Source organism: Spongiibacter marinus (genome assembly GCF_016906995.1).
Taxonomy (GTDB): Bacteria; Pseudomonadota; Gammaproteobacteria; order Pseudomonadales; family Spongiibacteraceae; genus Spongiibacter; species Spongiibacter marinus.
Map to the genome: position 1 here is coordinate 226,852 of NZ_JAFBBD010000008.1, position 55,522 is coordinate 282,373.

The 55,522-nt window shown below is 55.1% G+C and carries 53 protein-coding genes and 2 tRNA genes (1 of these 55 cut by a window edge); 45 read left to right on the top strand and 10 right to left on the bottom strand.

All coding sequences use genetic code 11. The features are described 5' to 3' along the window. The 10 genes from HNR64_RS13815 to HNR64_RS13860 all read left to right on the top strand — a co-directional run. A protein-coding gene (locus HNR64_RS13815; protein ID WP_204997016.1) for an ABC1 kinase family protein crosses the window boundary here: on the top strand, positions 1–1,009 show its 3' portion. Its footprint begins 314 nt before the window's first position; the window shows 1,009 of its 1,323 coding nt (coding positions 315–1,323); the start codon falls outside the window, past its left edge; the stop codon is at positions 1,007–1,009. 149 nt (positions 1,010–1,158) lie between these two features. Continuing rightward, positions 1,159–2,376 (top strand): sensor histidine kinase, encoded by a 1,218-nt coding sequence (locus HNR64_RS13820; RefSeq protein ID WP_204997017.1) that lies wholly within the window; start codon positions 1,159–1,161, stop codon positions 2,374–2,376. Beyond that, positions 2,369–3,364 (top strand): DUF3369 domain-containing protein, encoded by a 996-nt coding sequence (locus tag HNR64_RS13825; RefSeq protein ID WP_204997018.1) that lies wholly within the window; start codon positions 2,369–2,371, stop codon positions 3,362–3,364. Before HNR64_RS13820 ends, HNR64_RS13825 begins: the two co-directional genes overlap by 8 nt. A gap of 2 nt (positions 3,365–3,366) precedes the next feature. After that, positions 3,367–4,560 carry an ATP-binding protein gene (locus HNR64_RS17490; RefSeq protein WP_204997019.1) on the top strand — a complete coding sequence of 398 codons (1,194 nt, stop codon included), beginning with the start codon at positions 3,367–3,369 and terminating at the stop codon, positions 4,558–4,560. A 10-nt stretch (positions 4,561–4,570) separates the two neighbouring features. Beyond that, entirely contained in the window at positions 4,571–6,220 is a 1,650-nt protein-coding gene (locus HNR64_RS13835) for a sensor domain-containing protein (RefSeq protein WP_204997020.1), read from the top strand. Between the two features lie 159 nt (positions 6,221–6,379). Next, complete coding sequence (locus HNR64_RS13840; RefSeq protein WP_204997021.1) at positions 6,380–7,690, top strand: serine hydrolase domain-containing protein; 1,311 nt, start codon at positions 6,380–6,382, stop codon at positions 7,688–7,690. A 143-nt stretch (positions 7,691–7,833) separates the two neighbouring features. After that, the gene (locus tag HNR64_RS13845) at positions 7,834–9,336 is read left to right on the top strand and encodes a DUF3336 domain-containing protein (protein WP_239547855.1); all 1,503 of its coding nucleotides are present in this window, start codon (positions 7,834–7,836) and stop codon (positions 9,334–9,336) included. 98 nt (positions 9,337–9,434) lie between these two features. Continuing rightward, a complete protein-coding gene (locus tag HNR64_RS13850) occupies positions 9,435–9,875 on the top strand; it encodes a YeeE/YedE family protein (RefSeq protein WP_204997022.1) in 441 nt (146 codons plus the stop codon). Continuing rightward, the gene (locus HNR64_RS13855; RefSeq protein WP_204997023.1) at positions 9,872–10,282 is read left to right on the top strand and encodes a YeeE/YedE family protein; all 411 of its coding nucleotides are present in this window, start codon (positions 9,872–9,874) and stop codon (positions 10,280–10,282) included. The genes HNR64_RS13850 and HNR64_RS13855 overlap by 4 nt, the downstream gene beginning before the upstream one ends. Positions 10,283–10,358: 76 nt before the next feature. Further along, positions 10,359–10,832, top strand: a complete 474-nt coding sequence (locus HNR64_RS13860) for a DUF2505 domain-containing protein (protein WP_027872829.1) — start codon at positions 10,359–10,361, stop codon at positions 10,830–10,832. Between the two features lie 7 nt (positions 10,833–10,839). On the opposite strand, the gene HNR64_RS13865 is transcribed toward HNR64_RS13860, so the two are convergent. Further along, a complete protein-coding gene (locus HNR64_RS13865) occupies positions 10,840–11,796 on the bottom strand; it encodes a tRNA dihydrouridine synthase (RefSeq protein WP_204997024.1) in 957 nt (318 codons plus the stop codon). A gap of 85 nt (positions 11,797–11,881) precedes the next feature. On the opposite strand from HNR64_RS13865, the gene HNR64_RS13870 reads away from it, so the two are divergent. From HNR64_RS13870 to gspN, 15 genes are all read left to right on the top strand, one after another. Next, positions 11,882–12,694 carry a hypothetical protein gene (locus HNR64_RS13870; RefSeq protein ID WP_204997025.1) on the top strand — a complete coding sequence of 271 codons (813 nt, stop codon included), beginning with the start codon at positions 11,882–11,884 and terminating at the stop codon, positions 12,692–12,694. Positions 12,695–12,831: 137 nt separating this feature from the next. After that, positions 12,832–13,005, top strand: coding sequence for a rubredoxin (locus HNR64_RS13875; protein WP_027872826.1), 174 nt, complete (start codon positions 12,832–12,834; stop codon positions 13,003–13,005). A 160-nt stretch (positions 13,006–13,165) separates the two neighbouring features. After that, on the top strand, positions 13,166–13,333 hold the full coding sequence (locus HNR64_RS13880) for a DUF3012 domain-containing protein (protein WP_204997026.1): 168 nt from the start codon (positions 13,166–13,168) through the stop codon (positions 13,331–13,333). 183 nt (positions 13,334–13,516) lie between these two features. After that, positions 13,517–14,395: a type II secretion system protein GspC gene (gene gspC / locus HNR64_RS13885; RefSeq protein ID WP_027872825.1), complete on the top strand. Its 879-nt coding sequence runs from the start codon at positions 13,517–13,519 to the stop codon at positions 14,393–14,395. Then, positions 14,392–16,578: a type II secretion system secretin GspD gene (gspD, locus tag HNR64_RS13890; protein WP_239547856.1), complete on the top strand. Its 2,187-nt coding sequence runs from the start codon at positions 14,392–14,394 to the stop codon at positions 16,576–16,578. The genes gspC and gspD overlap by 4 nt, the downstream gene beginning before the upstream one ends. Further along, positions 16,578–18,059 (top strand): type II secretion system ATPase GspE, encoded by a 1,482-nt coding sequence (gene gspE / locus HNR64_RS13895; RefSeq protein ID WP_204997027.1) that lies wholly within the window; start codon positions 16,578–16,580, stop codon positions 18,057–18,059. Before gspD ends, gspE begins: the two co-directional genes overlap by 1 nt. Further along, positions 18,046–19,263: a type II secretion system inner membrane protein GspF gene (gene gspF / locus HNR64_RS13900; RefSeq protein WP_204997028.1), complete on the top strand. Its 1,218-nt coding sequence runs from the start codon at positions 18,046–18,048 to the stop codon at positions 19,261–19,263. Before gspE ends, gspF begins: the two co-directional genes overlap by 14 nt. 9 nt (positions 19,264–19,272) lie before the next feature. Beyond that, a complete protein-coding gene (gene gspG / locus HNR64_RS13905; RefSeq protein WP_286694871.1) occupies positions 19,273–19,716 on the top strand; it encodes a type II secretion system major pseudopilin GspG in 444 nt (147 codons plus the stop codon). Beyond that, the gene (gene gspH / locus HNR64_RS13910) at positions 19,691–20,197 is read left to right on the top strand and encodes a type II secretion system minor pseudopilin GspH (protein ID WP_084497864.1); all 507 of its coding nucleotides are present in this window, start codon (positions 19,691–19,693) and stop codon (positions 20,195–20,197) included. Before gspG ends, gspH begins: the two co-directional genes overlap by 26 nt. Then, positions 20,194–20,556 carry a type II secretion system minor pseudopilin GspI gene (gspI, locus tag HNR64_RS13915; protein ID WP_204997029.1) on the top strand — a complete coding sequence of 121 codons (363 nt, stop codon included), beginning with the start codon at positions 20,194–20,196 and terminating at the stop codon, positions 20,554–20,556. Before gspH ends, gspI begins: the two co-directional genes overlap by 4 nt. Next, entirely contained in the window at positions 20,556–21,164 is a 609-nt protein-coding gene (gene gspJ / locus HNR64_RS13920; RefSeq protein WP_204997030.1) for a type II secretion system minor pseudopilin GspJ, read from the top strand. The genes gspI and gspJ overlap by 1 nt, the downstream gene beginning before the upstream one ends. Then, complete coding sequence (gspK, locus tag HNR64_RS13925; RefSeq protein WP_204997031.1) at positions 21,161–22,141, top strand: type II secretion system minor pseudopilin GspK; 981 nt, start codon at positions 21,161–21,163, stop codon at positions 22,139–22,141. Before gspJ ends, gspK begins: the two co-directional genes overlap by 4 nt. Beyond that, a complete protein-coding gene (gspL, locus tag HNR64_RS13930) occupies positions 22,138–23,319 on the top strand; it encodes a type II secretion system protein GspL (protein WP_204997032.1) in 1,182 nt (393 codons plus the stop codon). Before gspK ends, gspL begins: the two co-directional genes overlap by 4 nt. Further along, entirely contained in the window at positions 23,316–23,798 is a 483-nt protein-coding gene (gene gspM, locus HNR64_RS13935) for a type II secretion system protein GspM (protein WP_204997033.1), read from the top strand. The genes gspL and gspM overlap by 4 nt, the downstream gene beginning before the upstream one ends. Beyond that, on the top strand, positions 23,795–24,514 hold the full coding sequence (gene gspN / locus HNR64_RS13940) for a type II secretion system protein N (protein WP_204997034.1): 720 nt from the start codon (positions 23,795–23,797) through the stop codon (positions 24,512–24,514). Before gspM ends, gspN begins: the two co-directional genes overlap by 4 nt. Positions 24,515–24,537: 23 nt before the next feature. On the opposite strand, the gene HNR64_RS13945 is transcribed toward gspN, so the two are convergent. From HNR64_RS13945 to HNR64_RS13955, 3 genes are read right to left on the bottom strand one after another with little or no spacing between them, the layout of a single operon-like run. Beyond that, positions 24,538–25,563, bottom strand: coding sequence for a DUF3080 family protein (locus HNR64_RS13945; RefSeq protein ID WP_204997035.1), 1,026 nt, complete (start codon positions 25,561–25,563; stop codon positions 24,538–24,540). A 20-nt stretch (positions 25,564–25,583) separates the two neighbouring features. Continuing rightward, on the bottom strand, positions 25,584–26,162 hold the full coding sequence (locus tag HNR64_RS13950; RefSeq protein ID WP_204997036.1) for a glutathione peroxidase: 579 nt from the start codon (positions 26,160–26,162) through the stop codon (positions 25,584–25,586). Positions 26,163–26,174: 12 nt separating this feature from the next. Then, a complete protein-coding gene (locus HNR64_RS13955; RefSeq protein ID WP_204997037.1) occupies positions 26,175–26,318 on the bottom strand; it encodes a hypothetical protein in 144 nt (47 codons plus the stop codon). Between the two features lie 104 nt (positions 26,319–26,422). Here HNR64_RS13955 and HNR64_RS13960 point away from each other — a divergent pair, with 104 nt between their 5' ends. The 3 genes from HNR64_RS13960 to HNR64_RS13970 all read left to right on the top strand — a co-directional run bounded on the left by HNR64_RS13960 (position 26,423) and on the right by HNR64_RS13970 (position 30,012). After that, complete coding sequence (locus HNR64_RS13960; RefSeq protein ID WP_204997038.1) at positions 26,423–27,808, top strand: exonuclease domain-containing protein; 1,386 nt, start codon at positions 26,423–26,425, stop codon at positions 27,806–27,808. A gap of 98 nt (positions 27,809–27,906) precedes the next feature. Continuing rightward, on the top strand, positions 27,907–29,082 hold the full coding sequence (locus tag HNR64_RS13965) for a pyridoxal-phosphate-dependent aminotransferase family protein (protein ID WP_204997039.1): 1,176 nt from the start codon (positions 27,907–27,909) through the stop codon (positions 29,080–29,082). 84 nt (positions 29,083–29,166) lie between these two features. Then, positions 29,167–30,012, top strand: coding sequence for an HDOD domain-containing protein (locus HNR64_RS13970; protein WP_204997040.1), 846 nt, complete (start codon positions 29,167–29,169; stop codon positions 30,010–30,012). Positions 30,013–30,024: 12 nt separating this feature from the next. Here HNR64_RS13970 and HNR64_RS13975 read toward each other — a convergent pair whose 3' ends face one another. The 4 genes from HNR64_RS13975 to HNR64_RS13990 are packed head-to-tail and all read right to left on the bottom strand — an operon-like array spanning position 30,025 to position 33,512. After that, positions 30,025–30,789: a YciK family oxidoreductase gene (locus tag HNR64_RS13975; protein ID WP_204997041.1), complete on the bottom strand. Its 765-nt coding sequence runs from the start codon at positions 30,787–30,789 to the stop codon at positions 30,025–30,027. Between the two features lie 11 nt (positions 30,790–30,800). Next, on the bottom strand, positions 30,801–31,463 hold the full coding sequence (locus tag HNR64_RS13980; RefSeq protein WP_036255458.1) for an HAD-IA family hydrolase: 663 nt from the start codon (positions 31,461–31,463) through the stop codon (positions 30,801–30,803). After that, positions 31,457–32,182 (bottom strand): bifunctional 2-polyprenyl-6-hydroxyphenol methylase/3-demethylubiquinol 3-O-methyltransferase UbiG, encoded by a 726-nt coding sequence (ubiG, locus tag HNR64_RS13985; protein WP_204997042.1) that lies wholly within the window; start codon positions 32,180–32,182, stop codon positions 31,457–31,459. The genes HNR64_RS13980 and ubiG overlap by 7 nt, the downstream gene beginning before the upstream one ends. A 1-nt stretch (position 32,183) precedes the next feature. Further along, positions 32,184–33,512, bottom strand: a complete 1,329-nt coding sequence (locus HNR64_RS13990; protein ID WP_204997043.1) for a TRZ/ATZ family hydrolase — start codon at positions 33,510–33,512, stop codon at positions 32,184–32,186. A 242-nt stretch (positions 33,513–33,754) separates the two neighbouring features. On the opposite strand from HNR64_RS13990, the gene gyrA reads away from it, so the two are divergent. The 14 genes from gyrA to HNR64_RS14060 all read left to right on the top strand — a co-directional run bounded on the left by gyrA (position 33,755) and on the right by HNR64_RS14060 (position 49,978). Next, entirely contained in the window at positions 33,755–36,385 is a 2,631-nt protein-coding gene (gene gyrA, locus HNR64_RS13995) for a DNA gyrase subunit A (protein WP_204997044.1), read from the top strand. Between the two features lie 44 nt (positions 36,386–36,429). Beyond that, positions 36,430–37,509, top strand: a complete 1,080-nt coding sequence (serC, locus tag HNR64_RS14000) for a 3-phosphoserine/phosphohydroxythreonine transaminase (protein WP_204997045.1) — start codon at positions 36,430–36,432, stop codon at positions 37,507–37,509. Positions 37,510–37,513: 4 nt separating this feature from the next. Next, positions 37,514–38,659, top strand: coding sequence for a prephenate dehydratase (gene pheA, locus HNR64_RS14005; protein WP_204997046.1), 1,146 nt, complete (start codon positions 37,514–37,516; stop codon positions 38,657–38,659). Between the two features lie 31 nt (positions 38,660–38,690). Continuing rightward, positions 38,691–39,797 carry a histidinol-phosphate transaminase gene (gene hisC / locus HNR64_RS14010; RefSeq protein WP_204997047.1) on the top strand — a complete coding sequence of 369 codons (1,107 nt, stop codon included), beginning with the start codon at positions 38,691–38,693 and terminating at the stop codon, positions 39,795–39,797. Next, positions 39,794–40,690 (top strand): prephenate dehydrogenase/arogenate dehydrogenase family protein, encoded by an 897-nt coding sequence (locus HNR64_RS14015; RefSeq protein WP_338061861.1) that lies wholly within the window; start codon positions 39,794–39,796, stop codon positions 40,688–40,690. Before hisC ends, HNR64_RS14015 begins: the two co-directional genes overlap by 4 nt. A gap of 21 nt (positions 40,691–40,711) precedes the next feature. Continuing rightward, complete coding sequence (gene aroA / locus HNR64_RS14020; protein ID WP_204997048.1) at positions 40,712–42,013, top strand: 3-phosphoshikimate 1-carboxyvinyltransferase; 1,302 nt, start codon at positions 40,712–40,714, stop codon at positions 42,011–42,013. Further along, positions 42,010–42,693, top strand: a complete 684-nt coding sequence (cmk, locus tag HNR64_RS14025) for a (d)CMP kinase (RefSeq protein ID WP_204997049.1) — start codon at positions 42,010–42,012, stop codon at positions 42,691–42,693. Before aroA ends, cmk begins: the two co-directional genes overlap by 4 nt. A 140-nt stretch (positions 42,694–42,833) precedes the next feature. After that, a complete protein-coding gene (gene rpsA / locus HNR64_RS14030) occupies positions 42,834–44,510 on the top strand; it encodes a 30S ribosomal protein S1 (RefSeq protein ID WP_204997050.1) in 1,677 nt (558 codons plus the stop codon). A 104-nt stretch (positions 44,511–44,614) separates the two neighbouring features. Next, entirely contained in the window at positions 44,615–44,908 is a 294-nt protein-coding gene (locus tag HNR64_RS14035) for an integration host factor subunit beta (protein WP_027872800.1), read from the top strand. A 77-nt stretch (positions 44,909–44,985) separates the two neighbouring features. Further along, complete coding sequence (locus HNR64_RS14040) at positions 44,986–45,276, top strand: lipopolysaccharide assembly protein LapA domain-containing protein (RefSeq protein WP_204997051.1); 291 nt, start codon at positions 44,986–44,988, stop codon at positions 45,274–45,276. A gap of 5 nt (positions 45,277–45,281) precedes the next feature. Next, positions 45,282–46,454 (top strand): lipopolysaccharide assembly protein LapB, encoded by a 1,173-nt coding sequence (locus HNR64_RS14045; RefSeq protein ID WP_204997052.1) that lies wholly within the window; start codon positions 45,282–45,284, stop codon positions 46,452–46,454. 6 nt (positions 46,455–46,460) lie between these two features. Then, complete coding sequence (pyrF, locus tag HNR64_RS14050) at positions 46,461–47,162, top strand: orotidine-5'-phosphate decarboxylase (protein WP_204997053.1); 702 nt, start codon at positions 46,461–46,463, stop codon at positions 47,160–47,162. Positions 47,163–47,232: 70 nt separating this feature from the next. Then, complete coding sequence (locus HNR64_RS14055) at positions 47,233–48,204, top strand: DHH family phosphoesterase (RefSeq protein WP_204997054.1); 972 nt, start codon at positions 47,233–47,235, stop codon at positions 48,202–48,204. Between the two features lies 1 nt (position 48,205). Then, positions 48,206–49,978 (top strand): SLC13 family permease, encoded by a 1,773-nt coding sequence (locus tag HNR64_RS14060; RefSeq protein ID WP_204997055.1) that lies wholly within the window; start codon positions 48,206–48,208, stop codon positions 49,976–49,978. Positions 49,979–49,985: 7 nt separating this feature from the next. Here HNR64_RS14060 and HNR64_RS14065 read toward each other — a convergent pair whose 3' ends face one another. Beyond that, positions 49,986–50,318, bottom strand: coding sequence for a hypothetical protein (locus tag HNR64_RS14065; RefSeq protein WP_204997056.1), 333 nt, complete (start codon positions 50,316–50,318; stop codon positions 49,986–49,988). A gap of 169 nt (positions 50,319–50,487) precedes the next feature. On the opposite strand from HNR64_RS14065, the gene HNR64_RS14070 reads away from it, so the two are divergent. Next, positions 50,488–52,974 (top strand): TonB-dependent receptor, encoded by a 2,487-nt coding sequence (locus HNR64_RS14070; protein WP_204997057.1) that lies wholly within the window; start codon positions 50,488–50,490, stop codon positions 52,972–52,974. Between the two features lie 64 nt (positions 52,975–53,038). Here HNR64_RS14070 and HNR64_RS14075 read toward each other — a convergent pair. Continuing rightward, positions 53,039–53,114, bottom strand: a tRNA-Asn gene (locus tag HNR64_RS14075). Positions 53,115–53,313: 199 nt separating this feature from the next. On the opposite strand from HNR64_RS14075, the gene uvrB reads away from it, so the two are divergent. Then, entirely contained in the window at positions 53,314–55,341 is a 2,028-nt protein-coding gene (gene uvrB, locus HNR64_RS14080; protein WP_204997058.1) for an excinuclease ABC subunit UvrB, read from the top strand. Positions 55,342–55,400: 59 nt separating this feature from the next. After that, positions 55,401–55,477 (top strand) — tRNA-Val (locus tag HNR64_RS14085). The last annotated feature ends 45 nt before the right edge of the window (positions 55,478–55,522 follow it).

The window sequence follows — 55,522 nt, forward strand, 5'->3', positions numbered from 1 at the left end:
GAAGATCAGGCAGATCGTTGAACAGGAGCTGGGTTGCCCGCTGGAGGAGGTTTATCAGCGTTTTGGTGAAACAGCGCTGGCGTCTGCGTCCATTGCGCAGGTCCATGCGGCAACCCTGAAAACGGGCGAAGATGTCGTTGTTAAAGTGCAAAAGCCAGGCGTTCGGGCTGTACTGACGACTGACATGAATACGGTATATGTGCTCACGCGGGTGCTCGAACTGATTGTTCCCAATACAGATCGCGATGCGGTGGCGGGGCTGGTTGCAGAGATGTACCAGTCGATGATCGATGAATGCGATTTCGTCAAGGAAGCGGAGAACCTTAACGTTTTTCGGCGTTTTCTAGTAGAAACAGGCAATGACCGGGTGACTGCGCCCAAACCCTATCCGAAGGCATCTTCTGCGCGCGTGCTGACCATGGAACGGCTTTATGGTTGTGCGCTAACCGATCAAGGCCTTCTGGGCGGGAGAGACCCCAGTGAAGGGCTATTTAATGCCCTCAATACCTGGTTTGCCAGTTTGACTCAGTGTTCCTTCTTCCACGCCGATCTGCACAGTGGAAATTTACTGCTGCTTGACGACGGCCGTGTCGGCTTCATTGATTTTGGTATGGTGGGCCGTATCCAGCCGGAGGCATGGCAGGCGATGTTTGCGCTATTTAACGGTGTAAGCTCGCAGAACTACCGAATGATGGCCGAGGCGATGGTGGCCGTTGGTATCACACGCGACGAGGTGGATGTAGAGGCGCTCACGCAGGATATTACCGCGCTATTTACCAACCTGAATGCGCTGGACCCCGTGCGGGTATTGGAGAACAACACGGGCGATGGTGTGAACGCGTTGTTGAGTGACTTAGGTGGTATCGCCAGAAACTACGGAATTCGTTTCCCGCGTTCATTCACGATGCTATTAAAGCAGTTCCTGTATTTTGATCGATATATGGAGTTGTTGGCACCCGGTGTTGATTTATTTCGCGATGAACGCGTGGATATGATGTTCAACATTTAGCGCCGCTAGCTAACGGTAAGGCTATTATCGGGTAGGTAGTACACACGATATTTTTTGCGCCGCCGCCGCTGTTAACTACGTCACATAAAAGGCCGAAGCAGATAGGCTTTGCGGGCAGTCATACCAGTTAACGGAAGGGAGGATGTGGATTGAGTCGCGGCTATCCAGTCCTCACGTTGAGAGCATCGGCATTAATCGCTCTGCTCGTCACTGTCGCCGTGCTATCGATTTTGCTCGTGTTAGCAAAGCAGCATGTCGATCTGGCGCAAATCACCGTTTTTTCCCTTCTTTCTTTGGCTCTCGGTTACGCCACTTTTTACGTTTTGAGTCGTCCCCATTTCTCTGCGTTGCTGCGTTTGGCCAATACCTTGCGAAATATTGAGCAGGGAAATGGCGTGGCACCTAGCTTGGAGGTCCCCAAGGGCGAGTTAAAGGAGCTGGGTGAGGGGCTGAGTGCGATGCTTGCCGCGATGGCCTCCAGAGAAGCCAAATTTGTCGCTGCGCAGCGTGAGCTCGAACTAAAGGTGAGCGAGGTTGCGGTAAGCAATGCTGAACTGGCGGCGACGCTGCGGCGGTTAAAGGCGGCGCAGGAGCAGCTGGTAACAACGGAGAAAATGGCGTCCCTGGGTGGACTGGTTGCGGGCGTTGCGCACGAGATCAATACGCCGGTAGGTGTTGGTGTTACGGCAGTGTCCAGTATGAGTAGCCGAATCATCGACGTGCGCAATAAATACCAGGCTGGCGAGCTGGGACACCGGGAGCTGAATGACTTTCTCGACAATACCCAGCAGCACTGTGAATTGCTGCTCAGTAATCTCAGTCGCGCGGCGGAACTGGTCAGCAGCTTTAAACAGGTTGCTGTTGATCAAAGTGCGGATGGTCTGCGTGAATTTGATTTGGGGGTGTATTTGTCTGAGGTTTGGCGCAGTTTGAGCCCCCAGCTTAAGGGCACCTCGCTGCGCTACGACATGTCAGTTAATGATGATATCCGGGTGTTTAATTATCCGGGCGCCTTGTCTCAGGTACTGACTAACTTAGTGATGAACTCCATTACCCATGGCTATGAAAGAGGGGAGGAGGGCCACCTGCAGCTGGATGTTCGCCACGATGGCGGGGAGGTCGAGTTGGTCTATCGCGATGATGGACGGGGAATTGCTCCAGAGCACTTAGGGCAGGTCTTTGAACCATTCTTTACCACCCGGCGAGGCAGGGGCGGAAGCGGCTTAGGCATGCATATCGTCTACAATTTGGTAACTGGGCAATTGCTAGGCAGCATTGAATTGCACAGCGAGCCTGGTTGTGGTGTGGAGGTGAAAATCCGCTTCCCCGCGAATATCCACCCGGGAGCGCAAACTGAAAATGGATAAAAGCGTGTCGCAAGAAAACGATAAATTACAACTGGCGGCCGATAGTCCTGCGGCTAGCAGCAGACATAGTGACCCCTGGAAGTTGCTGGTGGTTGACGATGAAAAAGTCGTGCACTCTGTCACGCGGCTTGCTTTGGAGGATTTTGAACTAGGCGGGCGCGGTTTGCAGATGATCAGTGCGTATTCGGCTGCCGAAGCGCAGACGCTACTTCAACAACACGACGATATCGCCGTGATCTTGTTGGATGTGGTCATGGAAACCGATCATGCCGGGCTGGAGTTGGCACGCTATATTCGTGAAGAGCTCGGCAATAACTTAGTGCGGATCATCCTGCGCACGGGGCAGGCGGGACAGGCGCCTGAGCACGAGGTGATTACGCGCTACGACATCAATGATTACAAGGAAAAAACCGAACTTACCCGACAGAAATTATTTTCCACCGTCTACACCGCGCTGCGTTCCTACCGGGATCTCAGCGCGCTAGATAATAATCGACGTGGATTGTTGCGGGTCATCGAAGCCTCCGCGGCAATTTTTGAGCGCAGGCAAATGCATGCCTTTTACGACGGTGTGCTTGAGCAGATGATCGCTTTGTTATACCTAAATCGTGATGCGATGCTGATTCGAGCCTCGGGCATCGTAGCTGAAGCCCGTGAGCGTAAACTACAGATATTGGCCTCAGCAGGTAAATTTACCAATTTCGAGGGTGAAGTGAGTTGTGACGCCTTCGACCAACTAACCGGTGAGCGCTTGCGAATTGCTTTTGAAAATAAGTCCAATAACTATGGCGACAATTACTGGGTGAGCTATTACCAAACACAGGCTGGAACCGAGCAATTATTGTACGTGTCCGCGCGAGATAATTTTTCGGTTCCTGATATCCAGATGATCGAGCTTTTTGTAAGAAACGTGGCAATCGCGCACGATAACGTGGAATTAATAGACAGCCTGCGAGATGGAAAGGGCGATGACGGGAGTGGGAGATAACAGTGGCTATCGATGACCCCCTAATGCTGGCGGCAGACACCACGATACAGGGTGAGAGCCAGACACCAAATCAGGCGTCAAAAACGTGGAAGATCCTGATTGTCGACGATGAAGAAGAAATTCATGTGGTGACGCGTTTGGCGTTGCATGACTTCACCTTTGGCGGCCGGCAGTTGGAGTTTATCAGCGCCTACTCGGGTGCTGAAGCGAAGACAATGATTCGCGAGAACCCCGATGTGGCAATTATTTTGCTGGACGTTGTGATGGAAACGGACAGCGCTGGTTTGGATGTGGCGCAATATATTCGTCAGGACCTTGGCAATCATTTTGTCCGCATTGTATTGCGAACCGGGCAGCCCGGTCTGGCTCCGGAAAGGCGGGTACTCAAAGTCTATGATATCAATGACTACCGCGCGAAAACCGAGCTCACTCAAGACCGTTTGTTCTCTGTCATTTACACGGCGTTGTCATCCTATCGCGACCTGGTTTCCCTGGCGCGAAGCCGTCACCAGCTTATCGGCTTGGTCAATGAAATTGAGCAGTTGTCTCACTTAGCGGCAAGGGATCTGCAGGTGCCGTTAAACGAAGTTGTCGGTACGGTTCGTCGCCTGTCCTCGCAAAAACAGGAGGCATTGCCTGCTGCGATTGCCGAGGATGTCATGGATATGCGGGAAAATATTTATGCAATGCAATCGGCGTTGAATAAGCTCGTTGCCCTGACGTCGGTTGGGCGTTTCAACGAGAGCCGCGAAACCGTCGACTGCAATGCGGTGATCCACGAGGTGTTGGTGAATCTCGATGCTGAGTTTCGCGCTAGCAGTGCCAATCTCCACTGTGAGACATTGCCCACGATTCACGCCTGCCACCGGCAAATGGTTCAGCTATTCCAGAACCTGATCAGCAATGCCATTCGCTTCACAGAAGGTCATGCACCGGACATTTATATCAATGCCGTTACTCACGAGCGGAACTGGTTGTTTTCGGTGACGGATACCGGTCGAGGTATCAGTCCTGAGCAGCACAGTAGCTTGTTCAACCTGTTCCATCGCGATAGCACCGAGGGTGTCTCCAAGGAATCTGGTGTGGGACTGGCGATATGCGAAAAAATCGTGCGCTGGCACGGTGGGAAAATCTGGTTGGAGTCTGAGGTCGGCAAGGGGTCGACATTTTACTTCACCATCCCTCTAAGCGAGTAAGGGGCGAGCGATGCGTGCTGACTGGATCGTTTCGGGCCTCTCACAGGCGATACTGTGCACGGATGACGAGGTTAATATCTGTTATCTCAACCCCGCGGCTGAGCAGCTATTAGCGGTAAAGAGTAGCAATGTGTGTGGCAAGCCGGTCAGCGAAGCGCTCGGGTTAAAGGATGAGGCCGGCGGCATGTTAACGGCGGCCTCGCTGAAGGACCTTTGCGCGCAGAATCATGAGGCGAGACTGCGTTTATCGGCAGAGGGAGGCGCGCACGAAGCCGAGCTAGCGGCGAGTGTGTCGCCCGTCCACGATGGGGCGGGAGAGCAAGTGGGTTACAGTCTCATGCTTGCATCTCATACCTTGTCGAATCTCGACAACGCCGGTGCCGACCCATTAACCTCTTTGGAAGGACGAAAGGAATTCGAGCACCGCATTGATAACTTGGTGAATGATGCTGCCACCAGCTCCCGCACTCATGCATTGCTCTACATCGATATTGACCAGTTTAAGCTGGTCAATGACACCAGTGGGCATGGCGCGGGTGACAACCTGATTAAGGTGGTTGGGGAGTGTATTCAAGATGAATTGTTTACCGGCGACCTACTTTACCGTTTAGGGGGCGACGAGTTTGGTGTGCTGTTGAGCAATGTTGACGCGTTTGAAGCGCGCGCTATTGCCACGCGCTTGGTTAAGGCCGTTAAGCGCATCAATTTCAACTGGGGCAATATCAGCCACCGTGTATCGGTAAGTATTGGCGTTGTCCTTATTGACCAGTATTCCCTGGAACGTCAGACCGTGATGAGTCAGGCCGATTTGGCGATGTACTCCGCTAAGGATAATGGCCGAGATCGCGTTCACATATACGATGTGCAAGATAAAAACCTTAGTCGCCTGCATGACGAGATGGATTGGGTGCACCGTATAAACGAAGCCCTGAGCAACGACGACTTTTGTCTGGTGCGCGAGCACATCGTATCGCTGGGTGATGACACCTCAGCGCTAAGCTATAGTGAGTTGTTGCTTCGCATGAAGTACAAAGGCGAGCTGCTCAGCCCGGGGCAATTCATGCCAGCGGCGGAGCGCTTTGGCCTTATGCCGCAGGTGGACCGATGGGTTGTCAATGCCGCCATTGCATACCTTCGCGCGAATCCACAGTTAAAGCCTGGCGAAAATATGTTTTCGGTTAATATCTCCGGGCAGTCACTGTGTCAGGAAGCCTTCCTTGAGTTTGTCTATAGAAAACTTCGCCGTGGTCATGTTGATCCGGGGCTGATTTGTTTCGAAATTACTGAAACGGTTGCGATCACCAATTACTCAGTAGTGACGCGCTTTATTGAGCGCGTGCATGAATTGGGAGGGCAGTTCGCACTCGATGACTTTGGTACGGGCATGTCGTCCTTCGGATATCTGCAAGAGCTGCCGGTGGATTTTGTCAAAATAGATGGGCTCTTTGTCCACGATATGGACACCAACCCCGTGCACGAGGCCATGGTTCGATCTATCAATGACATCAGTCATGTGCTTGGCAAGCGGACTATTGCGGAGTTTGTCGAGCGAGAGTCAGTGCAAGACAAGCTGCGTGACTTAGGTGTCGATTTTAGTCAGGGGTATTTGCACGGTCGCCCAGCGCCGCTGTTAGATGGCAGGGCACAGGCGAACTCCTGATAAGCCCGGTTTGCCTGAAATTCCTGCCACAGTTTGCTCAAATGCCCGGATTTCTACTCCATTTCGGCTCTAGTTCACACTCTTTTGGCATGCTATAACTATGCGTTATTGTGCAGTAACCTGATTTCCGGGGCGCTGTGTCGACCAAAGAGTGTAGTTATGCTGCTTTCCAAGCAATGCAAGTCATTGAGTAACAAGATTTTTCGTGCGCCGGGTGCCGAGCACCTCGCCACGAGCAAAGCGATTATTGATAGCGCTGAAGTTTCTCCCGAAGGGACGGGAATGGAAGCAGGCGATGTCGATGCGATATGGCAGAAAGCGGAGGCTTTACACCGCAGCGGTATGCACCCGATGGTTAGCATGACCCTTCGTCGCAACGGTAAGCTTTTGATTAATCGCAGTATTGGCTACGCGCGCGGCTTGGAAAGCGGCGAACCCGAGGTTGCCGAGCTGAATACCCCCGTGTGCTTATTTTCCGCCTCCAAGGTGGTAACGGCGGTACTGATCCACAAGCTTGCTGAAGATGGACTGATTGACCTCCTCAATCCGGTCAGTCACTACATTCCCGAGTTTGCTCAGGGCGGGAAGGCGAATATCACCATTTACCAGCTATTGGCGCATCGCGCGGGCGTTCCGGGTGTGCCACCGGGCACGCCAACGGAGATTCTTTTTGATCCGCAGGCCGCGCTGGAGAAAATCTGCGCGGAACCGGCCTTATGTGAAGACGGCAGGGTCGTTGCCTACCATGCAATCACCGGTGGTTTCGTGCTCGCCGAGCTTATTCGGATATGCACGGGCAAAGACATTAATACCTACCTGGATGAAGTGATCCGCAAGCCCATGGGCATGCGCTTTTTCCGTTACGGGCTGGAAGAAGCGGACCACCACCACGTCGCTGAAAATTATATTAGTGGTATGGCGAATATCGGCCCGGTAGGCCGGCATTTAGAGAAGGTGCTGGGAACGGATGTCGATTCCGTTGTGCATTTGTCCAACACCGCAGACTTCTTAAACGCGCAAATCCCAGCGGGCAACCTGTACGCAACGGCTGAAGAAGCCAGTCGTTTTTTCCAAATGTTGGTGCAACAAGGGCAGTGGCAGGGTAAGCAGGTGTTATCGCCGCTGACAGTCAACCGCCTTACACGGGAGGCGGCGCGCCCACAATTTGATCGCTCGCTGATTATTCCCATGCGATATAGTGCTGGCGCTATGTTAGGTGGCCGTCACATTGGCGTGTACGGGCGTAATACACCCTACGCTTACGGGCACTTAGGATTTTCTAATATCCTTTGTTGGGCAGACCCCCAGCGGGATATCGCGGTGTCCATTCTCAATACCGGCAAGCCCGTTGTGGGCAATCATATACTGAGCTTGCTGGGCTTGGTGGACGGAATCAGCACGCGTTGCGCGCCATGCAAGAACATGGAGATATTGAACAGTAAAATGCCGCGATTTTCGTTGAACACCTAGTCATTTTATTGTTCACCGACTCTGTTATTATTGTATAACTAACTGGCACTAGTGAACTAAGCATCAGTGCTGATACTCAGTTCGCACACAAGCTGCTACGGTGATGTGTTATTGCCCTGGTACACGGCTAAAACAGGAAGACCATGCCCTCTACAATTAAGAAGCTCGACAAGAAATTGCAGGAAGCCTCCAGCTTTGATGAGTGGAAGTCGCTGGCTCAGGAACACGATCGCAGCTCGGGTCGGGCTCACTGGAAGAAGATAGACAAGACTAGCTTGTACGATTACGCCTCGATTCGTTCTCGACTCGAGCGTCTCAGGTATTTTCGCGAGAATAACGACAATATTGGGCTGCTGTTCACCCTCAATGAAGGGATACACGGCAATATGGGTGGCATGGGTAAGCCCGTGCTGTACTCCCGTGCAAAATTTGGCACCAAGGAGCTGATTGGCGACTACGTCGATGCCATTGTCGATGCCCTGGATCACCTGAGTAATTTGGACTGTGATCAGCCCGGCTTTGTGGAGCGCTTGGACTTTTTCCGTCGCGCGAATAAGTGTTACGGGAAGTCGGCGTTGATGCTCAGTGGCGGGGCGATACTGGGCAATTTCCACGTTGGTGTGGTTAAGGCGCTGATCGAACAAGACCTTTTGCCCGACGTTATTTCCGGCGCCAGTGCCGGCTCGCTGATCGCTGCCGTGCTCGGCACAAAAACTGACGAAGAGTTGGGGTATTTCCTCGATACCGATAACTTGTTGCAGGAATTGCGCTTAGAAATGGAGCTGGTCAACAACGACCTGTCCAGCACGACTCCTCGCATCAATCACCGCATGCTCAAGGAGAAGATCGCCAAGCTGGTACCGGATATGACCTTCCAGGAGGCCTTTGAAAAAACCGGTCGCCACATTAACATTTCGGTCTCGCCGTCTGATGTTCACCAGACTTCTCGCCTACTCAATGCGGTTGCCTCGCCCAACGTCTATATTCGCAAAGCGGTTCTCGCATCGTGTGCAGTACCCGGCGTATTTCCGCCAGTGATGTTAGAGGCGAAAAACGTCCACGGACATCCCCAGCCCTATTTGGCGACGCGCCGTTGGATCGATGGTTCCTTCAGTGACGATTTGCCTGCTAAGCGTTTATCCCGCCTGTACGGCGTGAACCACTTTATTGTCAGCCAGACCAATCCCATTGTGCTGTGGATGTTGCACGATGCGAAGTTGGATCAGGCGGGTGTCGTTAAGTCACTGCGGCACTTCACAATGCGTAGCCTTAAAGAGTGGTACAAGGTTAGCAACGGCCTGATTCAAAAATACTTTAAGTCCTCACCAAAGGTGCGACGGCTGGCGAATATGGCCAATGCGGTCATCAGTCAAGAGTACACAGGGGACATTAATATTATCCCGCGCTACCGCTTTTTTGATCCGCGCAAGCTTCTCAATGAGCTGACAGAAGATCAATTGCGCTTCTTTATCAAAGAAGGGGAGCGAGCGACCTGGCCGAAAATTGAAATGATTCGTACCAGTACCAAGATCAGCCGGAAGTTGGCAGATATTTTGGAACGCTATGAAGATGAAGAGATGGTGCGACTGGGTAAGAATCACCAACACCACCTCGGCGCAGAGATGCCGCGAAGCCGTCGCGCCTAAGTCATTAATCTCCCGCTAAGCCCCGCTTGAGCTTGAACCGCAGCGGGGCTGCTCGTACTATTTGCTTTCCTCAGGCCTGCCTAACAACGGAGAGTAGTATGGTCGAACCTACAACCTTTACCCCCTATATATCAGCTTTTGGTGGCGCCTTAATTGGCTTGTCAGCCGTTTTGCTTATGTGGTCTGTGGGCCGTATTGCCGGGATATCCGGAATCGTTGCCGGGGCAGCCTTGGAACACGGTGAGGAGCGTAACTGGCGACTGCTGTTCCTGCTGGGGTTATTCATTGGCGCGGGCGCAACAGCGGCGCTAAGTGGGGCACTAGACGATATTCAGCCCCTGGTGTCGACGCCGGTGCTGGTTGCCGCAGGCGTACTCGTTGGTGTCGGTACGTCTATGGGCTCAGGCTGCACCTCTGGTCACGGCGTATGCGGCATCTCGCGTTTTTCCTGGCGCTCGATTGTCGCCACGTGCCTATTCATGTTGAGCGGCTTTGTTACGGTATTTGTGATGCGCCATGTACTGGGAGAAGGCCTGTGAAGAATATTGTCATAGTGTTGGCGGGGGCCTTGTTTGGCGCTGGTATTGCGATTTCCGGAATGGCCAATCCGGCCAAGGTACAGAATTTCCTCGACCTCTTCGGGGTGTGGGATCCGAGTTTAGCCTTTGTTATGGGCGCAGCGCTTGTAGTTGCAACACCCGCCTATTTTTTCGTTTTTAAAGCGGGTAAACCGAAATTTGCTGAGCGTTTTCACTTGCCCGAACGCAAGGATATTGACCGCAAGCTTGTGGCCGGAGCCGTGCTGTTTGGCATGGGATGGGGCTTGAGTGGTCTTTGTCCCGCTCCGGCACTGGTAGCGATACTCAGCGGTATTGGTCACTTTGTTGTGTTTGCCCTGGCAATGCTTGCCGGCATGATCCTTCAGCGGCAGTTTATGTCGCGATAGCGCCTGTGGAAAGTGCCGGATTGAGTGTAAACTGCAGGCTCTTAAAAAATAAGCGCCTAGCGCGATGGGAGTGCTCATGACGGTAAGTTTGCAATTTGAGCAGGATCTGGAAACGGTATGGAACCGACTTCAAGACCCTGATTTTCGTGTGGAACGCAGTTTAGCGCTGGGTGAACTCAGCGCCGATTGCGAAATTGAGGATCACGGTGACACGCTTACTGTGCATATGACGCGTGAAGTGACGAGGGAGTTGCCGTCAGTACTGGCTAAGGTTTTTAACCCGAAGCAAACGCTCAAATTTGTCGAAGAGTGGCAGGCCGATGGTGACGGATGGTCCGGTACCATTCAGATTACCGTAGACGGCCAGCCGGTGGTGCTGTCTGCAGAAATGTCGCTTCAGCCAAAAGGCAGTGGTTGTGAATACCGCGTCAGCCATCGCTGCAAGGCAAAGATCCCCCTGGTTGGTGGCAAAGTTGAGAAATTCGTCTTGTCCCAGACCGATAGCGGTGCGGTGGATGAGTTGAACTACCTCAAGTCAGATCTTGGCTAAGTCCTTCTCAGGCTGCTTGCTGGCGATCCAGTAATGCAGCCTGCAGATCCTGCGGCGCGCGCAGGCGTTTGATCTCTTCGAATAGCCCTGCGGCCTCTGGGTAGTGGCGGCGCAAATATCCCAGCCACTGTTTCACGGGCCCGCCAACGTGGCGCGGCGCACAGTTGATCAGGCTGTCCTGAAACAGCTCGCGCACCATTGGAAATATCTGCTGCCAGTCTTTGTCTTGGTAGCCATCGCCAGCCTGCGCGGCTTTAATCGACAGGGCGAGATCTGGGCGCGACAGAATTCCTCTACCCAGCATAATATCGTTGCAGCCACTGTCATTTAGGCATTTCTCGGCATCTGTAGGGCTCCATATTTCACCGTTCGCGACAATGGGAATTGCGAAACGCTCGCCTGCCGGGGCGATTTCATGCCAGTGGGCGGGCGGCGTGTAACCGTCGTCGCGCGTGCGAGCGTGTACTGTCAGCTGCTGGGCACCACCGTCCACAATGGCGGCGACGACATCCAAAAAGCGGCTGCGGTCGCGGTAACCCAGGCGGATTTTTACGGTCAAAGGACAGTGCTTGGGCAAAGCCGCTCGGATTTCACCCACGATGTTATGGATCAGCTCGGGCTCGTCCAGCAGCACAGAACCGCCTCGATGGCGATTGACGCATTTAGCTGGACAGCCGAAGTTTAGATCGACGCCCAGTGCGCCCAGCTCCGCCGCGCGCGCGGCGTTGTCGGCCATCGGTAACGGCTCGCTGCCCAGCAGTTGAACGTACACTGGAACGCCACTGGGGGTTTTGCCGTCGTGTTGCAGTTCAGGGCAGAGGCGATGGAACACCCTTGGCGGCAGCAGTTGGTTGGTGACGCGAACAAATTCGGTAATACAGCGGTCGATGCCGCCTGCGCTGGCCAGCAGTGCGCGCATGCGTGCGTTGACGACACCCTCCATCGGGGCAAGATGAATTTGCATGGCGTGGATGCTCTGAGAAACGTAAAATAGGCGATCAATGTCGGCGCATTATAGCGAGCTTGCCGGCATCTTTGGGGAATTTACCATGGCAGTGACTAAACGTTCCGGCATATTGTCGATATTGCTACTGGCCGTTATAGCTGGCGTAGTGCTGGCTGTGGTTCAGGCCTACTCGATAGCGCCGGATGCCGAGGCGCTGGCCGAAGAGTCAGAAATCTTTAACGCCGACGACGCGCAGTGGTTTGGTGAGGAGCCCGAGACCCGCAGAGTCGTCGTGGGTTTGGCCGTACAACAAGCGCAGGGGGTCGAACAGGCCCTGGTTGCGGTTGACGGGCAGGAGCGCTTTGTGCGGTCGGGTGATACCTTGGCGGCGCCCTGCCTGCGCGTTGCAGAAATTCTGGACGCGAGCCTCCTGCTGGACAGTTGTGGGGCGTATCAATTGTTGCCCATTGGCGGCGGTGGCTTCCACTATAAGCCGCTGGCGACTGGCAGGCCCCAGCCAGCAGCGAGGGTGGAGACCGTTGATCTGCGTGGCAACAATGCTGTCACCACATTGGTTGCTGAATACCTTGAGCGCTTGTATACCTCGCCACTGTCGCTGCGCGGGGCGGTGAAAGTAGAGCGTAAGAAGTCGGACTCCGGTGAGCGGGAGTACTACCTTTACCCGGGCAAAGATGAACGCCTTTTTTCCCAGCTGCCGCTTCGTAGCGGCGATCGCTTGCACGCCGTCAATGGCATTGCGCTGAGCGATAGCGAGGCGTTGAGCGACTTGTATGAGCGTCTCGACGAGGTGGAGGCGATCACCATTACTTTGGCGCAGAAGCAACAGAGCACCAAGATAGTATTAGTGTCCTTGCCAGCGACCGTTCAGGCAATGATTCGCCTCGCAGCCGAGTAGTTGCTTCGCAGAATTCAGTGCGCATTTTCTTGCGAAATGATTGACTTTCCTTAATATTTTGTCGGCCTCTCGGGTAGTATACTGAGCCAAACAATAGCGGCGACTCAGCTGCCCCGCAGCACTGTACGGAGAGAACGATGAGCGACTATAAAAAATGGGAATGTGTTATCTGTGGCTTCATTTATGATGAGGCAGAGGGTATTCCCGATGACGGTATTCCCGCTGGCACACGCTGGGACGATGTTCCCGAGGACTGGGAGTGCCCCGATTGTGGTATTAGTAAGTTCGACTTCGATATGGTTGAGGCTTAGCCACCTGCATCACCGACACTGCACTCTGCCGCTGATTTTCAGCAGAGTGCAGCACCCCTCAAAAATTACCTTCCACTGTGCGCCTCGCACATTGCCTCTGTTACACTAGGCCGGATTTGGCGCAAAAGCGTCGTTCAACTGTCCAAGACCAGAGGTAACTATGCAAATGATAAAAAAAGCCTTGTTATTATCTTCACTGTTGTTGGCGGCCGCCTGTGCTCCCGAAGTGGGTTCCGAGGCATGGTGCGCGGCGATGAAGGAAAAGCCCAAAGGTGATTGGAGCGTCAACGAAGCAAGCGACTACACCAAACACTGCGTATTTAAATAGTGATAAGCCTGTCCGGGCCGGGTAGCTTTGCCCGGTTTTGATGACGGTTTGATGAAAAGGGCATTGCAAGCCTGGCTGACTCCGGCTAAAACCTTGCAAAAGCGTCGTTCGTGGTAAGAAAAATGTCACACTGTTTCTCTACTATGCGTCGCTTAGCTACAACGGTAGGGATGATGTACAACTGTGGATAAATTGGCGGTAGTAAAAATTTTGCGTAGCTCCCAGTTGCGCTCCGCCATCAGCGCCTTGCTTTTAGTGTTGTTGATTGTGTTGCTGACCGAGCTATTTTGGAGTGTCGCCAGCATCTTGCGCACGCCAACGTTGCCCCCGGCCAGCGTTGCCACGGTTGATGTTGCGACAGGCAATGGCCCTGACTACAGTGTCCAGTCTTTGCTAGCCGTCCCCCTGTTTGGCGAGCCACCCAAGGCGGCGGTGGATGAACAGACGATCCAGAAGGATATCAAGCGCAGCCGTCTGAAAATTACCGTGCTTGGCGTTGTTGCCGGCAGCAAAGACAGTGGCGTGGCGATTCTGCGCCACGGCAGCAAGACTAAAGCCTACGGTGTGGGGGAAAAGATAGAAGTGGCTGGGGCCGTGAAACTGTTGGCGGTAATGCCTGACCACATTGTGATTGAGAACAACCGCAAGCAGGAAAAAATTGAACTGCAAAAACGCCGCGTGAGCCAGGGGATTAGCGCAACAGCCACTCCCTCAGCGGCGAACGGCGATGTGATCGACCTGAATCGTGCTGAAATTCGCGATCTTATCGGCGACCCGCGGCAGACAATTCAAAATAGCCCGCTGCGTTTGGCGCGCTTTTTTGCCGCGAGCCCGGTAATGGAGGGCGAGCAGCTGATTGGCTACGAGATGAAACCGGGGCGCGATCCACGCCTTTTTAAACTGCTTGATTTGAAGCCAGGCGATGTCGTTTTATCGGTGAATGGCCAGTCGTTGTCGGAGTTGCCGACTACCGAATTAATGAAGCTGATGGAAACCACGCAATCCTTCGAGCTGCTTGTGCAGCGCAACAATACGATTTTGAGTAAAAGATTGGATATATGAAAACTTTTCTCCTGAGCCTATCACTGCTGGTGGTACTGGCCGCGCCGCTGCAAGCCGCTTATGCCGAACGCTTCGAACTCGACATGCAAAATGTGGATATCGGTGAATTTATCGACACGGTTGCCAAATTGACGGGCAAAACCATTGTTGTAGACAGCCGAGTGAAGGGCAAGGTCAGCGTTCAGAGCCACAGAAAACTCGACGCCGATGAACTGTATCAAATCTTCCTGCTGCAGCTCGGGGTAGAGGGTTACTCTGCGGTCGAGGCCGGCGACGGTGTGCTCAAAGTTATTCCAAATCAAGCGGCGAAAATAGAAGGCATTGAGGTTCAGCGTTCCTCCGCCGCAGTGGGTCGCAGTGAGTCCATCATTACCCGCATCGCGCAGCTGCAAAATGCGGATTCCGACGAGCTGGTGAAGTCATTACGGCCGCTTGTCGACAATAAAGTCGGGGTAATCACCAGTTACTCCGATGCCAATATCATCTTGATTACCGATCGCGAATCCAATGTTCGCCGTTTGATGTCGATCATCTCGGCCGTTAACTCTGTCGACTCCCAGTTGATGGAGACCGTGGTGTTGCGTAATTCGTCGGCGGAAGAGGTGGAGCGCGTTTTAAACAAAGTGCTGTCGCAACAAACGCGCAAACGGGGATCATCCAAACCTGTTGTCGCGGCGGACCCACGGACGAATACGCTTATTCTGTTTGGTGACGACGAGGCGCGTAGTTACTTGCGCCGGCTTGTCGCTGACCTGGATAGCGAGGTGTCCAGCCAATCAAATATCCGCGTTAAGTACCTGAAGTACGCCAAAGCGGAGGAACTGGCAAAAGTTCTGAAAAGCATAAGCGACACCATTGTTAAAGATGAGCAAAGCGCGGGCCGAAATGCGGCGCCGGGCGTGTCTTCGTCAATTAACATTGAAGCCCACGAGCAGACGAACTCCATCGTCATGTCGGGTAGCCCACATATTATCTCTGACTTGGAAAAAATCATTCGCGACCTGGATATCCGTCGTGCCCAGGTGTTGGTCGAAGCCATCATTATTGAAGTGACGGACAGCAAGGCCAAAGAGTTAGGCGTGCAGTGGTTGTTCAGAGGGTCTCAAGAGGGCAGCACACCCGCAGGCGGCATTAATTTCGGCGGCGGTGCATCCGGTACCAGCGGCACACCGGGAATCATTAGTCTGTTGGCTGGCAGCGATGCTGCGGCGGCAGCGGCATCGACGGTCAAGGGCGCTGCCATCGGTCTTGGGAAACTGTCGGATGGCTTTAGCTTCGCTACCCTGGTCTCGGCGTTGGCGAGTGACTCGGAGTCAAATATTCTCTCTACGCCCAGCCTGCTCACCTTGGACAACGAAGAGGCGTCTATTCTGGTGGGGCAGGAAATTCCGGTGATCACTGGTTCAACTGCCAGCTCCACAAATACCAATCCTTTCCAGACCATCGAGCGGCAAGAGGTGGGGACTAAGCTCCTGATGACGCCGCAGATTAACGATGGCGATGCTGTGCAAATGACCATCGAACAGGAGGTCTCCTCGCTCAGCCCGGCAACCAATGCCGCCGATGTTATTACCAATAAGCGCACCATAAAAACGACAGTACTGGTGAACGACGGCGCAACAATTGTGCTGGGCGGCCTTATTGATGATCAGGTCAATGAGCAGACGGCGAAGGTGCCGTTGTTGGGCGATATCCCCCTGTTGGGCAGATTGTTTCGCGCGGACAACACCAGCATGTCCAAGCGCAATTTGATGGTGTTTATCCGGCCAACGATCGTCCGTGACCAGGCAACACTCTCTGAACTCAGTGGCAGAAAGTACAACTTTATTCGCACCGAGCAGTTAGCTAAAGCTGCATCCGGTATTTCCTTGTTCCCATTCACCGAGCTATCGGTGTTACCAGAATGGTCCGGCCTGGAGCCGTCGCCGGTAGATTTACTGCCCCGCGAAACCCTGGCTGAGCCGCCGGTTAAGGCATCGCCAGCCGCCGACACTGAACCGGCACCGCAGAATGCACCAGCGCCGCAACCACCGGCGCAGCAGGGCGCCGCTGCCAGCCCGGCAGAGGAAGCGCCGGTTACGGCCGAGCCCATAGAGTGGCGCAAGGACGAATGCAGTCGCCGGGTACGCGCTGGCTCGAAGATGCCGCGCCGCTGCGACGGCGCTGAGGATGGCCAAGCCTGATGTCGCGCCCGTTAAGTTACGCTTTTGCACGCACTAATCGCCTGTTGGTGGAGGACGGCGAGCACGGCCCTCAGGTGCTGGTTTGCCGCACCACGCCAGCGTCTGCCTTAGCAGAGGTTCAGCGCGCACTGAATACGTCTTTTTCAATGGCGCTATGTGATGAGGACGCGCTGCAAGAGAAGATTAACGAGGCTTTTCAGCGCCAGCAGGGCGATGCGATGTCGGCGATGGGCGATATCAGCGACGAAGTGGACCTTGACCGCTTGGCTGAGGAGATCCCCGAGTCTCAGGATCTGTTGGACGCGCAGGATGACGCCCCTGTTATCCGCCTGATTAATGCCTTGTTCGGTGAAGCGCTAAAGCGCGACGCTTCCGATATTCATATTGAAACCTACGAGAAAACCATGTCGGTTCGCTTGCGAGTGGACGGCATTCTGCAAGAAGTATTAACGCCCAACCGCCGCCTCGCGCCCTTGCTGGTGTCGCGCATAAAGGTGATGTCTCGCCTCGATATTGCGGAAAAGCGGGTGCCCCAGGATGGTCGTGTGTCACTGCGGATCGCCGGTCGTTCGGTGGACGTGCGGGTGTCGACCATTCCATCGAATTACGGCGAGCGTGTGGTGATGCGCCTGCTGGATAAACAGGCTGCGCGAATCGATCTATCTCATCTGGGTATGCCCGAGAGAACGCTGGCGAAACTGACCGACCTGTTGCATCAGCCCAACGGTATTATCCTGGTGACCGGGCCGACCGGCTCCGGTAAAACCACCACGCTTTATGCTGGGTTGATGGCCTTGAACGACCGCAAGCGGAATATTCTCACCGTGGAAGACCCGGTAGAGTACGACATTGAAGGAATCGGTCAGACGCAAGTGCATGCCAAAGTGGGTATGACCTTCGCGAGGGGCCTGCGGGCGATTCTTCGCCAGGACCCTGATGTTGTGATGGTCGGCGAGATACGCGACCAAGAGACGGCCGAAATTGCCGTACAGGCATCGTTAACCGGGCACATGGTGTTATCGACCCTGCACACCAACACCGCCATCGGCGCCATTACGCGTCTGGTCGACATCGGTGTAGAACCATACTTGATTGCGTCGAGCTTAAAAGGTGTATTGGCACAGCGCCTGGTGCGTCGTTTGTGTCAGTCCTGCCGCCAGCCAATAACGCTGGATGCGACGGAAGCGCGCCTGCTGGGCGATACCCAGTTAGAGGGTCAGCAAGCCTACAATGCCGGTGGCTGCGAAGCGTGCCAGCACTCTGGTTATCGCGGTCGCCAGGGCGTCTATGAATTGTTGGTGATCGACAGGGAACTGGCGGAAATGATCCACAATCGCGCCGGCGAGCAGGAGATTCAGCGCTATGCCAGTGCCCGAATGACAACGCTGATGTCAGAGGGGCGGCGGCTGGTACTCGAAGGCCAAACGAGCCTCGACGAATTGTTGCGCAGCGTTCGCGAGGGTGCCGATGCCGGCCTTTGAGTACCGAGCACTCGACGCTGGCGGCGCCAGTCGCAAGGGCATCGTCGAAGCCGATTCGATCCGCATGGCAAGGCAAGCCCTGCGGGATCAGCAGTTATTTCCGGTAGAAGTAAAAGCCACGCGCGATAAATCTTCCGGTAAGGGTGGCCTGTCGTTGTCGCGGCCGCGCATCGGTATTGCCGATCTGGCGCTGTTCACCCGCCACTTAGCAACACTGATACATTCCGGAATACCGGTCGAAGAGGCCTTGGCGGCAACGGCAAAGCACAGTCGCAAAGAGGCGCTCAAGCGTATAATTCTGGAATTGCGTTCGCGGGTATTGGAGGGGCACTCGCTCGCCGATGGACTGAACGATCACCCCCACGTGTTTAGTTCTGTTTACCGTGCACTGGTCAGCTCTGGCGAAAAATCCGGTGATTTGGCAGAGGTGTTAAATCAGCTTGCAGAATACACCGAAGACAGCCAAAAGCTGCGGGGAGTGATTGTGCAGGCGGCGCTCTATCCCGTGGTATTGTGTTTTGTCGCCATCGGCGTCATTACCGCGCTAATGACCTATGTTGTTCCAAAGGTCACCGCGCAGTTTGAACACTACGATCAGACGCTGCCGTTTTTAACACGGGCACTGATTAGCATCAGCGACGGCCTCGCCAGCTACTGGTATGTGATGATTCTTGCGATAGCGGCCGTCGCGTCGGGCGTTTATCTATGGATGCGCGATCCGCAACGGCGCTTGCGAGCTCATCGCTGGGTATTGAAGGTGCCGCTTTGGGGATTGCTGATGCTGGAGCTGGACGCGGCGCGCATGCTGCGTACGCTGGCGATTTTGCTGTCGTCGGGGGTACCGTTTTTGGAAACGCTGAAAGTGGCCTGTGCAACGCTGGGCAATGAGCATTTAAAACAAAGCATGGATCGCGTGCGCGAGCAGGTGCGCGAGGGCAAGAGCTTTAGCCGGTGTTTACAGGATGAAGCGGAATTGCCTCCAATGGCGGTGTATATGATCGCCAGTGGCGAATCCAGTGGCGAGTTGGAGCAGATGGTTCAGCGCGCCGCCGCCAACCTGGAGCGCGAGCTTCAGGCTCGTGTGCAAATGTTTGTCAGCCTTTTTGAACCCCTGTTAATCGTGGTTTTGGGGCTGGTAGTCTTAGCGATCGTGTTGGCAATTCTGCTGCCGATACTGCAATTGAATAACCTTACTCAGTTTTAGGAGGTCGACGTGGAGTCGCGTGCATTGAGTTCTCGCCGCCAACAGGGTTTCACACTGTTGGAAATCATGGTCGTTATCGTCATCTTGGGGCTCTTGGTGGCCGTTGTTGCTCCGAATGTACTGCAAAACCAGGACCGAGCGATGGTGGAGAAGGCCCGCGCAGATATAGCGGTGTTGGAACAGTCACTGGATATGTACAAGCTGGACAACCACGTTTACCCAACCACCGATCAAGGATTGATGGCGCTGGTTAAACGGCCTGAAACGGGCCCCTCGCCAAAAAATTATCGCAGCAATGGCTATATTAAGCGCCTGCCTGAGGACCCCTGGGGTAACCCCTATAATTACATCCAGCCTGGTGAGCACGGCCCCTACGACCTGTATTCCACCGGAGCTGATGGTGAAGAGGGCGGTGAGGAGTTAGCCCGTGACATCGTCAACTGGCAGGAGTAGTCAACGCGGCTTCTCTTTGCTGGAGCTGTTGGTCGTTATCTTTATTATTGGCCTGATGAGCGGTGTTGCCGTGCTGACTCTGCCCAGCAGAGGTGGCGAAGAACTGCTGCGAGAGAATCGCGCGGTAATTCTGCTGGCGCTGCGTACAGCAAGGGCAGAAGCGGTGTTTAGTGGCCGCAGTTTGGGCTTGTTGTGGGATGGCGATAAAGGCCGCTTTCTGAGCCGCAATGCCGACGGCTGGTCAGCCATTACTCAGGGGCCATTGGCCAAGCCTTTGGAGATAGACGACGACTTGCGCAGTGAAATCCTGTTAGCAGGCGAGCCATTAAATCTGCCTGAGGGTGATGACCGGCGCGTATTGACACCCCAGATACTGTTTTTGGGCGACGGCCAGACCAGTCCATTTCAATGGCGCTTATTATCTGCCGATGGCGGCTCTATCAGTGTTGATGACCGCTTGCGACCGGAGGCGGCGCGGTGAGGGATCAACGCGGGTTTACACTGCTTGAGATTATGGTTGCGCTGATGATTTTTGCTACGGCGGCGGTGGCCTTGAGCAAGAGCCTGAGCGAAGCGACACTAAGCACCGGTGAGTTTGAGAAGCGCCAATTTGCCGACCTGCTCGCACAAAACCTGCTGATAGACATTCTTCGGGAGGGTTACGGGAACCGTAATCTGGGGGAGAAAAGCCTTGCGGGTTACGATTTTGTTTGGCGTCGGCGCTTGAGTGATACACCGGACCCCGCTATTCGCCGAGTGGATATCAGTGTTCAGCTCTCTGGCGACGAAGACACCTTAGCCAGCCGCAGCGCCTATATGCCGAAAAAGGTGGACCAGTAATGCGCAGGCAGGGCGGGTTTACCCTTGTCGAGCTACTGATTGCCATCGGCATCATGGCCTTATTGGGCGCGATGGCCAGCGCCATGCTGAATGGCGCACTGTCGAATCAAGAGCAGGTCGCTAAGCGCCAATACCAGCTGGAGCGCCTTGCACTGGCCCTGCAGATGATGCGCCGGGATTTGGAGCAACTTACGCCGCGGATTCCCCGGGATGAACAAGGTGACGCGATGGGGGCAAGAATCGTCGCTGAACAGATTGGTGAAAACAGTGAGTTGGAGTTTGTTCACGGTGGCCGCCGTGTATTGCCGGGGCAGCGTTTAGCCAGCACCCTGGAGCGTGTGCAATACCGGCTTGAAGACGGGCAGTTGCAGCGCCACAGCGCGGGCGTTGCCGACCCAACACAGAATAGCCCCTGGCAAAAACGCGTGATGCTCGAGGGGGTGGATCGCTTTGTTGTCAGTTTTTATGACGGCAGTCGCTGGACCAATTTTTGGCCGCCCAGCACGCAGTTAAATGCCCTGCAGCCCAAGGGTCTGCGCGTCGAGTTGGATGTTGGCCCGTGGCCAGGCATCGAGATGAACGTTGTGCTGCCGGAGCTGGTGCCATGAATCTGCCGTCGACGCAGCGCGGTGCGGCGCTGCTAATGGTATTGCTGATGGTCGCCATTATGTTGGTGTTGTCAGTAAACCTGGTGGAATCAGTGCGCTACAGCAGTCAGCGGCTGTTGAATCAACGCTACATGGATCAGGCCTATTGGTATGCGTTGGGCGGCGAGTACATCGCTGCGAAGTCGCTGGAAGATGTGGCGGGCGAGGACGTTATCGCACTGAATCAGAACTGGGCGCGCCGCGATGTTGTCTTCCCCGTGGAGGGCGGCTCTATCGCAGGGCTTATCGATGATCAGCAGGCTTGCTTTAATGTCAATCGCCTGCACCGGCCTGATGGCAGCGAACAGAGTGGCCAGAAGAGCGGCGCGCAACAAGTGTTTGAGTTGTTGCTGTTGAATGTGGACGTCGATGTGCAGCGCGCTGAGTATATCGGCCAGCGCTTAAGCGACTGGGTGGATAGTGACTTCTCGCCCGAGGGCCCTTTTGGGGCGGAAGATTTGAGCTACAGTGGTGAGGATTATCCCTACCTGCCGCCCAATCAGGCCATTGATTCGGTGAGTGAGCTGGGCTTATTTGCCGATTTTGACGCGGAGGAGCAGGAGGCACTGCGGCCCTTTTTATGTGCGCTGCCCGAGTTTGATACCCGCTTGAATATTAATACGCTGGGCGAGGAAGATGCCCCATTATTGGCGGCAGCTATTGGCAACCTGCTGGCCGTGGAGCAGATACAGCGACTTATTGCTGAGCGTCCTGCGGAAGGGTGGGCATCCGTTGAGAGTTTTATTGCCAGCTTGGGTCTTCCAGAGGGGCAACAGGTCGCCGCGGAGTTCCAGGCGGGACTGGGGGTGAAGTCCAGTTATTTTCTCGGGCTGGCCGATGTGTTTTACGAGCAGCGCCGACTGCGCTTATACAGTCGCTTTGTACTTCGCAATGGCAAAGCCTATGCCTATGCGCGGGAATATGGAGAAGTTTTTTGAGCGAACGATTACTGCTATCAATGCCGGCGCCCCATGAGCCTACGGTGCAATGGCTCCAGTGGGACACCGAGGCCGAGCAAGTGCTCGACAGTGGTGTTGTCGATGCGCAAGCCAGCGCACTTGCCGCACTGGCCGAGCGCTTCGCTTCGCTGCCTTGCTTTGTCGTGGTGCCGGGCGAGTGGGTGAGCTGGCAACGGGTTGTGCTGCCAAAAGGGGGCCGTGTTGGCTTATCGGCGCTACCATTTTTGCTGGAAGAGCAGCTGTGCAGTGACCTGGAAAACGTTCACCTGGCCTGTGGCGCGATCCGTGCCAATGAATCCACCGATGTGTTGGTGGTTGACCGGCAATACATGGATCTGTGGCACGGCCTACTGGCCAACAGCGGTTTGAAAATTAAATCGGTGGTACCCGACTACGCCGCGCTGCCCGCCAATGTTGCGCTGATCGATGACGTGCGGGCAGTTGCTCATATTGGGCAGCAGGCAATTGCCATCGCCAAAGATAACCTCAGCTACTGGTGGCAACTGGCGGCAGGCCAAGATACCTCCGCGCAAATATACCACCTGCAGGGTACTGAGCTGCCTGAGGGTTTGAATGAGCAAGACCATCAGGTCTTTGAGCATCGCTTAGCGATGATTGCCAAATTGTGGCAGCCCTGGCCAATTGACTTGTTCAGCGGCGCATACGCGTTGCGCGATGAGAGTGCGGCGCAATGGAAGCAATTTCGCTGTCCAGTGATACTGCTATTAACGGTGCTGTTCACCCATTTTATTCAGTTGGCCTTGGACGTTCGTGATAACCGTCGCCAGATCGAACTGTACGAGCAAGGCATGGTGGATATTTATCGCGATGTTTTCCCCGGTGCTCGAGTCGTGAACGCGCGTAGTCAAATGCGCAGTCAGTTGAATGCTCTGGAGGGCGTGCGCAGCGACAGTGACTTCCTTCCCTGGCTGGAGCGGATTGCCAATGCCAGTAAAGGCAATGTATCCCTGCGTATTCAGCAAATGACCTATGCCAATAGCGCGATCAAAATTCTCGTCGAAGCAGACAGCTACGACGGCGTCGATCGCTGGGTAGCGGCACTCGCCTCTCAGGGTTTTGAGGTGGAGCGGGGCGCCTTTGGGCAGTTGGATAAGGGGATTAGTGGGCAGCTTGAACTGCGGGAGGCAGCGCAATGAACGCGTTGATGAATTGGTTTGAAAGCCGCAATGAGCGAGAGCGCACGATTCTGCTGGCAGGGCTGATTGTCGGTGTCCCACTGCTTATTTGGCTGGCCGTCTGGCAGCCTCTTATCAGTGCCAAGCAGCAGTCGTCTGAGCGATTAGAGCAGCGTCGAGAGGCGTATTTATGGATGCAAGATGCGGCAGCAAAAGTGCGCGCGGCGCAACGCAGTGGTCGTAAGGTCACAACGGTAACTGGCTCCACCCAGCAACAAATCACCAGCGCTGCCAGGCAATATACAGTTGCCATCAGCCGCATTGAGCCGCAGAGCGGCGGCCGCTATGCGGTGCAGGTTAGCAATAGCGACTACAACAATATTGTGCGTTTTATCGATGCTCTGGTCGCGTCGGGCATGCCCTTGCACACCGTCTCAATGAGCCGATTAGATGTGCCGGGTAAAGTGTCGCTGCGAGTGGTATTAGGAGGCGAGGCTTGAAGCGCTTAGCGATAATTGTTGTTTGCATACTGTTTTTTATCGTCGGCGTTGTTTGGCGAGCGCCTGCTTGGCTGCTAAGCGATGTAGCGGGTGAGCAGTTAGCTGGCGTTGAGCTGGGTGTTGCCAAGGGCTCGCTTTGGCGAGGGGAATTCAGTCATGTTGGTGTTCAGGGTGTCACGCTTCGCGGCGTAAGTTGGCAGCTGTCTCCTCTGCAGAGTTTTTCCGGCAAGCCTCTTGCTCTATCTATTGCTGAGCCCGCCAACGTGGCGTTAACGGCAGGTGTGAAGGGGGATGCCTTACTGATTTCGGGGCTGACTGCCACAGGGCGTTTGGCGCCTGTGCTCGAGGCGATACAGGTACCTGCGATGGGCTTTGACGGCGTATTCAATGCGCAGGCATCTGAGGCTAGTCTGACTGCTCAGGGGTGTCAGTCGCTTACCGGGAATGTGGAAATAGGGCAGTTAAGCGGTGATATCGACGGTTTGGAAAGCCTCGGGCAGATTCGGGCCGAGGTCAGTTGCGATGCCGGTAGACTGCGGATCGTCATCGATGAGGCTAATCCTCACCGCCTACGTGGCACCGTAACGCTTGATGCGCGCGGCGTACCTCGCGGTCAAATTAGTTTAACGCCACCACCGCAGAGTGATATTTATCGCAGCCTCAGCCAGATGTTTGGGCGGCCGCGCAACGGGAAGGACTTCACGCTGCGTTTGTAAGGGATTGATCGTTATGCGGGCGGCTAGTCGCTTGCAGAAAGCCCACATTGTTTAAGGAGTTGCGAGCTTAGCGAAACATGCTCACGGTGGCTGGCTGTCACCGCGTTGAGCAGCGCGTCGCGCTCGGCTTGCCACTGACGGTAGGTGGCGGGCAGGGCGGTGTCGCCAAGATGCTCGGCCAGCGTGGTCTCGATAGCCCGCGTTGCCGTTAGCAGCGCCTGCTGATGACGATAGCTCTGCGCTGCGAGTACTTGAATCGAGCCGATAAACTGCCTGTGCAGCACCGCGGCGTAGCGCTGAGCGCGCGGCGTCGGTGAGCCTTGCAAGCACAGTGGTCTCCCATCAATACGTTGCTGAAGGAGTGCATTGGCCTGTTGCAGGCCGGCCAGTGCCTGGGCCTGGAAGTGCAGCATTTCACCGCCGAGCCCGGCGCGTAGCGTTTCCAGTATGGCGACAACGTCGGTGTGCGCGTCGAAGCCTTGCCCGCTCAACCACTGCTGTTGCAGGTGCTGCCAGCGCTGCAAAGCGCGAGTGGCCTGATCCTGAGTCGCATCTGGGTAAGCCTGGCGCTGGTCTGGTGAGCTGCTCCAAAGTTGGCGGTATTCACCGCCGCCGAGCAGTGCGTTGGCAAGCCGGTGGGCGAGTTGCTGCTGTTTGTGATCTCTCACCGCTGCCAGGGTGTTGGCGAGGTCGTTATCGTCTTCCGATTTCAGATAGGCAATGCAGGGTTCTACCTCGTCGAGAAATCGCAAGCTAAACACCAGGTCGGTGGCGCTATCGCGGTGTCGACCCAAAATACTATTCTGTTCAGCTAGCGTTTGCGACAGTGCGCAGCGGCGTAAACGCAGAAACTCCAGCAGGTTGATGTCGTCGCCATTGATCGGCAGCTTTACCGATGCCGGGTGAGGGTAGCGAGGGCGACTAACGCTAAGCGCCTCAGCCTCCCGCTCAAGCACTCGCTGTAATCCGTCAATATAGCGCTGCCATGCGGCGGCATGGGGGTCGTCGTGGCTGCTGCATGCGGCGACAATAGAAAAGGTCGCGGCCACGAGGCCGCGAAGGACCGCCCTCATTGACCCAAAATGGCGGTGACGGTATTGACGAGTTCCTCTGAAAGCGGCGTCACGGCCGACGGGAAGGTTTGGCCAATACCGGTTCGCGGGTCGAATACGGTCTTGAAGAAGTTCCAGCTTGGCGAGATTCCACTACTTTCCTGCGCGAGCTTTAGCAGCGGGTGGGGCGAATCGCAGCGTATACAACCGCGATGGAAAACAGGGAAACTCACACCAAAATTTGCGTGGCAGACTTTCGCTGTGCGTTTGCTGTCTGAATACTCCTGATTACCGAAGTCCGCCGTTGGTACACCGAGTACAAGTAGCCCTTGGTCTTTGTAGCGCTGGTATAGCGCTTCCAGACCCTTAAATTGAGGTGTGTAGCCGCACAAACTGGCGGTATTGACGATGACGACCGCCTTCGCAGAACGAAGTGTGTCGCAAAGTTGCAATGTCCCCGCTTCGAGTGTTGCCAATTCGCTGTTCAAACTGGCCGGGCATTGCCAATGTTCCTCTGCGGAGGGCTTGGCCTGCACCGCTAGGCTGCCCAGCAGCAGTACGATGGTAGTGAGAAGTCTCCCTGGGCAGGCTAGCATATTGCTCGCTCCTTAAAATTCGGCATCTTCGTCGATGCTGCGATGGCAGTTCTTCGCTGCAGTCTGCGACTTGATTGGCACCGGTACAACCGCGGGCTTAACCGGCTGGGCCGCTTGCCACAATCGAATAAAATAGTCGCATAATCTATTAATCATTGTGTACCTCTTTGCTATCGGTTTGCGAGTTGTTACGTAGAGGTGTACGGAAGTTAGTGTAATTGCGATGTAAGGTGGCGCCGCCGATCACCGTGGGGAGGGTTATGCTGTCAAACATGCGCCTGGCTATGCTGGACCTGGAAACAACGGGTGCGTCTGCTTCGCGTGATGAAATCACCGAGATTGCGGTGATTATTCGCGACGCTGAAGAGCAAGATGCTTGGCAATCGCTGCTGCGTGTTGATCGCGACATTCCCTCTTTTATCCAGCGACTCACTGGCATTACGCCCGAGATGCTGGTCGATGCGCCCAGCTTTGAGTCGCTGGCGCCCCAGCTGATGGAATACCTTGACGGGGCTGTGCTGGTAGCCCACAACGCGCGCTTTGATGCTGCATTCCTTAAACAGGCATTTCGACGCTTGGGCTTTGACTACAAACCCAAAGTGCTTTGCTCATTGAAGCTGGCCCGCAGTTTGTACCCAGATTGGCCGAAGCATGGTTTGGATGCATTGTGCAGCCAAATTGGCTACGAGCGGGACTGTCGCCATCGCGCGATGGCAGATGTGCTTGCCATGAAGGCATTTTTAGAATTTGCGATCGCCGACCTGGGGGAGGAGCGGGTGACGGCGGAAGTGCACGCTCAGTTAAAAATACCGTCCCTGCCTGTGCATATCACCGCTGAAATGCTGGATGAGATCCCTGATCGGCCTGGTGTGTACCGCTTCTTTGGCGAAAATGACGCGCTGCTTTATGTGGGGAAAAGTATCGCTATGCGCAGCCGGGTGTTATCGCACTTTAGTGCGGGCGGCCGCCAAGGCAAGGCCATGCGCATGGCTCAGCAATTGCGCCGCATTGAGTGTAGCGAGACAGCAGGTGAACTGGGGGCATTGCTTCAGGAAAGTGCAGAAATAAAAACGACAATGCCGCTGCACAACCGCCAGCTGCGCCGCCAGCGCGAGCTCTGTGCTGCGAGCCTGCAGCCAGACGAGGATGGTTATATCGGCCTGCAGTTTTTGGCGCCAGATCAGCCATTACCAGAGACGGAATTCTGTCTTTTTAAGCACCGCAAGCAGGCGCAGCAGTTGCTTCGTGACTTTGTCAAAAGTGATGGCTTGTGCCCACAACGCCTGGGCTTGGAGCGAGGCGGCAGCTGCTTTTCATACCAACTGGGCCACTGCGCTGGCGCCTGCTGTGGAGAGCAATCGCCAGAGCAATACAATGCGCTGCTTAAAAAGAAGCTCGCCCTGCGTTGTGTGGAGAGTTGGCCCTATGACGGCCCCGTACTTATTGTTGAGCCGAGTAGCGATGATAGCCGTGTCGACTGGCATCTGGTTGATCGCTGGCGTTATTTCGGTACTTTCACCGATTGCCGCCCGGAGAGCGATGACTGCGAACAACGCGTGCTCGCGGCTCAGCCCTTTGACTACGATCACTACCGCATTTTGCAGTCTTTTCGTCAGCGTTTGACGTGGCAGTCGCTAAAGCCGTGAAGCGCGTGCGCGGATGCCCTACAATAGCGCCATGGTTTTGCCTTGGTCGCCCTGCTGGGGTGCCCCTGAATTTTTGACTGACTTTGAAAAGGCCGATTATGAGCATTTCTTCTTTCCACCCTCCTGTGCGCACGTTGATGGGGCCGGGGCCCTCAGACGTTCACCCACGCATTCTTGAGGCACTTGGCCGCCCAACCCTGGGGCATCTTGATCCATTATTCGTCGGAATGATGGACGAGCTGAAGAGCCTGCTTAAATACGCTTTTAACACCGAAAACGAATTAACCTTGCCGATTTCCGCTCCGGGTTCTGCCGGTATGGAGGCATGTTTTGTTAACTTGGTAGAGCCAGGTGATACCGTTATCGTTTGTATCAACGGTGTATTTGGTACCCGCATGCGCGAGAACGTGACCCGCATCGGCGCAACGGCGGTAACCGTTGACGGCGAGTGGGGGAAGCCTGTTGATCCGGCCCAGCTCGAAGAAGCGCTGAAAGCGCACCCCGAGGCAAAAGTCGTGGCATTTGTTCACGCGGAAACGTCTACTGGCGCCCTGAGTGATGCCAAAACACTGTGTGCCTTGGCGCGTCAGTATGACTGCCTAAGTATTGTCGATGCGGTTACCTCTCTCGGCGGCGTGGAATTGCGCGTTGACGACTGGGGAATCGACGCCATCTATTCCGGCAGCCAGAAGTGCCTGTCGTGTACGCCAGGTTTGTCCCCAGTCAGTTTTAGTGACGCTGCCATTGCGGCCATCAAGGCTCGCAAGCACCCCGTGCAGAGCTGGTTCCTGGATATGAACCTGATTCTGGGTTACTGGGGAGAAGGCGGTAAGCGCGCCTATCACCACACGGCGCCTGTCAATGCGCTGTATGGCCTGCACGAGTCGTTGGTCATGCTGCAGGAAGAGGGGCTGGAGAACGCGTGGGCTCGCCACCGCCGCATGCACAATGCACTCGCTGCGGGCTTGGAGAGTCTCGGTATGCGTTTTGTTGTGGATGCCGACAGCCGCTTGCCGCAGCTGAACAGCGTGTACATCCCAGAAGGGGTGGATGATGCGGCTGTGCGTCAGCAATTGCTCGCCGACCACAACCTGGAGATCGGCGCCGGGCTGGGTGACTTTGCAGGCAAAGTATGGCGAATTGGCCTGATGGGCTACAGCGCACGGATGGAGAACATCGAACTGCTGCTGGCGTCATTGGCCGAGGCCATGCAAGCCCAGGGTTACGACTGTGACGCCCAGGCAGCGCTCGAGGCAGCACGCGCGCAGGCCTAAATTCGTCTCGGTTTATGCCGATAGTGCTCAACACAGATTCTGTTAGGCTTGAGGTGAAAAAATCGGTCTACAGGAGTTTGTCGCTTGAGCACTAGCGGACAATTTATCGAACAAATTCGCGCAGATCTGCTCCGCGCCATCGAAGACGATGCGGTAAGCCTGCCTACGCTTCCCGAGGTCGCGCTGGAAATTCGTGAAGCGGCCAGTGACCCAGACGTTGAGATTCCGATCCTGGCGGCGATCATCGAGCATGACAGCTCCATCGCCGCGCGTCTTATCCGGGCTGCGAATAGCTCATTGCTAAGGGGCCTTGAGCCCACCTACGATGTGAAGGGTGCGATTTCGCGAATCGGTCTGGCCTATACCTCGACCATGGTTACGACCCTGGCGATGCAGCAAATCTTCCTGTCGAACAAAGATGCATTGAACAAGCGGATGCGCGCAGTGTGGGTGCACAGCGCAGATGTTGCCGCCATTTGCCATACCCTGGCGAAAACACAGCGTCATCTGAAACCGGAACTCGCCACGCTTGCCGGTGTGATCCACCAGATTGGTGCATTACCTATTCTTTCCTACGCCGTGGGGCGGGGGGTGATCCGTGACCATCCGCAGTTGCTCGACCAGGTGTTGATTGCGCTGACACCGGAATTGGGGCGGGTCATTCTTGAGTCGTGGGGCTTTCCCTACGAGCTGGTGATTGTCCCCGAGGCGCACCTGGATTTTAGCCGTCACTTGGAGCGGCCCGACTACGCTGACCTCGTCACGGTTGCCAATTTGCACACCTACGCCGGTACAGAGCACCCCTTTGGTCAAGTTGAATGGGCGGGCGTTGCCGCCTTTGAGCGCTTGGGGCTACCGGTCAATCCCGGTGAGATGGACGAGAGCTACCAACAGCAGATCGAGCAAATGCAGGACCTGCTTAGGGCTTAATGCTGCCTTGGCCTAGTCTTTTGGCTGGGCGTCGAATTGTTGCCCGTTCACCTCGCGGCTGTCGTCGCTCATCAAATAGAGATAGAGCGGCATAATGGCCTCGGGGGAGGGGTTATCGGTCGGGTTTTCACCGGGATAGGCGCTGCGGCGCATTTCGGTGTTCGTGGCCCCTGGGTTAATACTATTCACCCGAGTACCATTTAAGTCGTATTCCTCGTCGGCAAGAATTTGCATCATCGCTTCGGTGGCAAATTTTGAAACCGAGTACGCGCCCCAGAAAGCGCGCCCTTTCCGCCCGACGCTCGATGAGGTAAACACCAGCGATCCATTTTTCGATGCTGCGAGTACGGGTAGCAATGTTTGCGTCATCATAAACTGCGCGTTCACGTTGACCTGCATAACTTCTTCCCAGCTGTCCAGCGTGGTTTGGGCAAGTGAGCGCCGCTGGCCAAGAATGCTGGCATTGTGAAGCAGGCCGTCCAGGCGGCCGAACTCCCGCTCTATGGTGTCGGCCAACTCCTGGTAGTCGTGTGCAGCGGCGCCCCGCAGGTGCATGGGGTAAATGGCGGCTTGTGGCGCCGACATGGCTTCGATTTCGTCGTACACCGCTTCGAGTTTTTCTATGGTTCTGCCAAGCAAGATGACCGTCGCACCGTGCTTTGCAAAACTCAGTGCTGCCGCGCGCCCGATGCCGTCGCCGGCACCTGTGACCAAAATAACTTTATCTTTCAAACACGCTGCATCGGCAGTGAAATTTACAGGTAGGCGTTGTGGCACGGATTGTCCTCTTAGGCTTGCAGTTGCTGAAGGGCGTCATCAAGTTGTTGGGCGTGGTCGATAATAATATCGGCCTTCCAGTCGCCAATATCCTCTCCCAAAGGGACATAGCCATAGCGACAGGCGATCGTTTTCATGCCGGCATTGCGTCCCGCATCAATATCGCGGCGGTGGTCGCCGACATAGATGGCTTCTGAGGGGCGAATACCGAGGTGCTTACAGGCCAGGTACATCGGCTCTGGATGAGGTTTGCGGTTGCTCACATCGTCCGGGCAAACCGCGGTCGCACAGCGACTGGTCAAGGCCAGCTGTTTCAGTAGCGGCGTGGTAAAGCGCGCGGGCTTGTTGGTAACAATGCCCCAGGCGATGCCGCGGCTCTCTAATTTTTGGAGCTGGCCCTCCATGCCGGGAAAAAGGCTGGTTTCCTCTGACAGCGAGGCCTCATAGCGGTCTAAAAAGGCGTTCAGAAGTGGTGCAAAAGCCGGGTCTTCTGGCTCGAGCCCAAAGCCCAGTCGTACCACCGCGCGCGCGCCTTCAGAGACGCAGCACCGCACTGAATTGTAGTCTTGCAACGGTCGCTGATGCTCGGCTAACAGGCCGTTGAGAACGCGGGTAAAGTCGGCCGCGGTGTCGAGCAGGGTTCCATCAAGGTCAAATAAAACGGCTTTTAGCATGACAGCGGCTTCTTAACGTGAACCATATAGTTCACATCGACATCGTTTTCATTTAGGCGATAGCGCTTGAGCAGCGGGTTGTAGGTCAGTCCGGTCATGTGCTGTAGCTGAAGATCATTTTCTCTCAGCCAGTCGGCCAGTTCAGAGGGCCGTATGAACTTGCTGTATTCATGGGTGCCTTTGGGGAGCAGCCCGAGAATATACTCAGCGCCGACAATGCTGAGCGCAAAGGCTTTGGGGTTGCGGTTTATGGTTGAAAAATAGAGGTTGCCGCCGGGCTTGCATAATTTGGCGCAGGCGCGAATGACCGATGCTGGGTTCGGCACGTGTTCAAGCATTTCCAGGCAGGTGACGATGTCGTAGTGGCCGGCCTGGTCTTCGGCGATTTCTTCTGCGGTGGCCTGGAAGTATTCAACCTTGGCGCCCGACTCCAGTTGATGTAAGCGCGCAACGCTCAGCGGCGCCTCACCCATATCGATACCGGTGACTTTGGCGCCACGCAAGGCCATTGACTCCGAAAGTATGCCGCCGCCGCAGCCGATGTCTATCACGCGCTGCTCTGCGAGCGGCGAGCGTTCATCAATGTAGTTTACCCGCAGCGGGTTGATGTCGTGCAGTGGCTTAAACTCACTGTTGCGGTCCCACCAGCGATGAGCCAGTTCCTCGAACTTGGCGATTTCTGATGGATCGACATTGCTGTGTTGTGATGATGCTTGCATGCTACTCTCCACTGATTTTTTGCCGCCAGTACTGCGCTTTTTCGATAACTTCGCGGCTGTCCAGCGTGGTTAGTTCGCCATTATCCAGCATACGTCGGCCTTTGATCCAGCTGTGGCGCACGCAATGGCTAATATTGGTGTACACCAGTTGCGAAACGGGTGTGTAAATGGGTTGCTGTGGCAGGTCGGTCAGGTCGATTACGATCACATCGGCGTGTTTGCCGAGTTCCAGGCTGCCGGTAATGTGGTCGATGCCCAGTGCGCGGGCGCCGTTGATAGTGGCCATTTGCAGAGCGTAGTGGTCCGGCACTGCAGCGGCATCTGCGGCGACCGCTTTACCAAGCAGGGCGGCGGTGCGCAATTCGCCGAACATGTCCAGGTCGTTGTTGCTGGCCGCGCCATCGGTGCCGAGGGCGACATTAATGCCGGCATTGCGCATTTTTTCCACCGGCGAAAAGCCACTGGCTAACTTGAGGTTGGACTCGGGGCAATGAATCGCGTGGCTGCGGTGCTCGGCTAGCAGGGCGATATCGTCATCGTTGAGGCAGGCGAGGTGCACACACTGGCTGCGCGGCCCCAATAGACCCAATTTGGCTAGCCTTTCGATAGGTCTCAGGCCGGTTTGTTTGAGTGCGTCGTCAACCTCGTGCTGTGTTTCATGGAGGTGGATCTGTATAGCGCAGTCGAGTTCTTCGGCAAACATCACCACCTTGCTCATCGCCTCATCACCGACGGTGTAGGGGGCATGGGGGCCAAAGGCAATGTTGATAAGGTCGCTGTGCTTGTAGTCGTCGCGCAAGGCTAAACCCTTGCGAAAATACTCGTCGGGGCCGCTACCCCAGGCGCTGGGGAAGTCGAAGATGGGAAAGCACAGTTGCGCGCGTATTCCGGCGCGCCGTGCGACTTCGGCGGCGGCTTCAGGAAAAAAGTACATGTCGCTAAACGTGGTTGTCCCGCCGCGTAGCATCTCGGCAATGGCCAGTGCCGTTCCGTCACGAACAAATTCCTCGCCCACCCATTGGCCTTCGGCCGGCCATATATGCTCGTTGAGCCACTGCTGAAGGGGTTGGTCATCTGCCATGCCGCGAAACAGGCTCATGGCGGTGTGGCCATGAGCATTAATGAGGCCGGGCATCAGCAGCTGGTCGCCGAGCGCAATGTGTTCATGTGCGAAAAGGCCACGTGCCTCGGCCTCTGGGAGAATGCCGCTGATGCAGCCGTCGGTAATAGCCAGTGCGTGGTTTTCAAGCAGAGGGCAGCCTTCACTCATGGGTAATATCCAGCGAGCGGAGATCAGGGTGTCAATGCGGTCGAGGGCGGCACGGCTCATGGTGTAAGACATTCCTAGCGTGAAAGCGGCAAGTATACCTGTTCCTGTGTGCAGTTGTGACGATAAGACGCTGATATTCGGCCTTCATACGCTGTCTATGCACACTTGGAATATGCTAATATTCTCGCTTTGTTTCCCGCTTGGCCACCGCCAGATTGGTTGGGCGGCAGGGCAGTAAAAACGCGCATTGGGCGGCGCTGCTGCCGCTCAAGGGTCGCTGACAATAAGGATGCTTGCTATTCATGGCTGACAATGCAAATGAAATTCTGCCGGTAAATATCGAGGATGAGCTGAAACAGTCCTACCTCGACTATGCAATGAGCGTAATTGTTGGGCGCGCCTTGCCCGATGTGCGCGATGGCCTCAAACCGGTGCACCGTCGGGTGTTGTTCGCGATGAGCGAGCTGAGCAACGACTGGAACAAAGCGTATAAGAAATCTGCTCGTGTCGTTGGTGACGTGATCGGTAAGTACCACCCACACGGCGACTCGGCGGTTTACGACACGATTGTCCGCATGGCGCAGCCATTTTCCATGCGGTATATGCTGGTGGATGGTCAAGGTAACTTCGGCTCGATTGACGGTGATAACGCGGCGGCAATGCGTTATACCGAGATTCGCATGCAGAAAATCTCCCATGAGATGCTTGCCGACCTCGATAAAGAAACGGTCGACTGGGTGCCTAACTACGACGGTACTGAACAAATCCCTGCCGTATTGCCCACTAAAATTCCCAGTCTGTTGGTCAATGGTTCCTCGGGTATCGCCGTTGGTATGGCGACGAATATCCCCCCCCACAACCTGACCGAAGTGGTTAACGGCTGTTTGGCGCTGTTGGACAATCCCGACATCTCGATTGATGAATTGATGGAGCATATTCCAGGGCCGGACTTCCCAACGGCGGCGATCATTAACGGTCGAGCCGGCATTGTAGACGCCTACCGAACCGGTCGCGGTCGGATTTATGTGCGCTCTCGCGCTGAAGTAATCAGCAATGAAAAAACCAACAAAGACACCATCGTCATTACCGAGCTGCCCTACCAAGTTAACAAGGCGCGCTTGATCGAGAAAATTGCCGAGCTGGTAAAAGACAAAAAAATTGAAGGTATCGCCGAGCTGCGCGACGAGTCTGACAAAGACGGCCTGCGCGTTGTGATTGAAATGAAGCGCGGCGAAAGCGGTGAGGTGGTGCTGAATAATCTGTATGCACAAACGCAGCTGCAGAATGTTTTTGGCATCAATATTGTCGCCTTGGTGGACAATCAGCCGCGCATTCTCAACCTCAAGGAGCTGCTTGAGTACTTTGTTCGCCACCGCCGTGAGGTGGTAACGCGGCGCACTGTGTACTTGCTGCGCAAAGCGCGTGAGCGCGGTCATGTGTTGGAAGGTCTTGCGGTAGCGATCTCGAACATCGACGAGGTGATTGCCACGATCAAGGCGTCGGCGACGACGCAAGAAGCCAAAGAAAACCTGATCTCCCGCGGTTGGGCGCTCGGTGAAGTAAGTGCCATGCTCGAGCGAGCCGGCGAAGATGCCTGCCGCCCCGATGAGCTGGAAGAGCAGTACGGCGTTCGCGATGGCAACTATTGGCTGTCGCCGGCGCAGGTTCAAGCCATCCTTGAGCTGCGTCTGCAAAAACTCACCGGGCTTGAGCATGAAAAACTGTTGGCCGAGTACCAGGAAAAGCTGGCAGAAATTGCCGAGTATTTGAGTATTTTGGCCGATCCGCAGGTGCTGCTGAACGTTATTCGCGGCGAGTTAGAGCAAGTTGTTGCGGATTTTGGCGATGAGCGCCGCACCGAAATTGTTGCCTCTCAGCTCGATTTAACCCACGAAGATCTGATCCCTGAAGAAGACCGCGTGGTGACCATCTCCCACGGCGGTTATGCCAAGTCGCAGCCGCTTGATGCCTACGCGGCGCAGCGTCGCGGCGGGATGGGTAAGTCGGCGACGGCAGTGAAAGAAGAGGACTTTGTCGAGCACCTATTGGTGGCCAATACCCACGACACTATCTTGTGCTTCAGTAATATCGGCAAAGTGTATTGGTTGAAGGTCTACCAAATTCCGGTTGCAGGTCGCAATTCTCGCGGGCGCCCGATGGTCAACCTGTTGCCGCTGGGTGAGGATGAGCGTATTACCTCTATCCTCCCGGTTCACGAGTATACCGAGGGCTACTTTATCTTCATGGCGACCGCCAACGGCACCGTAAAGAAAACGCCTCTCGAGGCCTTTTCCCGCCCGCGTAGCGTTGGTTTGATCGCGCTAGCGCTGGATGAAGGGGATGTGCTGATTGGCACTGAGATCACCGACGGCAGCAACGATGTCATGTTGCTGACCAGCGGCGGTAAAGCGGCGCGCTTTGCCGAGGGCGACGTACGGGCCATGGGTCGTACCGCGCGCGGTGTGCGCGGCGTGCGTATGGACGAGGACCAGCAGGTCATCGCGATGATCATTCCCAAGACCGGTGGGCGGGTGCTGACGGTGTCAGAAAACGGTTACGGTAAGCGGACCGATGTAGAGGATTTCCCCTGTAAAGGCCGAGGAAATCGCGGCGTTATCGCCATGACGATGAGCGACCGCAACGGAGCACTGGTTGGCGCCGTACAGGTATTTGATGGTGATGATCTGATGCTGATCACCGACCAGGGAACCTTGGTGCGTACCCGCACCGATGAGATCTCCTTGCTCAGCCGTAATACTCAGGGCGTGAAGGTGATTCGTTTGCGTGACGACGAGCATTTAGTCGGCGTACAGCGTGTCGCAGAGCAAGACGTAGACGATGTCGTTGACGATGTTGAGCTCAGTGCTGAGGCGCCCGCTGGTGAGGCCCCTGCTGCTGATGACGCCGACAACAACAGCCCGGCTGCCGAATAAAGCGGATTACACATTTTTTAAACATGGTTGGAGCGAAGTAAACAATGGCGCGTGTTTATAATTTTTGCGCAGGACCTGCGGCAATTCCCGAGGCAGTGCTGAGCCAGGCGAAGGATGAATTGCTGGATTGGAGAGGCCGCGGCTTATCGGTGATGGAAATGAGTCATCGTTCAGAAGAAATGGTTTCTATTGCCAGTGAAGCAGAAGCAGATTTGCGTGAATTGATGGGGATCAGCGACGACTATGCGGTGTTATTCCTGCAAGGTGGCGCCAGCTCACAGTTTTCAGCAGTGCCACTGAACCTGTGCGAAGAGGGTGCCACGGTTGACTATGTGAACACCGGGCAGTGGTCTAAAAAAGCCATTAAAGAAGCCAAGCGTTATGCCAACGTAAATGTTGTTGCCAGCTCAGAGGCTGATAATTTTGCCAGCATTCCTGCATTCGACAGTTGGCAGCTCAGCGACGACGCGGCGTACCTGCATTACACCCCGAACGAAACCATTGGTGGTGTCGAATTCTTCTGGACGCCTGAGGTGCAAGCACCGCTGGTTGCGGATATGTCATCGACTATCCTGTCTCGTCCCATTGATGTGAATCAGTTTGGTGTTATCTATGCCGGCGCGCAAAAGAACATCGGCCCGGCAGGCCTGACCATTGTGATTGTGCGCAAAGATTTACTCGGTAAGTCACGTGCGATCACGCCAACCATGCTGGATTACCAAACCGCAGCCGATAACGACTCCATGTACAACACGCCGCCTACGCTGGCGTGGTACTTGTCGGGCCTGGTCTTTAAATGGCTGAAGGCACAGGGAGGCTTGGAAGCAATGGAAGTGGTGAATCGCCGCAAGGCCGAAAAACTCTATGGCTATATCGATGGCAGCGGCTTCTACAGTAACCCCGTTGAAGTGGCGAGTCGCTCGCTGATGAACGTGCCTTTTGTGCTGGCGGATAGCGGTCTCGATAAAGCGTTCCTGGCCGGTGCAGACGACGCTGGTTTGCTGAACCTGAAGGGCCACCGCTCGGTCGGCGGCATGCGCGCGAGCATCTACAATGCTGTGCCCGAGGCCGCAGTTGATGCATTGATCGATTACATGAAAGATTTCGCCAGAGAGAACGGCTAAGGTCATGACGAAGCCCGAAGATAAGCCGGTTGATCTGAACTCGTTGCGTCAAGACATCGATAGCATCGACAGTCAAATTCACGCCTTACTCAATCGACGAGCGCGGTGCGCGCAACAGGTCGCCGAAGTGAAACAGCGTGAGTTTGAGGCCGCGAAGCAGTTTGAGTCAGACAAGGGCAGCAGCAGTGCCCAGCAGCTACTGTTTTATCGGCCCGAGCGCGAGGCGCAGGTGTTGGCGCGAGTTAAAGAAGCAAATAAGGGGCCGCTTGCAGACGACACGGTTGCCTATATCTTTCGGGAGATTATGTCGGCCTGTTTGGCCTTAGAAAAACCCATGGAAGTGGCCTACCTGGGGCCGGAAGGCACGTTCACCCAAGCGGCAGCGCTCAAGCACTTCGGCCATGCGGTAATTAGCGTCCCCCAGGCGACTATTGACGGTGTTTTTTCTCAGGTGGAATCCGGGCAGTGCCATTACGGCGTTGTTCCTGTGGAAAACTCCACTGAGGGGATGGTGTCTCATACCCTCGACGCCTTCATGAACTCGCCGTTGAAGATTTGTGGTGAAGTGGAACTGCGGGTTCGGCTCAATTTGTTGGTCGGTGAAGGTGGCAGCGAACAAGCGATTACGCGAATTTGTGCGCACCAACAAGCATTGGCACAAAGCCGCCGCTGGCTGGATGCAAATTTCCCGAATGTTGAACGGGTCGCGGTCAGCAGTAATGGCGAAGCCGCAAGAATGGCTGCTGAGCAAAAGGGCATTGCTGCGATAGCCGGCGATCTGGCGGCGCAACAATACGGCCTGAGCAAGCTGGCGGTGAATATTGAAGATCAGCCTGACAACACCACGCGGTTCTTAGTGATTGGCAAGGAAGATGTGTCTGCCAGCGGCCGGGATAAAACGTCGATTGTGGTGTCTGCCCACAACCGCCCTGGCGCCCTGTTCAAACTGCTCGAACCCTTCGAGCAGGCTAATGTCATGCTAACCCGCATCGACACCCGCCCATCGCGGACGGAAACCTGGACTTACGTCTTTTTTATCGAGTTTGAGGGCCATCAGAATGACCCGAAAGTGGCCGATATTCTCGATACCATCGCCCAGCAAACGGTGATGTGTAAAATTCTTGGCTCATACCCCAAGGCGGCTTTGTAAGCCTTGGCACTCGATTTACAGAGGCACTAGCATGACCTGCGATTTTATTGCCCAGGCCAACGAAGGTATTCAGGGTTTACAGCCCTATCAGCCTGGCAAGCCGATAGAGGAATTGGAGCGCGAGCTCGGTCTGAGCGACGTAGTAAAGTTGGCCAGCAACGAAAACCCGCTCGGTGCGCCTGGCTCGGCGCTGTCTGCCTATGCCGCGGCGGCAGCACAGCTCCACCTTTATCCGGATGCCGGCGGTTTTGCCTTAAAGTCGCTGCTGGCGGAGTCCCTCGGTGTGGAGTCCGCGCAGCTGACCCTGGGCAACGGTTCAAATGACGTGTTGGACCTGCTCGGCAGAGTATTTCTGGATGCCGAGAGCAGCGCTGTGTTTTCGCAGTATGCCTTTATTGTCTACCCCATTGCGGTGCAGGCGGCTGGTGCCCAAGCGCGAATTGCGCCTGCCAAAGACTGGGGGCACGACCTTGACGCGATGGCGGCGTTGATCGATAACACAACGCGACTGGTTTTTATCGCCAATCCGAATAATCCGACAGGCACTTGGCTCAATGAGCAAGCCCTGCGCGGGTTTATGGCAGCGGTTCCCGAGAACGTTGTGGTGGTGTTGGATGAAGCCTACTGCGAATACGTGGATGAAGCGGCGTACCCAGATAGCATTGCGATGCTGGCGGACTACCCAAATTTGGTTGTCACTCGGACGTTTTCAAAGGCCTATGGGCTGGCCGGATTGCGGGTAGGTTATGCAATTAGTCACCCAGATATTGCCGATTTACTGAACCGTGTGCGCGCACCCTTCAATGTTAGTGTGCCGGCAATGGCAGCCGCAGCCGCTGCTTACCGCGATCACGAGTATCTGCAGCAAAGCCGCCAGGTAAACACCGCGGGACGAGAGCAGCTTGTTGCCGCTTTTGATGAGCTCGGCCTGCCTTATATTCCTTCGGTGGGTAATTTCATTACCGTGGAAATGCCCAGCGATGCTATGCCGTACTACCAGGCCTTGCTTGAGAAGGGCGTGATTGTGCGTCCGATTGGTGTTTACGGTATGCCGAGGCACTTGCGGGTGTCGATCGGCCTAGAGCAAGAAAATCAGCGCTTTATTAGTGCCCTGAAAGAGGTGTTGGCTCCGGCGTGAAGATTGGCAAGTTAACCATTATTGGCCTTGGCTTAATGGGCGGCTCGTTGGCCAAGGCATTGAAGGCCAAGGGCGTTGTCGAACATGTTTGGGCAACGGGGCGGCGCGCTGCCTCATTAGAGCGCGGCTTGGCCTTGGGTGTGATTGATCACTGGACGCTGGATTTATCCGAGGCGGTTCACGATGCCGATGTGGTGCTCATTGCTACACCTACGCTGGTTGCCGAGCAAGTGATGGCCGACCTCGCGCCGCTGCTCAGCGAGCGCACCATTGTTACTGATGTGGCCAGTGTAAAGGGAAATATTCTTCGCGCGGCGGAGTCAGTGTTCGGTGAGCTGCCGGCGCGTTTCGTATTGGCTCACCCGATTGCCGGGTCTGAGCAAAGCGGGGTGGAGGCGGCAAAGACGGATCTCTTTGTCGATCATCGGGTGATTCTCACGCCGCTGGACAGTAATGATGCTGATGCCGTCGCGACAGTTCGCGAAATGTGGCAACACGCCGGGGCAGAAGTTGTCGATATGGCGGTTGATGAGCACGACGCCGTGCTGGCGGCGACCAGTCATTTGCCTCACGTATTGGCCTACACCCTGGTTGACGCGCTGGCTGCCAGTGGCAGCGCCGCCGATATCTTCCGTTTCGCCGCCGGGGGGTTTCGCGACTTTACGCGCATCGCCTCCAGCGACCCAACGATGTGGCACGATATTGTATTGGCGAACCGCCAAGCGATTCTTAACGGTCTGGATACCTTTGCCGATCATTTGACCGAGGTTCGCCAGCTTATTGCGGACTCGGATGGCCCCGCGATTAAACAAGTCTTTAGTCGCGCCAAACAGGCGCGAGATGAGCACTTTCTCGGGCAGTACATGGTCGGGCGCAAGCAAACTAAATCTTAACGTACAGCAGAGACAATACTTGTGGAATTTCTAGCTCAACCCGGTGGTACGGTGAACGGTACCGTTCGGGTTCCTGGTGATAAATCGATCTCCCATCGCTCCATTATGTTCGGTGCTATCGCCGACGGCACAACCACCGTTGAAGGCTTTCTTGAGGGTGAAGATGCGCTGTCGACGTTGAAGGCCTTTCAAGCGATGGGTGTCGAGATAGAGGGGCCTGATGCCGGTCGCGTGACGATCCACGGTGTCGGCCGAGACGGCCTTCAGGCGCCAACGGGCGAACTGTATATGGGTAATTCCGGTACCTCCATGCGCCTATTGGCGGGCCTGCTGGCGGGGCAACCGTTTGACGTGACGATGACCGGCGATGTGTCGTTAAGTAAACGACCGATGGAGCGTGTGGCGGCGCCGCTGCGTGAAATGGGTGCGGTGGTTGAAACCGCAGAAGGCGGGCGTCCGCCCTTAACCCTGCGCGGTGGCCAACAGCTTAAGGCGATAGACTATGTGTTGCCTATGGCCAGCGCCCAGGTGAAATCCTGTGTCTTGCTTGCCGGTATGTATGCCGAGGGCGAAACGCGCACCACCGAGCCTGCGCCAACCCGTGATCACAGCGAGCGTATGCTGAAAGGCTTTGGTTATCCGGTGGCAGTCAACGGTGCCACGGCAACGTTGAGCGGGGGGCATCGCTTGAAGGCGGTACATATAGATGTGCCTGCCGATATCTCCTCTGCGGCCTTTTTTATGGTGGCGGCCAGTATTGCTCCCGGTGCAGATTTAACGCTGCAGCATGTGGGTATTAACCCTACCCGCGTCGGTATTATTAATATTCTGCGGGAAATGGGCGGCGACATTACCCTGAGCAATGAGCGCGAGGTAGGCGGTGAGCCGGTTGCCGATATACGTGTTCGCTACGCACCGCTCAAGGGCATCGACATTCCTGAAGAGCAAGTGCCTTTAGCCATCGATGAATTCCCCGTGCTGTTTGTCGCCGCGGCCTGCGCCGAGGGGCGTACCGTGCTGCGTGGCGCGGAAGAGTTGCGGGTAAAAGAGAGTGACCGCATTCAAGTCATGGCCGATGGCTTGGTCTCTTTGGGGGTGAATGCGCAGGCGACGCCAGACGGCATCATTATCGATGGCGGTCCGATAGGCGGTGGCCGCGTGAATAGCCATCACGATCACCGCATTGCTATGTCGTTCTCTGTCGCTGCGCTGCGAGCGAGCGATACCATTCATATCGAAGACTGCGACAACGTCGCTACCTCCTTCCCCAACTTTGTCGAGTTGGCGACGCAAGTCGGTATGCGGATTGAGGTGTGCAAATGACCCTTCCCGTGATTTGTATTGATGGCCCCAGTGGTTCGGGCAAAGGCACGCTCTGTCAGATGCTGGCACTCAAGTTGGGCTGGCATTTACTCGACAGTGGTGCGTTGTATCGCCTGGTGGGGATGGCGGCTGATAAACATCAAGTGGATTTTTCCGATGAACAGGCGGTCGCGGCTTTGGCGGCAGATTTAGACGTTGCCTTCTTGCCGGGCCAAGCCGGTGAGCCGAGTCGGGTGATGCTAGAAGGTGTGGATGTCAGCGGTGAGCTTCGTACTGAAACCACTGGACTGCTGGCATCGAAAGTTGCGGTGCTGCCCGCTGTTCGACAGGCATTGCTGCAGCGCCAGCGTGACTTTGTGCAAGCACCAGGCCTGGTTGCCGATGGCCGTGATATGGGAACCGTTGTTTTCCCGGACTCACCATTGAAGGTGTTTCTCACTGCCAGTGCCGAGGAGCGCGCACGTCGTCGCTACAAGCAGTTGAAAGACAAGGGCGATAGTGTTAACCTCGCGACCCTTTTAAAAGAGATCCAAGAGCGTGATCGGCGTGACTCTGAGCGCGAGCATTCACCGCTTAAGCCAGCGGACGATGCGGTGCTGATAGACAGCAGCTCACTGGGGATCGAGCAAGTTTTTGAGCGGGTACTCACGGAAGTGAGTGCGCGTTTTTCTGCGTGTTGAGCGCAGTAGTTGTTTCTAAGGGTGTTTCCGGCGGTGTTAAAGCCAGCTAGTCGTCGGAAGGACTTTAAAAAACTGACCCGCGTTAGCTGGTAATGCGGCGATATGGTGGTTATACCACTGCTAATTTCAGGTAATGACTAATGAGCGAAAGCTTTGCTGAACTGTTTGAAGAAAGTTTAAAAACGATCGATATGAAGCCCGGTTCTATCGTAACCGGCGTAGTTATCGATATCGACAGCGACTGGGTAACCGTACACGCTGGTCTGAAGTCAGAAGGGGTTATCCCTCGCGATCAATTCGTTGCTGAAGGCGGCGATTTCTCTCTGCAAATTGGCGACGAGGTGCAGGTTGCACTGGAGTCTGTTGAAGATGGTTTCGGTGAAACCCGTCTGTCTCGCGAGAAAGCAAAGCGCGCCGAAGCATGGACCGCACTGGAAGCTGCCTACGAGGCAGAAGAAACAGTAACCGGTATCATTAACGGCAAAGTAAAAGGTGGTTTCACCGTCGACATCAACAGCATCCGCGCGTTCCTGCCCGGCTCATTGGTTGATGTACGCCCCGTGCGCGACACCGCTCACCTGGAAGGCAAAGAACTCGAATTTAAAGTGATCAAGCTGGACCAGAAGCGCAACAACGTTGTTGTTTCTCGTCGTGCGGTTCTGGAAAGTGTTAACAGCGAAGAGCGCGAAGCACTGCTGGAATCTCTGCAAGAAGGCATGGTTGTTAAAGGTATCGTTAAGAACCTGACCGACTACGGTGCATTCGTAGACCTCGGCGGCATCGACGGCCTGCTGCACATCACTGACATGGCTTGGAAGCGCATTAAGCACCCAAGCGAAATCGTTAACGTTGGCGATGAAATTGATGTTCGCATCCTCAAGTTCGACCGTGAGCGCAACCGCGTATCTCTGGGTCTGAAGCAACTGGGCGAAGATCCCTGGGTGGCAATCAAAACCCGTTACCCAGAAAACAGCCGCGTGAAAGCCAAGGTCACTAACCTGACTGACTACGGTTGCTTTGCCGAGATCGAAGAGGGTGTTGAAGGTCTGGTTCACGTTTCTGAAATGGATTGGACCAACAAAAACATCCATCCTTCTAAAGTCGTACAAGTAGGCGACGAAGTAGAAGTGATGATCCTGGATATCGACGAAGAGCGTCGTCGTATTTCTCTGGGTATCAAGCAGTGCCAGCAGAACCCATGGGATGCCTTTGGTTCTCAGTTCACTAAAGGCGATCGCATCAGCGGTGCCATCAAGTCGATCACTGACTTCGGTATCTTCATCGGGCTGGACGGCAACATCGACGGTCTGGTTCACCTGTCAGACATCTCTTGGAACGAGAGCGGCGAAGACGCGGTTCGCAAGTTCAAGAAAGGCGACGAGATCGAGACCGTTATCCTGTCTATCGACCCCGAGCGCGAGCGCATTTCTCTGGGTATCAAGCAGCTGGAAGAAGATCCCTTCTCTGACTACGTTGCCGTCAACGATCGCGGTAGCATCGTGACTGGTACTGTTAAAGAAGTTGACGCGAAAGCCGCAGTTGTTGTGCTGGCCGAAGAAGTTGAAGGTGTGTTGAAAGCGTCTGAAATCAGCCGTGACCGCGTTGAAGATGCGCGCAATGTGCTGAAAGAAGGCGAAGAAGTTGAAGTTAAGATCATCAGCGTAGATCGCAAGAACCGCGCTCTGAGCCTGTCTATCAAAGCGAAAGACATGGAAGACGAGAAAGAAGCGGTTAAAGCCCTGCGCGAGAAGGAAACTGAAGCTGCCCCTGCAACTATCGGTGACCTGATCAAAGCTCAGATGGAAAGCAAGGACTAAGTCCTAATGCTGCGGGCATTCTCTTGTGAATGCCCGTAACATACTGGCTTATAAGCAAAAAAGTGCTAAGCTAGGCTTGATGTCGGAATTGACGGGATTAAGCAATGACCAAATCTGAGTTGATAGAGCTGATGGCTGAGCGTCAGCCGCAGTTATCTCACAAGGATATTGAACTGGCTGTGAAGACCATGATTGAGCATATGTCTCAAGTGTTGGCGACTGGCAGCCGGATTGAAATTCGGGGATTTGGTAGCTTCTCTCTGCATTATCGCGAGCCTCGCATGGGCCGTAACCCAAAAACGGGCGAAACGGTTCAGTTACCGGGAAAATATGTTCCACATTTTAAGCCGGGTAAAGAGCTTCGTGAGCGAGTAAACCAGAGTTTGATCTCGAGCTAAGGCAGCGTAGCTAGCCTTCTCTAAACAGAAACGGTATGGTCTTTGGCCATACCGTTTTTTTATGGGTGTCATGTCAGATGCAGATCCTTAAGTCCATCTTCCTGTTGCTGCTCATCGTTGCTGTTATTGCATTTGGACTGCTTTTTAGCATCGAGAACACAGCGTTGGTCCCGCTCAATATCCTCATTATGGAGTTGCCGGAACAGCGTATATCGACTTGGATGATCGCCGCCTTTTTCACCGGCGGTGTCTGTGGGATGTTATCTGCATCGCTGTTAGTGTTGCGCTTGCAGGCGAGCAGAATGCGTTTGCGTCGCAGCTTGCGGCAGCCTTCAACCCCGCCTGTGGAGGCCGGTCCTAGCCGCTAGCAGCAATGGAGCTATTGCTACCCTTTACCTTATTGTTCTTTGCCACAGTGCTGGGTTGGCTGTTGGGGAGGCGGTCGCAGAGTCGTTCGGGGGTCTCGGGAAAAGGTCGTGATGACGCCTATTACCACAGCCTGCGCTTTCTGCTCAGTGAGCAGCCTGGCACCGCTGTTGATGAATTCATTCAGGCCATTGCCGTCAATGAGCAGACCCTGGATACCCATCTTTCCTTGGCGCGATTAATGCGTGGCAAGGGCGAATTGGAAGCGGCTACGCGGATTCACCAGAACCTGTTGGCGCGACCCAACCTTCCCAAAAGTGGCTTGCAGCAGGTGCATCTGGAGCTGGCTAAGGATTACATATCCGCAGGCTTACACGACCGGGCTGAGCGACTATTGCGGGACTTGGTGGCGGAGGCGAGTGAGAACGAGGCCGAGGCACTCGACTACCTCCAGCAAATCTATCAGGCCGAGAAAGACTGGGAAAAGGCGATCGCCGTTGCGAGACGACGCTTGCCCAAGCGTGGTTGGCTACTTAAACAAAAAGCTGACAGCGATCCGCAAGTTTCGGTGGCATTGAGTCACTATTATTGTGAGCTCGCCGACGAACGCGCCTCTGCTGGAGATTGGACTCAGGCGAAATCGATATTGCAAAAAGCGCGGGAGGCCGACGCCGAAAACCCGCGGGCGGCAATGTCATTGGCGAAGTTAGTAATGGACGAACAGCCCGAGTATGCGCTGAATTTATTGCACGCTGTCGCGGAGGGGCAACCCGCTTATGCCAGCGAAATACTGCCTCTGTTTCGCGATGCTTTCAGTCGTCTTGCCGATGCGCCGTCATACTCTCAGGCGCTGCGTGCGCTGGCACAGGTGACGCAGAGCTCTACCTTGCACAACGAGGTGGCGAAAGAATTCGAGAGCCTTGAGGCGGCGCGAGCCTACCTTAAAGACGCGGTGTCTCAGCGGCCGACGATAAAATTACTGTTGGCGCTGCTTGAGCGGGAATTGGACGCAAGCGAATCCGGGCGAGAAATTGTGTCCGAGTTACATAGTTTATGTGCAAGTCGGCCCAGTTATTGTTGTCGACATTGCGGCTTTTCGGGTCGGAAACAACACTGGCTGTGTCCCAGCTGCGAGCAGTGGGGTACTATTGCGCCCATCCGTAGTAGCCAAGGCGATTAACTTTCCATGACCACGCATTCTCCTGTACTGGTTGCACTCGATGTCGCAACGGAAGAAGAGCTTCTTAAACTTGTTGATCAGCTTGACCCCAGCGAGTGTCGCGTCAAGGTGGGTAAAGAGCTGTTTACCCTATTTGGACCGAAGGTCTTGGATATCCTGCACCAACGCGGTTTCGAGGTGTTCCTGGATCTGAAATTCCACGACATTCCCAACACTGTGGCGGCGGCTGTGAGAGCGGCGGCTGAGCGCGGTGTGTGGATGGTCAATGTTCATGCCAGCGGCGGCTCGGCAATGATGAAGGCGGCGCGCGAGGCCTTGCAGCCATATGGTGACAAGGCGCCGATTCTTATTGCGGTGACGGTACTGACATCCATGGGTGAGAATGAGCTGTCAGAGCTGGGCGTCGAGCGCAGCGCCGCTGAGCAAGTGAGCCATCTCGCCCGTTTGGCCCAAGACAGTGGCATGGACGGTGTGGTTTGCTCTGCACAGGAAGCCGAGAAACTCAGAGCAGAGCGTGGGGATGGTTTCTTGCTAGTTACGCCGGGTATTCGCCCCCGCGATAGTGCTAGCGATGATCAGCAACGCATTGCCACGCCGGAGGACGCCGTGCGAATGGGCAGCAACTATTTGGTTGTTGGTCGTCCAATTAGTCGCGCCGCAGAGCCTTTGGCCGCGCTACGTGATATTAACCGAGCACTCGGTGTCTGAGCTCACTCGGACGTCGATCGGTGATAATGCCTTTTCAAATTGAATTACGAATACAGGGAATAGAGCAGTAATGGCGGTAATTGATGTATTTAATGGCGATGCTGACGGACTGTGTGCGCTGGTGCAGTTAAGGTTAGCCGACCCCCAGGAAAGCCAACTCGTCAGCGGTGTTAAGCGGGATATCGCCTTGCTCGATCGAGTAGAGGCTGGTGAGGGGGACCGGGTAACCGTGTTGGACGTGTCGCTTGATAAAAACCGGGAAGGGTTAGCGGCATTGCTGGCCAATGGGGCAGAGGTGTTCTACGTCGACCACCACTTTGCTGGAGATATTCCGGAGCACGCGAAGCTGTCTACAAAAATCAATACTGCTGCAGACGTCTGCACGAGCTTACTGGTAAACGGGCATCTGCAAGGTGAATACGCCCTGTGGGCAATTGTCGGCGCTTATGGCGACAACCTGCGCAAGAGCGCGCAAACCTTGGCTGCACAGCAAAATGTTGCCGAGGCGGACCTCGAAAAACTTGAGAATCTGGGAATTTATCTCAACTACAACGGCTACGGTGCCAGTTTGGATGATCTCCATTTCACACCCACAGAGCTGTTTGCAGAGTTGCTGCCGTTCAGCAATCCCCTCGACTTTATAGCCGATTCGGCAGGCACGTTTAGCAAGCTGGAGTCGGGCTACCACAGTGATATGACCGCCGCCGCGCAATTGCCGCCGGTTCGCAGCAGTGATATTGCGGCGGTTTACGTATTACCTAATGAGCGCTGGGCGCGCCGCGTGAGTGGTGTATACAGCAATGATCTTGTCAACGCTCACCCGGACCGGGCCCATGCAGTGCTCACTGAAAAAGCCGATGGTAACTATCTGGTTAGCATTCGCGCGCCGCTCAACAACAAACGCGGCGCTGATGAGTTTTGCCGTCAATTCCCAACAGGCGGCGGACGAGCCGCGGCAGCGGGGATTAACGACTTGGCGGGTGATACGCTCGAACATTTCTGCGAGCAGTTCGAGACATTCTACCGGAGCCTAGCTGACTAAAATGCTCACCCTGGATGCTTGGCTGACACTGGCAGTGATCGCCGCCTGTTTGACGGCACTGATTTTCAGCCGGCGACCCGCTGACATGGTGCTGTGTGGTGGTGTCACCGTGCTGTTGCTGCTGGGAGTCCTAACGCCTGAAGAGGCACTGGCGGGCATGTCCAATGAGGGTATGGTCACGGTGGGCGTGTTGTTTATTGTTGCCCAAGCCCTGTCAGAGACCGGTGTGGTGAGCTGGATTTCCAACAACGTGCTGGGGCGCCCCAAATCGGCCGGTGCTGCACAGCTGCGTTTGATGACGCCAGTGGCGGTATTTAGCAGTATTTTGAATAACACGCCGGTAGTCGCGATGTTAATCCCCGCGGTGCGGGACTGGGCAAAGCGCAATGGCTTGTCGGCCTCACAATTGATGATGCCGCTGAGTTACGCCGCCATTGTTGGCGGTACCTGTACCCTGGTTGGCACCAGCACCAACTTGGTGGTGAACGGCATGATGCTGCAGGTACTTCCTGAACAAGGACTGGGCATGTTTGAACTGGCCTGGATCGGTGTGCCCTGCACCGTGCTGGTGATTCTTTTCGTGCTGCTATTTTCCCGGCGCCTGTTACCCAATCGAGGTGGTCGCGAAGAGCGGTTTGGCGATACCCGTCAGTACATCGTCGAAATGTTGGTCGAGCCGGGCAGTCCAGTGGTGGGGCAAAGTATTGAGGAGGCTGGCCTTCGTCAGTTGCCCAGTATGTTCCTCGTTGAAATTGTTCGGGCTCAGCAGATCCTCACAGCGGTTTCTCCAAGCGAAAAGCTATTGGCCGGTGATCAATTGGTTTTCGCCGGTGACGTTCGCTCTGTGGTGGAGCTGAAAAATATACATGGCTTAAAGCTGGCCGAGGAGCAGGTCTTTAAGCTTGAGGCCGGCAATCTAAACCGCTGCTTGGTTGAGGTGGTGATTTCGCACAACTTCCCTCAACTGGGGCGGCGTGTGCGCGATATGCGTTTTCGCAACCATTATGGCGCGGTCATTATCGCGGTGTCCCGCAATGGCGAGCAACTAAAGGGAAAGTTGGGGGATATCGAGCTGGAGGCGGGCGATACCCTCTTGCTCGAAGCCCATGAGGACTTTGTTAGCAACCAGCGTTATTCGCGCGATTTTCTGTTGGTGAGTGCCATTGAAAATTCTCGCCCTGTCCGTCATGAACATCGCCTGCGTGCATCACTGATACTGTTGGGGATGGTGCTCAGTGTTGCATTCGGTTGGTTATCCATGCTCAAGGCGGCATTTCTCGCTGCCGGTTTAATGGTGATTACCCGCTGCATTCGCGCCAATGAAGCCCGCCGCAGTGTCGATTGGCAGGTGCTATTGGTAATCGCCTCTTCGATTGCTTTGGGTGGGGCGATGGAGAAAACCGGCGCGGCGTCAGCCATAGCGGAAGGCCTCGTTAACATCGCTGCGGGTTCGCCGGTCGCGACATTGGCGGCGATTTTTCTCGTGACAGCGTTGTTCTCTGCGGTGATTTCCAATCTTGCTGCGGCCGTTATCGTGTTCCCCATCGCCCTGGCGGCCAGTCAGCAGCTAGAGGTCAGTCTATTACCTTTTGCGGTAACCTTGATGATGGCCGCATCGGCGAGTTTTGCCACGCCGATTGGCTATCAAACTAACCTGATGGTGTACGGCCCTGGGAACTATCGCTTTACCGATTTTTTCAAAATGGGGGTGCCGTTAACGGCACTGGTAGGCGCAATGACGCTGCTGATCGTCCCACTCGTCTGGCCGTTTTAATCGCTGTTCAGCGCTGACAGTATCGCTCAGTAACGCCCGTAACGTTGTTGTTTTGCTCGAGTGTACGATGGTCGGTCACGGCAACGGCGACATCAATATTCGTGAAGCCATTTTGTACCAGTAGCTGGCAGGCCGCTTTGGCAAGGCTTTTGGCTTTGATGCGCTCGGTATTCGCGCTGAGCATCAGCCGGTTGTAGCGAAGCCATACGGCCTTGTGAGTAGCAAAGGCCGGGGTATTTTCAAAGTAACGTTGCATCGCCGTATGGCCGTCGCTAAAGGTGGGCTCTGCCATTCCTGAATACGGCAGAAGCAGCGCCATCGTTATTATCAGATATTTCATTCCTACCTCAGCAACCCATTGCCAGGGGCAGTGTACCGCGTTAGTGCCTGAACCGGGAGCCTCCACAGCGGAGACTAGTTTGAGGCTGCTATGGCATTGATTGCTTTTATTGTGTCGTTATACTGATCCCCACCACTGAACAATAACAATAAACCGTTGTGGAGTGACTATGTCTCCAAGATTGCTATCGGCCGTGCAAGGCTTGGCCTGCGCCGCTATTTTGTTTCCTCTGTCATTTAGCTCGCATTCCGCGACCTTGGAAGAGGTCATCGTGACAGCGCAGCTGCGAGAGCAGAGCCTTCAAGATGTGCCTGTTTCTGTCAATGCGGTATCCGGCGAGAAACTGTTGGAGGCAGGGTTGAATAAGATTCAAGACCTCCAAGCCTATGTGCCAAATCTGACCATGTCAGAGAACGGTATTGGCACAGCCATATATATTCGCGGTATCGGCTCTGGAATTAATCAGGGGTTTGAACAGTCGGTGGGCATGTATGTGGATGGCGTTTATTACGGCCGCGCCCAGTTAGCGAGAGCGCCGTTTTTGGACCTTGCCCGCGTTGAAGTGCTGCGAGGCCCGCAGAATATCCTGTACGGAAAAAACAGTATTGCCGGGGCGATTAGCATTATCACAGCCAGCCCGGGAGACGAATTCGAGGGTTTTGTGTCGGCGGTCTACGAGCCGGAGTTTGATGAGGAGGTTATCGATCTTGCCCTGTCCGGGCCCATCAGTGACGCGATAGGCTTGCGCTTTGCAGCGCGAAAACGCGAGTTTGGTGGGTATATAGAAAATCTCACCTTGGGTCGAGACGAGCCTAACTATTCAGAAGAAACCGTCCGCCTCAAAGTACTTTGGGAAGCCTCAGACGAGCTGAGCCTGAGTGCGAAAATTGAGATTGGTAGTTTTGATGTGCTCGGCCGCCAAGTGGAGATCATTAACGATCAGCCTTCCGAAAGCACTAATCCGTTGTTTACCGGGCGTACTTACGCCGAGATAGCCGATAGCACCCAAGTACCGGGAGTGTTGGATATCGATAGTCACGACTCTGTACGCAATAACTTTCAGGACTTTAAGCGCTCTTCAAACGGTGACTACAGCAACAACGACACCATCAATGTGACTGTTAACGCCGATTGGTTTCGCGGTGGCCATCAGTTTACTGCGACGACGGCCTACGTTGCCTATGAATACGACGATCTCTGCGACTGTGACTTTACCGCCGCCGAGGGCTTTAAGCTGGTACTACAGGAAGACTATGAGCAGTTCAGTCAGGAGTTTCGTTGGATGTCCCCCATCGACGGCAACTGGGAATACATCGCTGGCTTGTATTTTCAGAAGAACTCGCTGTATTTTTTCGACAGCATCGTCGTTGACTCAGACCTGATCGTGCAACTGCTCAACGCTGCTGATGCCACAGAAGGGGGCGCGCGGGGTGATCGCGACCCAAATCCCTTGGGTGGCTCGCCGGAGGAAATTCTCGGCATTGGTGATGCCGGTAATGCGATAGCGGGTTTAACCTCGCCGCGTGATTTTAACAGCGACTCCCTGCTGGGCTCCGGCTTTATGCAAGCGACCTGGAAGCTGCGCGACGACCTGCGCTTAACGTTTGGTGGGCGATACACCTATGAGCGCAAGACTGGTAGCCGCGAGTTTCGCTTCGGCAACCTGGACTATAGCGACCGCCCTCTTGGCGAGACCGATACCGTTGCCGCGATCAGCTTTGCCGCCGAGTGCCACGACCTCAGCGGCAAGCGAACGGAGTCCCAGCTATCGCCGTCACTTAACCTCCAGTACGACGTCACCCCGGATGTGATGACCTACATCACCTGGAGCCGGGGCTTCAAATCTGGTGGATACGACGCTCGTTCCAACGCCTCGCCAAGTGCAGAGCCGGTTCCGCGCAACCCCAATGCTCCGGCGGATACGAGTCCTCGTCCGGTATTGATTGGTACCTTTGAGTACGAAGAAGAAGAGTCGGAAAGTATTGAGCTTGGCGCAAAAATGTCACTGTTTGACGGCGCCGCAGAGTTTAATATCGCATTGTTCAATACCCGCTACGACAACCTTCAAGTCAGCATCTTTGACGGCACACTCGGCTTTAATGTCGGCAATGCCGCCAGTGCGGTAACTCAGGGTATAGAGCTCGACGGGCGCTGGCAGGTGACCGAGACTCTGATTTTGGCCGGCGCTCTCGCACTGCTTGATTTCGAGTTTGAAGACTACGAAAACGGTCAGTGTTTGGCGGGCCAGGCTCCCACCGCTGCTGATGGTATTAACTGTGATTACAGCGGCATGACTAACCAGTACGTTGCCGATTGGGCTGGCAATCTGCTAGCGGTATGGCGGGTGCCCATCAGCGATACGCTGGGTATGGCAATTAGCCTGGACGCGATATTTACCGACGACTACAACCCGGCGCAAAACCTCGATCCTGCAGTAGACCAAGAGGGCTATGTGAAATGGAATGGGCGCATTGGTATTGGCGCTATTGATGAAACCTGGGATGTCGCTCTCGTGGGTAAAAACCTCACGGATGAAACCGTTATTACCTATGCCAGCGATACCCCCACGTCCTACACGATATTCGGTTCAAAGGGGCACTACGCCTTTCTCGAATCACCCCGCAGCATTGCCTTGCAGGCGAATTATCATTGGTGAGGGAGGCATAAACAGCGGGCAACAAAAAAGGGCTACATCTTTCGATGTAGCCCTTTTACTTGTTTGGCTCCGCCTGCTGGGCTCGAACCAGCGACCCAATGATTAACAGTCATTTGCTCTACCAACTGAGCTAAGGCGGAATAGCTGTCTCAACAGCTGAGGCCGCGCATATTAAAGGCCATTCTTTGGGGCGTCAAGCTTTTGGCCAAGAAAATTTTAAAAAGCATTTTTTCTAGCGTTTTCCTCTGCTTAGCCATCGCTTGAACGCGCTTCTGCGTACTCCCTCCACAATGGTGTAAACTGGCCGCTTTGCCAGCAATTCCAGTGTCGAGGAGAGTTATGGCTAAGCCCTTTCAAGTTGTTTCCAAGTTTGCTCCGGCCGGAGATCAGCCTTCTGCAATTAAGGGCTTGGTGGAAGGGGTGAACGCGGGTCTGCATGCGCAGACGCTGCTGGGGGTAACCGGTTCGGGTAAAACCTTCACCATTGCAAATGTGGTGGAACAACTGCAGCGGCCGACTATCGTAATGGCGCCCAATAAAACCCTTGCGGCTCAGCTTTACGGCGAGTTTAAAGAGTTTTTCCCGAATAATGCGGTGGAGTATTTCGTATCCTACTACGATTACTACCAGCCCGAAGCCTATGTGCCGGCGTCAGACACGTTCATAGAGAAAGACGCGTCGGTAAACGACCATATTGAACAAATGCGTTTGTCGGCGACAAAGGCGCTGATGGAGCGTTCCGATGCCATTATTGTGTCGTCGGTATCATCGATCTACGGCCTGGGGGACCCCGAGCTGTATTTTAAAATGGTGCTTCACCTAGTGCGTGGTGAACGTATCGACCAGCGCAAGCTGCTGCGCCGCCTTGCCGAGTTGCAATACACCCGCAACGATATGGCTTTCCAGCGCGGCACCTACCGCGTTCGGGGCGATGTGATTGATATTTTTCCTGCCGAGAGTGAAAAGGATGCGGTGCGGGTCGAATTGTTTGACGACGAGATCGACAGCATCAGCGGTTTTGATCCGCTGACGGGCGAGTCTTACGGCAAGATGCCGCGGGTCACTATTTACCCAAAAAGCCACTATGTAACGCCGCGGGAAACGCTGCTGTCTGCAGTGGATAAAATCGAGCTAGAGCTTAAGGACCGTTTGGAACAACTGCGCAGTAATGAGTTGCTCGTCGAGGCGCAGCGCTTGGAGCAGCGCACCCGCTACGACCTGGAGATGATTCGCGAGCTGGGCTATTGCAACGGCATCGAAAACTACTCTCGGTATTTGTCTGGCAGAGAGCCAGGGGCGGCGCCGCCAACCTTGTTTGATTATTTGCCTGAAAATGCCTTGGTCGTCATCGATGAGTCTCACGTGACCATTCCACAAATTGGCGCGATGTACAAAGGTGACCGCTCCCGTAAAGAAACGCTGGTGCAGTACGGTTTCCGGCTGCCGTCGGCGCTGGATAATCGACCGATGCGCTTTGAGGAGTGGGAGCGCCTTGTGCCGCAGTTAATTCTGGTGTCAGCAACACCAGGGCCTTATGAAGAAGAGCACGCGGCGCGTGTCGTTGAGCAAGTCGTGCGCCCCACAGGGCTGGTTGACCCCGCGGTTGAGGTCCGTCCGGCCAGTACCCAGGTTGATGATCTGCTGTCAGAAATCAACGTGAGGGTGGAAAAGAAAGAGCGGGTGTTGGTCACTACCCTGACCAAACGCATGGCCGAGGACTTATCTGAGTACCTCGATGAGCATGATATTCGCTGCCGGTATTTGCACTCCGACATCGACACGGTCGAGCGCGTAGAGATCATCCGGGATTTACGCCTCGGCAAATTCGACGTGCTTGTCGGCATCAATTTGCTGCGAGAGGGTTTGGACATGCCGGAAGTGTCGCTGGTGGCGATACTCGATGCAGACAAAGAGGGCTTTCTGCGCTCTGAGCGCTCTTTAATACAGACAATTGGCCGCGCGGCGCGAAACTTGAACGGCAAGGCAATTTTGTACGGCGATAATATTACCGGATCCATGCGCCGCGCTATTGACGAGACCGAGCGCCGTCGCGAGAAGCAGCTTGCCCACAACGAGGCGCACGGCATTGTGCCCAAAGGCGTGCACAAATCCGTTGAGGATATTTTAGAAGCGGCGGCGGCGCCGGGGTCAAAAGCCAATCGTCGTGGGCGTGACCAGCGCAAAGCAGCAGAGCCCGCCGGTGATTATCTGCTCGATGCAGAGAGCCTGGCGCCGAATGAGCTAGCGAAAATGCTTAAAACGATGGAACAGCAGATGCAGGAACACGCTAAAAACCTCGAGTTTGAAGCGGCGGCCAAACTGCGCGACAAGCTTCACGAGATTAAGGAGCGCATGTTTATTAGCTAATTGGCGGCTGGGCTTGTCTTCCCCGAATTGCCTGCTTATAATGCGCGGCTCTCAACAATACGACCGTAGCTCAGTTGGTTAGAGCACCACCTTGACATGGTGGGGGTCGGTGGTTCGAATCCACTCGGTCGTACCAATTCTTTATTAAAATCAGTGTGTTAATAGCGCCCGCCTTGGCGGT

Bases quoted from the DNA above. Each gene is read 5' to 3' on its own strand.
- HNR64_RS13825 (WP_204997018.1), top strand. From the start codon at position 2,369: ATGGATAAAAGCGTGTCGCAAGAAAACGATAAATTACAACTGGCGGCC.
- HNR64_RS13835 (WP_204997020.1), top strand. From the start codon at position 4,571: ATGCGTGCTGACTGGATCGTTTCGGGCCTCTCACAGGCGATACTGTGC.
- HNR64_RS13840 (WP_204997021.1), top strand. From the start codon at position 6,380: ATGCTGCTTTCCAAGCAATGCAAGTCATTGAGTAACAAGATTTTTCGT.
- HNR64_RS13845 (WP_239547855.1), top strand. From the start codon at position 7,834: ATGCCCTCTACAATTAAGAAGCTCGACAAGAAATTGCAGGAAGCCTCC.
- HNR64_RS13850 (WP_204997022.1), top strand. From the start codon at position 9,435: ATGGTCGAACCTACAACCTTTACCCCCTATATATCAGCTTTTGGTGGC.
- HNR64_RS13860 (WP_027872829.1), top strand. From the start codon at position 10,359: ATGACGGTAAGTTTGCAATTTGAGCAGGATCTGGAAACGGTATGGAAC.
- HNR64_RS13865 (WP_204997024.1), bottom strand. From the start codon at position 11,796: ATGCAAATTCATCTTGCCCCGATGGAGGGTGTCGTCAACGCACGCATG.
- HNR64_RS13870 (WP_204997025.1), top strand. From the start codon at position 11,882: ATGGCAGTGACTAAACGTTCCGGCATATTGTCGATATTGCTACTGGCC.
- HNR64_RS13875 (WP_027872826.1), top strand. From the start codon at position 12,832: ATGAGCGACTATAAAAAATGGGAATGTGTTATCTGTGGCTTCATTTAT.
- HNR64_RS13880 (WP_204997026.1), top strand. From the start codon at position 13,166: ATGCAAATGATAAAAAAAGCCTTGTTATTATCTTCACTGTTGTTGGCG.
- gspD (WP_239547856.1), top strand. From the start codon at position 14,392: ATGAAAACTTTTCTCCTGAGCCTATCACTGCTGGTGGTACTGGCCGCG.
- gspE (WP_204997027.1), top strand. From the start codon at position 16,578: ATGTCGCGCCCGTTAAGTTACGCTTTTGCACGCACTAATCGCCTGTTG.
- gspF (WP_204997028.1), top strand. From the start codon at position 18,046: ATGCCGGCCTTTGAGTACCGAGCACTCGACGCTGGCGGCGCCAGTCGC.
- gspJ (WP_204997030.1), top strand. From the start codon at position 20,556: ATGCGCAGGCAGGGCGGGTTTACCCTTGTCGAGCTACTGATTGCCATC.
- gspK (WP_204997031.1), top strand. From the start codon at position 21,161: ATGAATCTGCCGTCGACGCAGCGCGGTGCGGCGCTGCTAATGGTATTG.
- gspM (WP_204997033.1), top strand. From the start codon at position 23,316: ATGAACGCGTTGATGAATTGGTTTGAAAGCCGCAATGAGCGAGAGCGC.
- HNR64_RS13950 (WP_204997036.1), bottom strand. From the start codon at position 26,162: ATGCTAGCCTGCCCAGGGAGACTTCTCACTACCATCGTACTGCTGCTG.
- HNR64_RS13955 (WP_204997037.1), bottom strand. From the start codon at position 26,318: ATGATTAATAGATTATGCGACTATTTTATTCGATTGTGGCAAGCGGCC.
- HNR64_RS13960 (WP_204997038.1), top strand. From the start codon at position 26,423: ATGCTGTCAAACATGCGCCTGGCTATGCTGGACCTGGAAACAACGGGT.
- HNR64_RS13965 (WP_204997039.1), top strand. From the start codon at position 27,907: ATGAGCATTTCTTCTTTCCACCCTCCTGTGCGCACGTTGATGGGGCCG.
- HNR64_RS13980 (WP_036255458.1), bottom strand. From the start codon at position 31,463: ATGCTAAAAGCCGTTTTATTTGACCTTGATGGAACCCTGCTCGACACC.
- ubiG (WP_204997042.1), bottom strand. From the start codon at position 32,182: ATGCAAGCATCATCACAACACAGCAATGTCGATCCATCAGAAATCGCC.
- HNR64_RS13990 (WP_204997043.1), bottom strand. From the start codon at position 33,512: ATGAGCCGTGCCGCCCTCGACCGCATTGACACCCTGATCTCCGCTCGC.
- gyrA (WP_204997044.1), top strand. From the start codon at position 33,755: ATGGCTGACAATGCAAATGAAATTCTGCCGGTAAATATCGAGGATGAG.
- serC (WP_204997045.1), top strand. From the start codon at position 36,430: ATGGCGCGTGTTTATAATTTTTGCGCAGGACCTGCGGCAATTCCCGAG.
- pheA (WP_204997046.1), top strand. From the start codon at position 37,514: ATGACGAAGCCCGAAGATAAGCCGGTTGATCTGAACTCGTTGCGTCAA.
- hisC (WP_204997047.1), top strand. From the start codon at position 38,691: ATGACCTGCGATTTTATTGCCCAGGCCAACGAAGGTATTCAGGGTTTA.
- cmk (WP_204997049.1), top strand. From the start codon at position 42,010: ATGACCCTTCCCGTGATTTGTATTGATGGCCCCAGTGGTTCGGGCAAA.
- rpsA (WP_204997050.1), top strand. From the start codon at position 42,834: ATGAGCGAAAGCTTTGCTGAACTGTTTGAAGAAAGTTTAAAAACGATC.
- HNR64_RS14035 (WP_027872800.1), top strand. From the start codon at position 44,615: ATGACCAAATCTGAGTTGATAGAGCTGATGGCTGAGCGTCAGCCGCAG.
- HNR64_RS14040 (WP_204997051.1), top strand. From the start codon at position 44,986: ATGCAGATCCTTAAGTCCATCTTCCTGTTGCTGCTCATCGTTGCTGTT.
- HNR64_RS14045 (WP_204997052.1), top strand. From the start codon at position 45,282: ATGGAGCTATTGCTACCCTTTACCTTATTGTTCTTTGCCACAGTGCTG.
- pyrF (WP_204997053.1), top strand. From the start codon at position 46,461: ATGACCACGCATTCTCCTGTACTGGTTGCACTCGATGTCGCAACGGAA.
- HNR64_RS14055 (WP_204997054.1), top strand. From the start codon at position 47,233: ATGGCGGTAATTGATGTATTTAATGGCGATGCTGACGGACTGTGTGCG.
- HNR64_RS14060 (WP_204997055.1), top strand. From the start codon at position 48,206: ATGCTCACCCTGGATGCTTGGCTGACACTGGCAGTGATCGCCGCCTGT.
- HNR64_RS14065 (WP_204997056.1), bottom strand. From the start codon at position 50,318: ATGAAATATCTGATAATAACGATGGCGCTGCTTCTGCCGTATTCAGGA.
- HNR64_RS14070 (WP_204997057.1), top strand. From the start codon at position 50,488: ATGTCTCCAAGATTGCTATCGGCCGTGCAAGGCTTGGCCTGCGCCGCT.
- uvrB (WP_204997058.1), top strand. From the start codon at position 53,314: ATGGCTAAGCCCTTTCAAGTTGTTTCCAAGTTTGCTCCGGCCGGAGAT.